At 66.1% G+C, this 55,928-nt stretch carries 52 protein-coding genes; 28 read left to right on the top strand and 24 right to left on the bottom strand.

Annotated features, from left to right (window positions below; genetic code table 11):
- Positions 1 to 361: 361 nt before the first annotated feature.
- From AC1DWU_RS21980 to AC1DWU_RS22000, 5 genes are all read right to left on the bottom strand, one after another.
- A complete protein-coding gene (locus AC1DWU_RS21980) occupies positions 362 to 1,492 on the bottom strand; it encodes a glycoside hydrolase family 172 protein (protein ID WP_477152153.1) in 1,131 nt (376 codons plus the stop codon).
- A gap of 31 nt (positions 1,493 to 1,523) precedes the next feature.
- Complete coding sequence (locus AC1DWU_RS21985; protein WP_477152154.1) at positions 1,524 to 2,363, bottom strand: carbohydrate ABC transporter permease; 840 nt, start codon at positions 2,361 to 2,363, stop codon at positions 1,524 to 1,526.
- Complete coding sequence (locus AC1DWU_RS21990) at positions 2,356 to 3,294, bottom strand: carbohydrate ABC transporter permease (RefSeq protein ID WP_477152155.1); 939 nt, start codon at positions 3,292 to 3,294, stop codon at positions 2,356 to 2,358. The genes AC1DWU_RS21985 and AC1DWU_RS21990 overlap by 8 nt, the downstream gene beginning before the upstream one ends.
- Before the next feature lie 10 nt (positions 3,295 to 3,304).
- Entirely contained in the window at positions 3,305 to 4,645 is a 1,341-nt protein-coding gene (locus AC1DWU_RS21995; protein WP_477152156.1) for an ABC transporter substrate-binding protein, read from the bottom strand.
- An 83-nt stretch (positions 4,646 to 4,728) separates the two neighbouring features.
- Complete coding sequence (locus AC1DWU_RS22000; protein ID WP_477152157.1) at positions 4,729 to 5,736, bottom strand: LacI family DNA-binding transcriptional regulator; 1,008 nt, start codon at positions 5,734 to 5,736, stop codon at positions 4,729 to 4,731.
- Positions 5,737 to 6,024: 288 nt separating this feature from the next.
- Between AC1DWU_RS22000 and AC1DWU_RS22005 the strand changes: the two genes are divergently transcribed.
- The 6 genes from AC1DWU_RS22005 (at position 6,025) to AC1DWU_RS22030 (ending at position 13,867) form a co-directional block, all read left to right on the top strand.
- Complete coding sequence (locus AC1DWU_RS22005) at positions 6,025 to 7,278, top strand: ABC transporter substrate-binding protein (RefSeq protein ID WP_477152158.1); 1,254 nt, start codon at positions 6,025 to 6,027, stop codon at positions 7,276 to 7,278.
- A gap of 75 nt (positions 7,279 to 7,353) precedes the next feature.
- Complete coding sequence (locus AC1DWU_RS22010) at positions 7,354 to 8,250, top strand: carbohydrate ABC transporter permease (protein ID WP_477152159.1); 897 nt, start codon at positions 7,354 to 7,356, stop codon at positions 8,248 to 8,250.
- 6 nt (positions 8,251 to 8,256) lie between these two features.
- A complete protein-coding gene (locus AC1DWU_RS22015; protein ID WP_477152160.1) occupies positions 8,257 to 9,111 on the top strand; it encodes a carbohydrate ABC transporter permease in 855 nt (284 codons plus the stop codon).
- 15 nt (positions 9,112 to 9,126) lie between these two features.
- The gene (locus tag AC1DWU_RS22020; protein WP_477152161.1) at positions 9,127 to 11,682 is read left to right on the top strand and encodes a GH116 family glycosyl-hydrolase; all 2,556 of its coding nucleotides are present in this window, start codon (positions 9,127 to 9,129) and stop codon (positions 11,680 to 11,682) included.
- Positions 11,683 to 11,684: 2 nt separating this feature from the next.
- Positions 11,685 to 12,803: an ABC transporter ATP-binding protein gene (locus AC1DWU_RS22025; RefSeq protein WP_477152162.1), complete on the top strand. Its 1,119-nt coding sequence runs from the start codon at positions 11,685 to 11,687 to the stop codon at positions 12,801 to 12,803.
- Positions 12,803 to 13,867: a DUF4185 domain-containing protein gene (locus tag AC1DWU_RS22030; protein ID WP_477152163.1), complete on the top strand. Its 1,065-nt coding sequence runs from the start codon at positions 12,803 to 12,805 to the stop codon at positions 13,865 to 13,867. The genes AC1DWU_RS22025 and AC1DWU_RS22030 overlap by 1 nt, the downstream gene beginning before the upstream one ends.
- A 3-nt stretch (positions 13,868 to 13,870) precedes the next feature.
- Here AC1DWU_RS22030 and AC1DWU_RS22035 read toward each other — a convergent pair whose 3' ends face one another.
- From AC1DWU_RS22035 to AC1DWU_RS22060, 6 genes are all read right to left on the bottom strand, one after another.
- Positions 13,871 to 15,055: an enolase C-terminal domain-like protein gene (locus AC1DWU_RS22035; RefSeq protein ID WP_477152164.1), complete on the bottom strand. Its 1,185-nt coding sequence runs from the start codon at positions 15,053 to 15,055 to the stop codon at positions 13,871 to 13,873.
- Between the two features lie 52 nt (positions 15,056 to 15,107).
- On the bottom strand, positions 15,108 to 15,989 hold the full coding sequence (locus AC1DWU_RS22040; protein ID WP_477152165.1) for an amidohydrolase family protein: 882 nt from the start codon (positions 15,987 to 15,989) through the stop codon (positions 15,108 to 15,110).
- A 282-nt stretch (positions 15,990 to 16,271) separates the two neighbouring features.
- Complete coding sequence (locus tag AC1DWU_RS22045) at positions 16,272 to 17,564, bottom strand: class II D-tagatose-bisphosphate aldolase non-catalytic subunit (protein ID WP_477152166.1); 1,293 nt, start codon at positions 17,562 to 17,564, stop codon at positions 16,272 to 16,274.
- Positions 17,561 to 19,606 (bottom strand): ROK family protein, encoded by a 2,046-nt coding sequence (locus AC1DWU_RS22050; RefSeq protein WP_477152167.1) that lies wholly within the window; start codon positions 19,604 to 19,606, stop codon positions 17,561 to 17,563. The genes AC1DWU_RS22045 and AC1DWU_RS22050 overlap by 4 nt, the downstream gene beginning before the upstream one ends.
- Entirely contained in the window at positions 19,606 to 20,475 is an 870-nt protein-coding gene (locus AC1DWU_RS22055) for a transcriptional regulator (RefSeq protein ID WP_477152168.1), read from the bottom strand. The genes AC1DWU_RS22050 and AC1DWU_RS22055 overlap by 1 nt, the downstream gene beginning before the upstream one ends.
- Entirely contained in the window at positions 20,476 to 22,497 is a 2,022-nt protein-coding gene (locus AC1DWU_RS22060) for a DUF5107 domain-containing protein (RefSeq protein ID WP_477152169.1), read from the bottom strand.
- A 209-nt stretch (positions 22,498 to 22,706) separates the two neighbouring features.
- Here AC1DWU_RS22060 and AC1DWU_RS22065 point away from each other — a divergent pair, with 209 nt between their 5' ends.
- The 3 genes from AC1DWU_RS22065 to AC1DWU_RS22075 are packed head-to-tail and all read left to right on the top strand — an operon-like array spanning position 22,707 to position 26,319.
- The gene (locus AC1DWU_RS22065; RefSeq protein WP_477152170.1) at positions 22,707 to 23,249 is read left to right on the top strand and encodes a 2Fe-2S iron-sulfur cluster-binding protein; all 543 of its coding nucleotides are present in this window, start codon (positions 22,707 to 22,709) and stop codon (positions 23,247 to 23,249) included.
- A complete protein-coding gene (locus AC1DWU_RS22070) occupies positions 23,246 to 24,199 on the top strand; it encodes an FAD binding domain-containing protein (protein ID WP_477152171.1) in 954 nt (317 codons plus the stop codon). Before AC1DWU_RS22065 ends, AC1DWU_RS22070 begins: the two co-directional genes overlap by 4 nt.
- On the top strand, positions 24,196 to 26,319 hold the full coding sequence (locus AC1DWU_RS22075; protein WP_477152172.1) for a molybdopterin cofactor-binding domain-containing protein: 2,124 nt from the start codon (positions 24,196 to 24,198) through the stop codon (positions 26,317 to 26,319). Before AC1DWU_RS22070 ends, AC1DWU_RS22075 begins: the two co-directional genes overlap by 4 nt.
- A gap of 4 nt (positions 26,320 to 26,323) precedes the next feature.
- On the opposite strand, the gene AC1DWU_RS22080 is transcribed toward AC1DWU_RS22075, so the two are convergent.
- The 3 genes from AC1DWU_RS22080 to AC1DWU_RS22090 are packed head-to-tail and all read right to left on the bottom strand — an operon-like array spanning position 26,324 to position 28,438.
- Positions 26,324 to 26,893, bottom strand: a complete 570-nt coding sequence (locus AC1DWU_RS22080) for a uridine kinase family protein (protein ID WP_477152173.1) — start codon at positions 26,891 to 26,893, stop codon at positions 26,324 to 26,326.
- Positions 26,890 to 27,459 carry a nucleotidyltransferase family protein gene (locus AC1DWU_RS22085; RefSeq protein ID WP_477152174.1) on the bottom strand — a complete coding sequence of 190 codons (570 nt, stop codon included), beginning with the start codon at positions 27,457 to 27,459 and terminating at the stop codon, positions 26,890 to 26,892. Before AC1DWU_RS22085 ends, AC1DWU_RS22080 begins: the two co-directional genes overlap by 4 nt.
- On the bottom strand, positions 27,446 to 28,438 hold the full coding sequence (locus AC1DWU_RS22090; RefSeq protein WP_477152175.1) for an XdhC family protein: 993 nt from the start codon (positions 28,436 to 28,438) through the stop codon (positions 27,446 to 27,448). Before AC1DWU_RS22090 ends, AC1DWU_RS22085 begins: the two co-directional genes overlap by 14 nt.
- A 109-nt stretch (positions 28,439 to 28,547) precedes the next feature.
- Between AC1DWU_RS22090 and AC1DWU_RS22095 the strand changes: the two genes are divergently transcribed.
- Positions 28,548 to 28,853 (top strand): acylphosphatase, encoded by a 306-nt coding sequence (locus AC1DWU_RS22095; RefSeq protein WP_477152176.1) that lies wholly within the window; start codon positions 28,548 to 28,550, stop codon positions 28,851 to 28,853.
- A 3-nt stretch (positions 28,854 to 28,856) separates the two neighbouring features.
- Here AC1DWU_RS22095 and AC1DWU_RS22100 read toward each other — a convergent pair whose 3' ends face one another.
- The 3 genes from AC1DWU_RS22100 to AC1DWU_RS22110 are packed head-to-tail and all read right to left on the bottom strand — an operon-like array spanning position 28,857 to position 30,944.
- Entirely contained in the window at positions 28,857 to 29,480 is a 624-nt protein-coding gene (locus tag AC1DWU_RS22100; protein ID WP_477152177.1) for a glutathione S-transferase family protein, read from the bottom strand.
- On the bottom strand, positions 29,473 to 30,336 hold the full coding sequence (locus AC1DWU_RS22105) for an aromatic ring-hydroxylating dioxygenase subunit alpha (RefSeq protein WP_477152178.1): 864 nt from the start codon (positions 30,334 to 30,336) through the stop codon (positions 29,473 to 29,475). Before AC1DWU_RS22105 ends, AC1DWU_RS22100 begins: the two co-directional genes overlap by 8 nt.
- A complete protein-coding gene (locus AC1DWU_RS22110) occupies positions 30,333 to 30,944 on the bottom strand; it encodes a Rieske 2Fe-2S domain-containing protein (protein ID WP_477152179.1) in 612 nt (203 codons plus the stop codon). The genes AC1DWU_RS22105 and AC1DWU_RS22110 overlap by 4 nt, the downstream gene beginning before the upstream one ends.
- A 287-nt stretch (positions 30,945 to 31,231) precedes the next feature.
- Here AC1DWU_RS22110 and AC1DWU_RS22115 point away from each other — a divergent pair, with 287 nt between their 5' ends.
- The 9 genes from AC1DWU_RS22115 (at position 31,232) to AC1DWU_RS22155 (ending at position 39,839) form a co-directional block, all read left to right on the top strand.
- Positions 31,232 to 32,335: a BMP family ABC transporter substrate-binding protein gene (locus AC1DWU_RS22115; protein WP_477152180.1), complete on the top strand. Its 1,104-nt coding sequence runs from the start codon at positions 31,232 to 31,234 to the stop codon at positions 32,333 to 32,335.
- Positions 32,336 to 32,540: 205 nt separating this feature from the next.
- Entirely contained in the window at positions 32,541 to 33,656 is a 1,116-nt protein-coding gene (locus AC1DWU_RS22120; protein WP_477152181.1) for an ABC transporter permease, read from the top strand.
- On the top strand, positions 33,657 to 34,574 hold the full coding sequence (locus AC1DWU_RS22125; protein WP_477152182.1) for an ABC transporter permease: 918 nt from the start codon (positions 33,657 to 33,659) through the stop codon (positions 34,572 to 34,574).
- Between the two features lie 10 nt (positions 34,575 to 34,584).
- Positions 34,585 to 35,601 carry a formamidase gene (locus AC1DWU_RS22130; RefSeq protein WP_477152183.1) on the top strand — a complete coding sequence of 339 codons (1,017 nt, stop codon included), beginning with the start codon at positions 34,585 to 34,587 and terminating at the stop codon, positions 35,599 to 35,601.
- Positions 35,598 to 36,317, top strand: a complete 720-nt coding sequence (biuH, locus tag AC1DWU_RS22135; protein ID WP_477152184.1) for a biuret amidohydrolase — start codon at positions 35,598 to 35,600, stop codon at positions 36,315 to 36,317. The genes AC1DWU_RS22130 and biuH overlap by 4 nt, the downstream gene beginning before the upstream one ends.
- Entirely contained in the window at positions 36,317 to 37,831 is a 1,515-nt protein-coding gene (locus AC1DWU_RS22140) for an ABC transporter ATP-binding protein (RefSeq protein ID WP_477152185.1), read from the top strand. The genes biuH and AC1DWU_RS22140 overlap by 1 nt, the downstream gene beginning before the upstream one ends.
- A gap of 246 nt (positions 37,832 to 38,077) precedes the next feature.
- Positions 38,078 to 38,743, top strand: coding sequence for a cysteine hydrolase family protein (locus tag AC1DWU_RS22145; RefSeq protein ID WP_477152186.1), 666 nt, complete (start codon positions 38,078 to 38,080; stop codon positions 38,741 to 38,743).
- Entirely contained in the window at positions 38,743 to 39,123 is a 381-nt protein-coding gene (gene hpxZ, locus AC1DWU_RS22150) for an oxalurate catabolism protein HpxZ (RefSeq protein WP_477152203.1), read from the top strand. Before AC1DWU_RS22145 ends, hpxZ begins: the two co-directional genes overlap by 1 nt.
- A 74-nt stretch (positions 39,124 to 39,197) precedes the next feature.
- The gene (locus AC1DWU_RS22155; RefSeq protein ID WP_477152187.1) at positions 39,198 to 39,839 is read left to right on the top strand and encodes a GntR family transcriptional regulator; all 642 of its coding nucleotides are present in this window, start codon (positions 39,198 to 39,200) and stop codon (positions 39,837 to 39,839) included.
- A 200-nt stretch (positions 39,840 to 40,039) separates the two neighbouring features.
- On the opposite strand, the gene atzF is transcribed toward AC1DWU_RS22155, so the two are convergent.
- Positions 40,040 to 41,755, bottom strand: coding sequence for an allophanate hydrolase (atzF, locus tag AC1DWU_RS22160; RefSeq protein WP_477152188.1), 1,716 nt, complete (start codon positions 41,753 to 41,755; stop codon positions 40,040 to 40,042).
- A 305-nt stretch (positions 41,756 to 42,060) separates the two neighbouring features.
- Between atzF and rsgA the strand changes: the two genes are divergently transcribed.
- Positions 42,061 to 43,065 (top strand): ribosome small subunit-dependent GTPase A, encoded by a 1,005-nt coding sequence (gene rsgA, locus AC1DWU_RS22165; RefSeq protein WP_477152189.1) that lies wholly within the window; start codon positions 42,061 to 42,063, stop codon positions 43,063 to 43,065.
- A gap of 33 nt (positions 43,066 to 43,098) precedes the next feature.
- Here rsgA and AC1DWU_RS22170 read toward each other — a convergent pair whose 3' ends face one another.
- Complete coding sequence (locus tag AC1DWU_RS22170) at positions 43,099 to 43,602, bottom strand: winged helix-turn-helix transcriptional regulator (RefSeq protein ID WP_477152190.1); 504 nt, start codon at positions 43,600 to 43,602, stop codon at positions 43,099 to 43,101.
- Between the two features lie 187 nt (positions 43,603 to 43,789).
- On the opposite strand from AC1DWU_RS22170, the gene AC1DWU_RS22175 reads away from it, so the two are divergent.
- A complete protein-coding gene (locus tag AC1DWU_RS22175) occupies positions 43,790 to 45,010 on the top strand; it encodes an MFS transporter (RefSeq protein ID WP_477152191.1) in 1,221 nt (406 codons plus the stop codon).
- A gap of 279 nt (positions 45,011 to 45,289) precedes the next feature.
- Here the strand turns inward: AC1DWU_RS22175 and AC1DWU_RS22180 are convergent, their stop codons facing one another.
- The 4 genes from AC1DWU_RS22180 to lhpI all read right to left on the bottom strand — a co-directional run bounded on the left by AC1DWU_RS22180 (position 45,290) and on the right by lhpI (position 48,367).
- The gene (locus tag AC1DWU_RS22180; protein ID WP_477152192.1) at positions 45,290 to 45,547 is read right to left on the bottom strand and encodes a hypothetical protein; all 258 of its coding nucleotides are present in this window, start codon (positions 45,545 to 45,547) and stop codon (positions 45,290 to 45,292) included.
- Between the two features lie 140 nt (positions 45,548 to 45,687).
- Positions 45,688 to 46,581: a dihydrodipicolinate synthase family protein gene (locus tag AC1DWU_RS22185; protein WP_477152193.1), complete on the bottom strand. Its 894-nt coding sequence runs from the start codon at positions 46,579 to 46,581 to the stop codon at positions 45,688 to 45,690.
- Positions 46,582 to 46,694: 113 nt separating this feature from the next.
- Positions 46,695 to 47,426 carry a GntR family transcriptional regulator gene (locus AC1DWU_RS22190; protein WP_477152194.1) on the bottom strand — a complete coding sequence of 244 codons (732 nt, stop codon included), beginning with the start codon at positions 47,424 to 47,426 and terminating at the stop codon, positions 46,695 to 46,697.
- A gap of 5 nt (positions 47,427 to 47,431) precedes the next feature.
- Complete coding sequence (lhpI, locus tag AC1DWU_RS22195) at positions 47,432 to 48,367, bottom strand: bifunctional Delta(1)-pyrroline-2-carboxylate/Delta(1)-piperideine-2-carboxylate reductase (RefSeq protein ID WP_477152195.1); 936 nt, start codon at positions 48,365 to 48,367, stop codon at positions 47,432 to 47,434.
- 114 nt (positions 48,368 to 48,481) lie between these two features.
- Between lhpI and AC1DWU_RS22200 the strand changes: the two genes are divergently transcribed.
- The 6 genes from AC1DWU_RS22200 to AC1DWU_RS22225 all read left to right on the top strand — a co-directional run bounded on the left by AC1DWU_RS22200 (position 48,482) and on the right by AC1DWU_RS22225 (position 53,590).
- Positions 48,482 to 49,300, top strand: a complete 819-nt coding sequence (locus AC1DWU_RS22200) for a transporter substrate-binding domain-containing protein (protein ID WP_477152196.1) — start codon at positions 48,482 to 48,484, stop codon at positions 49,298 to 49,300.
- An 89-nt stretch (positions 49,301 to 49,389) separates the two neighbouring features.
- On the top strand, positions 49,390 to 50,055 hold the full coding sequence (locus AC1DWU_RS22205; protein ID WP_477152204.1) for an amino acid ABC transporter permease: 666 nt from the start codon (positions 49,390 to 49,392) through the stop codon (positions 50,053 to 50,055).
- 9 nt (positions 50,056 to 50,064) lie between these two features.
- Entirely contained in the window at positions 50,065 to 50,724 is a 660-nt protein-coding gene (locus tag AC1DWU_RS22210; RefSeq protein ID WP_477152197.1) for an amino acid ABC transporter permease, read from the top strand.
- Complete coding sequence (locus tag AC1DWU_RS22215) at positions 50,717 to 51,439, top strand: amino acid ABC transporter ATP-binding protein (protein ID WP_477152198.1); 723 nt, start codon at positions 50,717 to 50,719, stop codon at positions 51,437 to 51,439. The genes AC1DWU_RS22210 and AC1DWU_RS22215 overlap by 8 nt, the downstream gene beginning before the upstream one ends.
- A 7-nt stretch (positions 51,440 to 51,446) precedes the next feature.
- On the top strand, positions 51,447 to 52,487 hold the full coding sequence (locus AC1DWU_RS22220) for a trans-3-hydroxy-L-proline dehydratase (protein ID WP_477152199.1): 1,041 nt from the start codon (positions 51,447 to 51,449) through the stop codon (positions 52,485 to 52,487).
- Positions 52,487 to 53,590, top strand: a complete 1,104-nt coding sequence (locus AC1DWU_RS22225; protein ID WP_477152200.1) for a cis-3-hydroxy-L-proline dehydratase — start codon at positions 52,487 to 52,489, stop codon at positions 53,588 to 53,590. The genes AC1DWU_RS22220 and AC1DWU_RS22225 overlap by 1 nt, the downstream gene beginning before the upstream one ends.
- A 29-nt stretch (positions 53,591 to 53,619) precedes the next feature.
- On the opposite strand, the gene AC1DWU_RS22230 is transcribed toward AC1DWU_RS22225, so the two are convergent.
- Positions 53,620 to 54,666 carry a LacI family DNA-binding transcriptional regulator gene (locus AC1DWU_RS22230; RefSeq protein WP_477152201.1) on the bottom strand — a complete coding sequence of 349 codons (1,047 nt, stop codon included), beginning with the start codon at positions 54,664 to 54,666 and terminating at the stop codon, positions 53,620 to 53,622.
- A gap of 159 nt (positions 54,667 to 54,825) precedes the next feature.
- Between AC1DWU_RS22230 and AC1DWU_RS22235 the strand changes: the two genes are divergently transcribed.
- Positions 54,826 to 55,860, top strand: coding sequence for a Gfo/Idh/MocA family protein (locus tag AC1DWU_RS22235; protein ID WP_477152202.1), 1,035 nt, complete (start codon positions 54,826 to 54,828; stop codon positions 55,858 to 55,860).
- The last annotated feature ends 68 nt before the right edge of the window (positions 55,861 to 55,928 follow it).

Here is a 55,928-nt window from a genome sequence, read left to right on the forward strand (position 1 = left end):
TGCGTGCCAGGCTTCGTCCCTTGGGCCACTCCGCATCGAGCGACCCTCGCGTGATAGCGGCTTGACCGGCGAACCGGTCCTTGCCGTGATGGTTTCCGCCTGAACTGCAGCGACCCGCAGCCCACCCGGTCTCCACCGCACCAACCACTCGTCATGATCTCGCTTCGGTGCAGCGGACCAGCACAGAATCGCATGGGTGAGGAGGTGGGGGACAGATTGGACAAAGATTCTCTTAGTGCATTGAGATCATTGGCATCGTGGCCAAAGTGCCCTGGGTCGAGATCGTGCCCCGCAACGTCCCCCCTCTTGGAATTCTCCCCCGCAAGGGGGGAGATGGGCATCGAGCTTGTGGCCGGATGGCTCAGATCACCTCGAGATAGTCGCGGCCCGGCAGGGCCTCGAACGGGGCGGTGGGGAGGGTCTGGTACCAGAACGCCACCGAGGCGATGTCATCTTGCAGCGGCAGGTAGCGCCGCGAGTTGCGATTTTCGGTGCGCCAGCCGAGCGCCTGGATGGTGACCTTGAGATCGCTCTCGAAGCGGATCGGGTCGCTGAGGTGCCAGCGGTACATGCCGAAGCGGGTCTGGCTGCGATAGGTGCCGTCGGGGCGCAGCACTTGCGGCAGGCCGGAATAGGGAGTCGAGAACTCGCGGTAGCGGCTGTCCATGGTGTCGTCGACCACGCCGCCGTCGAAGTTGTAGGCGCCGCAGAAATAGTCCTCGGTGCCGGTGCCGCAGATGGTGGGGAACTCCTTGTCCCCATCCATGAAGAACTTGATCTCGCCTTCGCCCCACCAACCGGAGTTGTTGACGCCCCAGGCCATGTAGGTGCCGACATAGTGCCCGCGGCCCTTGATGCCATCGAGGATGGTGTAGTCGGTGCCATAGGGCAGGGGGTTGGTGCGGCGGAACTTGGCGTGGAAGTAGGCCGCGTCCTCCGGCACCTCGGTCAGGGCGTAGTTGATCTGGTAGTAGATGATGCCGAAATCGTCGGGGTCGGTGTTCTCGATCTCGATGCGCGCGGCCTTGCGGAACGGCATCTCCCAGTAGCAGTTGAAGGCGCGGCCGGGGTTCACACACACGGCGAGCGAGTTGATCTGCGCGAACTGGCCCCAGCCCATGCAGAAGAAATCGCCGAGCGGCGCTTCGACCGAGGGGTTCTCCTGGTCGTCCCACCACATGCGGATGATGAGGCTGCGCCAGCGCAGGTTCGCGGTGGTCAGCCAGATTTGCTGGATCGCGCCCATGCCCTTGATGTCGGCGAGGACGCGCGTTTCGCGCGGCTCGATGCGGATCGAGGGCGAGACCTTCCAGCCCTGGCCGCTGCCGTTGGGGCCGAGCCCCTTGGCGTGCACGGCGCCGGTGCCTTCGGTGGCCATGCCGCCCTTGCCCTTTTCGCCAGTGAAGTTCTCGGGCGAGACGGAGCGGGTCTTGGCGGGGGACAGCCGGTAGAGGTTAGAGAGGTTGACGCCGAGGCCATTGAAAGAAGTCATGTTGGGATCCGTTGGAACAGAGGGTTTGGTCTCAGCCTTTGAGGCCTGAAGTCTTGATGGAATCCATGATCTGCCGCTGGAAGATCACGAACAGGACGAGCATCGGCACCGCGACGATGGTCGAGGCGGCCATGGTGTAGTTCCAGCTGGCGGCGTACTGGCTCTTGAAGTTGGCGATGGCGACCTGCACCACCCAGAGGTTCTGGTCCGAGGCGACCGTGAGCGGCCAGAGGAAGCTGTTCCAGTTGGCGAGGAAGAACAGGATCGCCAGCGCAGCGATGATCGGCCGACTCAGCGGCAGGATGACGCTGGTATAGATGCGCCAGTAGCCGGCCCCGTCGATCACCGCCGCTTCCTCGAGTTCCTTGGGCAGCGACAGGTAGTATTGCCGCAGCAGGAAAATGCCGAAGGCGTTGAAGATCGCCGGGATGATGAGCCCGGCATAGGAGTTCAGCATGCCCATCGAGCGCACCAGGATGAACAGCGGAACGATGATGACCGGGAGCGACACGAGGAAGGTCGAGAACATGGCGAGGAACACCACTTCGCGCCCCGGGAACTTCAGCCGTGCCAGGGCGTAGCCGGCCATGGTGTGGAAGAACAGCGCCACCACAGTCACCACCGTCGATATGACGAAGGTGTTGAGGAGGTAGCGCCAGAACGGCACCTCGGTCAGCACGTAGATGAAGTTATCGAGCACGGGCTTTGCCGGGATGAGGTTCGACTTGAACACCTCGGTGGGGCCCTTGAAGGCGATCGACAGCATGTAGAGCAGCGGGAAGATCGCCATCAGGGCGAGCACCACCGTCACCAGCATCCAGACTAGCCGGACGACGTTCGCCTGCGAACGGGAAAGGCTTGCGCTACTCATAGTCGAACCGTCCGCCGCGGGTGAGAAGGAAGAAGAACACCGTGACCACCATCAGCAGAACGACCAGCAGCGTTGCCAGCGCCGCGGCATAGCCGAAGGCCGAGTATTGGAAGGCCTGCTGGTAGATGTAGCTGATCAGCAGAGAGGTCGAGTTGGCCGGTCCGCCCTTGGTCATCACGTAGATCAGGTCGAAGGCCTGCGCGCCGGTGATGGCGGCGACCGCCGAGACCAGCAGCACAAAGAAGCTGGTGGGGCGCAGCAAGGGCAGGGTGATGAACCAGAAGCTCTGAGTGGCGCCGGCTCCGTCGATGCGTGCGGCCTCGTAATACTCCTTGGGGATGTCCTGCAGGCCGCCGAGGAAGATCAGCATGTAGAAGCCCATCAGGAACCACACCGCCGCGAGCGTCACCGTGAACAGCGCGAGGTTTGGATCGCCGAGGAACGAGATGCCGCCGAGCCCGATACTCGCGGCGAAACGGGTGAGCACGCCGAGCTTGTCGACCACCATCAGCTGCCAGACCAGCGCCACGACGACGAGGCTGACCATCTGTGGCGCGAAGAACATCGAGCGCATCACGGTGTTGAACTTGCTGGTCCGCTGTACCAGCAGCGCGAGACCGAGCCCGGTGACGTAGAGCAGGGGCACCAGCATGACGGTGAACTGCGCGGTGACGCGCAGCGACGACCAGAACAGGGGATCGATCCACATCTTGGTGTAGTTGGCGAACCCGACGAACTTGAAGCCGCCGAAGCCGTCGACCTCGAACACCGAAATGCCGAGCGCCAGGAGCATCGGCAGGCCGATGAACAGCGCCAGCCCGATGGCATCGGGCGCGACGAACAGCACGCCGGCAATTGCCTCGCGCTGCTTGGTGGTGAGCCGGATGGCAGCGGGCTTTTCGCCCGCCGCCGTGGTTGTAATCTCGGTCACTGGTCTGCCTTCAGAGGATCGGTGCGCCGGTGTAGGACGCGAGGAAGGCATCGAGCTGCTGGCTGGCAGCAGTCGCCGTCGCCTGCGGATCGGCACCGCCGAGCTGGGTCTGCTGGATGGCGTCGGAGATGATCTTGTAGACCTCCGGCGGCACCCGCGGCTCGGCCCGGGTTCCCGGATGGATCTGCGTGCCGAAGATGCCCATGTTGCCCTTGTTGAAGGCATCGCCTCCGGCTGATAGCGCCGAGTTGCGGGGCGGCATGTCGGACTTCGCTACGGTGCACCAATCGACCACGCGCTGCACCGAATCCGGCGCCATCGAGGCCAGCGCCCAGGCGATGAACTTCGCCGCAGCTTCCGGGTTCTTGCCCTTGGAGTTGGCAACGAAGGCCCAGCCGCCGCCGACGGTCACGTACTTGCCGCCGGTCGGGACTGGCAGCTTGAAGATGCCGTAGGGGACGTCGGGGGCGTTGTTGTCCATCGCCGAGATGCCCCAGATGCCGACGTTTTGCATGGCGCAGTAGCCGGAGCCGAGGTTGGCGACGATATCGCCGCCGCCACCGCCGAGCATCTGGCGCGGGGCAGCGCCGGAGTTGACCGCGTCCTGCCAGAGCTTCAACGCCGCGACGGTCGCCGGCGAGTCGAAGGCCGACTTGCCTTCGGCCGACTGGAACTCGCCGCCGCCCTGCCACATGAACGGGTACCAGGTGAAGTTCTGGTAGTAGCCCGGGTTGGTCTCGAACAGCACGCCATAGCGCTCGGCCGTGGTCAGCTTCTTGCCCACTTCGAGCAGCTGGTCCCAGGTCTGGGGCACGTCGTTCTCGTTGAGGCCGGCGTCCTCGAAGGCCTTGATCGAGTAGTAAAAGGCCATCGGCTCGACTTCCATCGGCACGCCGAAGATCTTGCCGTCGACCATGCGGTTGGCGATGACGCTTTCGGGGAAATCGGCGCGGGCCGCTTCATCGATTGCCGGGGTCAGGTCCTGCAGCACGCCGCCGTTGTAGTAGCGCAGGAAATCGCCGGGCGAGATGATGAAGATATCCGGGCCCTGGCCCGAGGCGAACGAGGTCGCGAGCTTGGTGCCGCCGATGTACTCGGAGCCCACCACATACTCGAGGGCGACCTGCTCGGACTGGGTGGCGTTCCAGTCGGCCACCATCTTCACGAACCAGTCGACCTGCGGCTTCACATCGCCGCCGGGAGCATAGAACTGCCAGAAGCTGAGCGTGTTGTCCTGGGCGAACGCCCTGCTGGCGAACGGCAGGGTGAGACCGGCAGCGCCGAGTGCAGCGCCGCCCTTGAGGATGGACCGGCGGGACCATCCCGACGGCATGTTGGACGTATTAGTCATCTCACTCCTCCCTGGAGCTTTCGTGTTGTCGTCCGACACGGCCACCTCCCCCGAAACGGCCGCGTTTGGTTATTTCGGGTCGGCTAAGCCGACTCGAAGATGCGCAGCGCACAGGGGATGACCTCGGTGCGCGGCGGGCCGTCGAACTTTCCGTTGATGCGTTCGAGCAGCATTTCGACGGCGCGCTTGGCCAGCGCGCCCGGGTTCTCGCCGGCCCGGGTGAGGTTGGGCCTCACGTATTCGAGCTGCGGCAGGTCGCCGAAAATGGCGACGGCAATGTCGTCGGGGATGCGGATGCCCCGGTCGTGGAACTCGGCTAGCGCGCCGGTGGCCATCAGGTAGTTGCCGATGAAAACGGCAGTCGGGCGCTGGTCGCCGGTGAGGCTGGCGATCCACTCGACGGCCTCGCGGCCGGAGGGCGGCAGGTAGGTGCCTTCGTGGCGCTGGGTCAGCCGGTCGAAGGCGACGCCGTGGTCGGCCAGCGCCTTCTCGAAGCCGTCGGCTCGCGCCATGGCGCTTTCGAAGTTGTTGGGGCCGGTGATCTGCACCACGCGCTTGTGCCCGCGTTCGGCGAAGTGCTTGCCCACCATGTAGCCGCCGCCGAAATCATCGACCTTGATGCTGTCGACGGCGTGGCTGGCGAGCTGGCCGATGAACACCACCGGGGTGTCGAGCTTCTGCAGCTCCTCGTTGATGCCGTGCAGCGCGAAATCACCGACCAGCAGGCCATCGACGCGCTTCTTGTTGAGCTGGCGCAGGTAGTCGCGGCCATGCGTCTGCCAGTTCCCGCCCGGCACGTCGGTGTTGTAGATCAGCGCGTCGAGCCCGGCTTCCTCGAGCGCCGCCTGCGCCGCCTTCACCATCTCGGTGTAGAACGGGTTGCCGATATCGGGGATCAGCATCGCGATCAGGTTGGTGCGGCCGGTGCGGAGGCTCTTGGCCTGCGGGTTGGGCGAATAGCCGAGCTCGTCGATCGCCGCCTGCACCTTTTCGCGCAGCGGCTTCGACACGCGATTGGCGTGGTTGATGACGTGCGAGACTGTGGTCCGCGAGACGCCTGCCCGTTCGGCAACTTTTGAGATCGTGCTCATGGCGGCAACGGCTAGCACCAAACGAAAGACGCATGCAAATGGATTTGTGAATGCATTTGCAAATCCATTCACAGCTGTTACGTTTGGACTCGCCAGAAGACGGGGATAACCCCGCGACGGGAGAAATATCTGAACAATCACAATGGCTTAATCAGCGCACTTTGAAGTCGAACGCCGGTTTTTGGCGGTTTTCCGGGTGCGGATGGCATTTTCAACATGGGACGCGGCAAAACCCGCGATCCAGCACCGGCGAAGCTTTGTCGAAACGCCGGACAGAGGAGGGACGAGATGAAGAAATTACTGGCGGCTCTGCTGCTCACGGCGGGGCTGGTGTCGCCCGCGCTGGCCCAGTCGGACGAGGCGGGCAAGCTCCGCCTGATGACCTTCGGCGGCGAGGCGCAGCTCAAGTCGACGCAGGACGCGGTCACCCGCTTCAACGCCAAGTACCCCAATGTCGAGGTCGAGATCGGCGTCGATCCGATCAGCGGCGGGTGGGGCGATTTCGTGTCGCGCGTGCTGCAGCAGTACAATGCCGGCGAGCAGTATGACGTCTACCACACGGCGGTCGAGACGCTGCAGAGCTTCGCGGCGCGCGACCTGTTCATCCCGCTCGACGACTACATCGCCACCGGTGACTTCTCGGACTTCGACGCGAAGCTGTTCGACCTGACCAAGTACAAGGGGAAGACCTACTTCATCCCCTCGACCTGGAACAACATCATGACGAACTACAACCGGGCTCTGTTCGCAGAGGCCGGTATCGAAGCGCCCAGCAAGACCTGGACGTGGGACGAGTTCGCCGCGATCGCCGAAAAGCTGACCAAGCGCGACGCCAACGGCAACGTCACCCAGTTCGGCTACGAGGTCCCAGCGTTCTTCTTCGGCCTGATGCCGTGGTTCCTCTCGAACGGCACCTCGCCGGTGACCGAGGACTGGTCGGCTTCCAACATGAAGGACCCCAAGGTCGCCGAGACCCTGCAGTTCCTCTACGACCTGATCCACACCAAGAAGGTCTCGCCGGTGCCGGGACAGGAGGGCGTTGAGAACCAGTTCTTCGCCGGCCAGATCGCCATGATCTCTCGCGGCCACTGGATCGTGCAGAACGCGATTGCGTCGAAGCTCGACATGGATATCGCGGTGCAGCCGGGCAAGGTGAGCAACGACACGGTCATCGGCTTCGGTGCCTATGGCATCTCGTCCAAGGCGCAGAACCCGGAACTGGCCAAGGCGCTGGTCACGGAGCTGTTGTCCTACGAGACGCAGGTTGCCGAGGGTGATCTCGGCGGCGCGGTGCCGGGCCGCAAGTCGGCGGCCGAAACCGAGAATTTCCTGAAGTTCCCGCCGTCGGCGCCGCTCTACTACGAGACGCTGCCGACCACCCATGCGGTGCCGTCGCCGGCCAACTTCCAGGAAGTCGACCAGATCTTCATGCGTTACTTCAACGCCATCATGACCGACGAAATGACCATCCCTGATGCCGTCGCCAAGGCGGACCAGGAACTGACCCGCTCGTTCGAGCGCATCAAGCGCGTCACCCAGTAGTCCTCCCCCGGACTGCCCGCGTCGGACCCTTGGGTTCGGCGCGGGCACTTGATCTCTCTCCGGCCCGAGATGGTTATGGCGAAGCGACGACTATCCGACCTCCGCAAAGCGCAGATGCAGGCAGGCTACATCTTCGTCTTGCCCTCGATCCTGCTTTACGCGGCCTTCGTGCTGGCGCCTGTCGTCATCACCATCATCCTCAGCTTCACCTATTACGACATCAGCTTCGGCGCCGACTGGGTGGGGTTCGAGAACTACGCGCGCTTCCTCACCGAGCCGCGCTCGCTCGAAATCTTCTGGAACACGCTGCGCTTCGCCTTCCTCGCGGTCACCTTCAACGTCGCGGTGGGGCTGATCCTGGCGCTGGCGCTGAACCGGGCGATGCCCAAATTCCTGCTCTACTTCTTCCGCCTCGCCTTCTTCCTGCCGGTGATCATCTCGGCGGCGTTCGTCGCGGTGGTGTGGAGCTATTTCTACAGCTTCGATTTCGGCGTGCTGAACTACTATCTGCAGCAGATCGGCATCCCGGCGGTGCCGTGGGTTTCGTCGTCGAAGGTGGCGATGACCTCGATCGTCATCATGGACGTGTGGAAGAACACCGGCTTCTTCATGATCATCCTGATCGCGGCGCTGCAGGGCGTGCCCAAGCCGATCATGGATGCGGCGTCGATGGACGGCGCGTCACCGTGGCGGCGCTTCAGCCGGATCACGCTGCCCTACATCTCGCCGGTGCTGTTCTTCTGCATCGTGTTCGCCTCGATCGGCGCGCTGCAGGTGTTCGAGTCGATCATGATCCTCACCGGCGGCGGCCCCGGCGACTCCACGCGGTCGCTGTCGATCTACCTCGTCGACGAGGCGTTCGGCAGCTTTGAGCTCGGCTACGCGGCCGCGGTCAGCGTCATCATGATGATCCTCGTCCTCATCATCACCATTATCCAGATCATCGGCTCGCGCCGCTGGGTGCGGGAGTAGCCGCCAATGAGAACCAAGACCATGCAGACGCGCGAAGCCAAGAAGTGGGTCGATCGCGCCATCATCGCGGTGCTGCTGCTGATGGGCATCGCGATGCTGATGCCGTTCTTCTGGCTGTTCTCGATGTCGTTCCGGCCAGCGGCCGAAGCCTACAAGATGCCGCCGAGCTTCTTTCCGCCGAGCTTCGATCTCACCAACTACCAGACGGTGCTCGACTCCTCGGTGCCGTTCCTGAGGATTTACTGGAACAGCCTCTATGTCGCCGTGCTGGTGACCATCGGCCAGCTCATCACCTGCACGCTTGCCGCCTTCGCCTATGCGCGGCTCCGGTTCCCCGGTCGCGACAGCCTGTTCTTCGTCATGCTGATCGGGCTGATGTTCCCGGCGCAGGTGACGATCCTCCCCATCTATCTCGGCTACGCCAAGATTGGGCTGCTCAACAACCCGCTTGGGCTCGTGCTGATGGGGCTCACCTCAAGCTTCGGCGTGTTCATGCTGCGCCAGTTCCTACGCTCGCAACCGAAAGAGCTGGAGGAGGCCGCGCTGATGGATGGCGCCGGCTACTTCAAGATCTTCTGGCGCATCTCGCTGCCGCAATTGATGCCGGCGCTCGGGGCACTCGCCATCATCACCTTCACCGGGGCGTGGAACTCCTACTTCCAGCCGCGCGCACTGATCGAGTCGCAGGCGTCGATGACCCTGCCGATCGCGATGGACCTGCTGCGCGGCTACATGAGCCAGGGGAACCTCTCGGTGGTCATGGCCGCCATGAGCATGGCCATCCTCCCCGTCGTCCTCCTCTTCCTCGTCGCCCAGAGAATGGTGATCGAGGGCGTCACTTTCTCGGGCATCCGGGCCTGACCAATGGATTTTCAGATGACCAAGACCGATCCGCGTTTCATCTACGAAGGCGACCGCACGCGCCACATCGCCTTCCCGCTCGGCGGCATCGGCGCCGGTGGTCTCGCACTTTCCGGCAGCGGCCGGCTGGTCGACTGGTCGATCCGCAACCGCCCGGGGCTGCAGAGCTTCAACGGCTACAGCCACTTCGCCATCAAGGCGGAGGCTGGCGGCGAACTGCTCGATGCCCGCGTGCTCAACGGCCCCTATGAGGGCCTCCCCACCGGCTCGCCGACCACCCGGAAATTCTTCGACGGCTTCGGCTGGGGCGCCAATCGCAACACTCTGGCCGGCGTGCCGCACTTCGAGTCGACCACCTTCACCGGGCAGTTCCCCGTGGCCGAGGTGGCGTTCCACGACGCGACCTTCCCGGGAAAGGTGATGCTCACGGCCTGGAGCCCGTTCATCCCGACCAACGAGCGCGATTCCTCGTTGCCGGCGGCGATGTTCGAGATCGAAGTCACCAACACCGGCGGCGCGCCAGTCGACTACACCATCGGCGGCACGCTGGGGAACCACGGTTGCCAGAACGGCAGGCACAGCTATGCGGAGCAGGGCGGGGTGAAGTCGCTACTGCTCTCCGCCGCCGATGAACTGCCGGATTGGCAGTCGGGCGACGTGTCGATTGCCACCGATGCCGCCGACGTCGACCACATGGACTACCATTTCCGCGGCCAGTGGTTCGATGACCTCAACCTGTTCTGGCGCGAGTTCGCCCGGCCGGGTCGGCTGCCCGAGCGGCACTACGACAAGCCGCGGCTCAACAAGAACATGTTCGACCAGCCCGAGCACGGCACCATCGCCGCGCGCGTCACCGTCGCGCCGGGCGAAAGCAAAACCATCCGCTTCGCCATCAGCTGGCACTTCCCGGTAGGGCAGGTTTATTGGCGGCAGGGCCAGCTGAACGGCGAGACCGGTACCTGGCGCAACTACTACGCCAGCCAGTGGGCCGACAGCCGCGCCGTGCTCGCCGAAGCCTTCGCGCGCTGGGATGAACTCCGCGCCCCGACCTTCGCCTTCCGCGATACGCTGTTCGGCACCTCGCTGCCGGTCGATATCGTCGACGCGGTGCAGGGCACCATGAGCATCCTCCGCACCGCCACGGTGATGCGGCTCGAGAATGGCGAGCTCTGGGCCTGGGAGGGCCAGTTCACCAACGAAGGCAGTTGCGAAGGCAGCTGCACCCACGTCTGGAACTACCAGCAGACGCTGCCCTACCTGTTCCCCGGCCTCGAGCGGACGCTGCGCGAGACCGACTACACCTACAACCAACTGCCCAATGGCGGCCTCACCTTCCGGCAGATCATCCCGCTCGGCTCGGCCTTCTTTCCATTGAACCCCTGCGCCGACGGCCAGTTCGGCTCGATCATCAAAACCTTCCGCGACTGGAAGATTTCCGGCGATACCGAGTGGCTGAAGCGCTATTGGCCGAGGGTAAAGGCGGCGCTGGAGTATGCCTGGTCGGCCGACAACCCGGACCAGTGGGACCCCGAGCGCACCGGGATCCTGTGGGGCCGCCAGCACCATACGCTGGACATGGAGCTGTTCGGGCCGAACTCCTGGCTGTCGACCATGTATGTCGCGGCGCTCAAGGCGGGCGCCGAGATGGGCCGGGCCGCCGGCGATACGGCGTTCGCCGCCGAACTCGACCGCATGGGGCAGGCGGGGGCGGACTACCTCAACCTCGAGTTGTTCAACGGGCAGTACTTCATCCAGAAGACCGACCTCGACGACAAGGCGCTGATCGAGAAGTTCGACAAGGCCTCGGGCAAGGTCGGCGTCATCGCCGACGGCTTCATGGAGACGTACTGGTCCGACGAGTACGCAGAGATAAAGTACCAGTTCAACGATGGCTGTGCGACCGACCAGATCCTCGGCCAGTGGCATGCCGACCTAGCTGGGCTCGGCAGCTTCCTCGACCCGGACAAGGTGAAGACCGCGCTGGCGTCGGCCTATCGCCACAACTACCGCGCCGAGTTGAAGGGCCACTTCAACCCCTGCCGCGTCTATGCCTATGAGGACGAGGGCGGGGTGCTGGTTGCGACGTGGCCGGAGGGCACCACCAAGCCGGCAGTCCCGGCGCCCTATTCGGAGGAAGTGTGGACCGGGCTCGAATACATGCTCGCCTCGCACCTGATCTTCCGCGGCCTCACCGACGAGGGGCTGTCCATCGTCCGCACGGCGCGCGCCCGGCATGACGGTTATCGCCGCAACCCGTGGAACGAGATCGAGTGCGGCAGCTATTACGCGCGCTCGATGTCGAGTTTCGCGCTGGTCAACGCCTGGTCCGGCTTCAGCTACGACCTGACCAAGGGGGCTATCGGCTTCGCGCCGCAGGACAAGGGCGACGGCAGCTGGTTCTGGTCGGTGGGCGAGGGTTGGGGCGTCGTCACCCGCACCGGCGATCGCGTTCGGCTCGAGGTGCGCTACGGCAGCCTCGATCTCACGGACCTCAGCTTCGCCGGCACCACCGCCCGCATCGGCCGCAAGCTCGCGGCCGGCGACACCGCTGACCTGACCCTCGGAGGCTGACCATGGCCGAACTGCAGTTGCGGCAGGTCCGCAAGAGTTTCCAGACCCTCGAGGTCATCCACGGCATCGATTTGACCGTCGACGACGGCAGTTTCACCGTGTTCGTCGGCCCGTCCGGCTGCGGCAAGTCCACGCTGCTGCGGATGATCTCGGGGCTCGAGGAAACCTCGACCGGTGAGATCTGGCTCGATGGCACCCGCTGCGACCACCTGCTGCCGTCGGCGCGCGGCATGGCCATGGTGTTCCAGTCCTACGCGCTCTACCCGCACATGAGCGTCGAGGAGAACCTCCGCTTCGGGCTCGAGAACCAGAAGCTCGCCAAGCCCGAGATCACCAGTCGCGTCGACAAGGCGGCGGACATCCTGCAGATCAAGCATCTGTTGAAGCGCCGGCCCAACCAGCTTTCGGGCGGCCAGAGCCAGCGCGTGGCCATCGGCCGCGCCATCGTCAAGGAACCGAAGGTGTTCCTGTTCGACGAGCCGCTCTCGAACCTCGATGCCGAGCTGCGGGTGAAGATGCGGTCCGAGATCTCGTCGCTGCACCGCCGGCTCGGCACTACCATGATCTACGTCACCCACGACCAGGTCGAAGCCATGACCATGGCGGACCGCATCGTGGTGCTGCGGGAGGGTGTGATCGAGCAAACCGGCGCGCCGGTGGAGCTCTACGCCCGGCCGCGCAACCAGTTCGTCGCGGGCTTCCTCGGGGCGCCGCAGATGAACTTCTTTGCCGCAAAGGTCACCGAGGCGGGTGAACGCCTCACCGTCGCCTTCAACACGGGCGGCCCCACCCTCAGCCTTGCCCGCCGCGAGGGGGCAGTGAAAGCCGGCGATGCCGTGACCATCGGCATTCGCCCCGAGCACCTGGTCCTCACCGCCAACGGATCGCTCGCCGTCGAGGTGGTCTCGACCGAAGTGCTGGGCGCCGAAACGGTGCTCCACGGCAAGACCCCCGGCGGCGAGCCGGTCACCGCCACCATGCGCGGCATCCTCGCGACGCAACGCGGCGACACGCTGCGCTTCGAGATCGCCGACGCCTTCACCCACGTGTTCGACTCCAACGGGCTGACCCTGCAGCCCACCCGCGCCTGGACCGACGACTACATGAAGAAGATCGCCTGATGCGCCTCCTCAGCCTCGCCGTCGCCGCCCTCATTGCCGCCACCCCGGCCCTCGCCACCGACTACAGCGTCACTTCGGAAAAGGTGAAGGCGCTCACCGGGCCCAATGCGCTGGCGCCGATGAAAGGGCCGGACATCTGCGGCACAGACCTCGGCACCATGGCCGAGATCGACGGCAGGATCGTCATGGCCTTTGGCGACACCTTCGGCTGGAACGAGAATGCCTGCATCCGGTTCGGGCCGAACTGGCGCTCCAACGTCCTCGCCTTCACCTCGGACCTCGATGCCTCCGATGGCGTCGTCATCGACGACTGGGTGACCGGCGAGGACGGCAAGGCCGTGGAGATCGCCAGGGGCGCGCACCAGGATGCGTTCAAGGGCGAGCAGACCAAGATCCCGACGGCCATGGTGGCGGTCGGCGACACGCTTTACCTCCACTACATGTCGGTGAACGGCTTCTCCTCGATGGGCGGCGTCTGGCTCTGCAACTGGTCGCGCTTCATCTCGTCCACCGATGGCGGCAAGACCTGGAGCCCCGGTCCCGACGAGTTCGGCAGTTTCAAATCGAGCTTCAACATGCTGGCGCTATCGGCCCAAGCAGGCGCCGGCAACGAGGATGGCAAGTATGTCTACGCCGTCGGGACCCCCTGCGGCCGCTTCTCGGGGGCCCGCGTCGGTCGCGTCGCGGCGGACAAGGTGTTGGAGACCAAGGCCTGGGAGTACTTTGACGGCAGCGGCTGGGTCTCCGACCAGGCGCAGGCGGCGGAAGTCATCAGGCCCGGTGCCGGCGAGGGCTCGCTGGTCTGGAACCCCGGCATCAAGCTCTGGATGTACACGACGCTCAACGAACTCTCCGAAGCGATCGAACTGCGCTTCGCCGAGCGGCCGGAGGGGCCGTGGTCGGCGCCCGAAGTGCTGGCCCGCGGTTCGGACTACGCCCAGGCCTATGGCGCCTACATGACCCCGTCGTGGATTTCCGAGGATGGGCTGAGCTTCTGGTTCGTGATGAGCCAGTTCGGGCCGTACAACACCTACGTGATGAAGGCGACGCTGACGCCGCGCTGAGGCTCAGAGCACCATCTTCTCGATGGCCTCTTTCGACAGGCCGTGGCCGAAGCCGGGCTCGTCGCTGACGACGACAAAGCCATCCTTGGGAACGGCCATGCCGGGGTAGTTGTTGGTCTGCTTCAGCGGAATGCCGGGGGCGCCGCCGACGAAGTACTCGCCCCAGCGCGAGTTGGGCGCCGAGTAGTTGAAGTGCTGGCCGTAGGGCGTGTTCATGCCGGCGTGGCAGATCACTTCGAGGCCCGAGGCATCGGCGATGGCGGTGATCTTCTGCACCGCAGTGAAGCCGCCGACCCAGTTGATGTCGGGCTGGAAGATGTCGACGACACGATCCTTGGCCGCCTCGAAGAAGGTGTAGGGCGTGTACCAGTGCTCGCCGGTGGCCAGCGTCTGCCAGGGCAGGCGTTCGCGCAGCGCCTTGTGCGAGGTGTGATCCTCGGGGATCAGGCAGTCTTCCATCCACTTGAGGTTGAACGGCTTCAGCCGGTGGGCGAGGCGCACCGCGAACTCGACGTCGAAGGCCATCCAGCAGTCGAGCATCAGCTCGACATGCGGGCCGATCAGCTCGCGCGCCTTGCCGACGAAGGTTTCGTTCTTGTCGAGGGCTTCGAGGCCGTCGGCGGTGCCGTAGGGGCAGGCGAGCTTGGTCGCCTTGAAGCCCAGCTCCATGTGCCAGTCGGTGTCGTTGCCGGTGGCGTAGCAGAACTGCTTGTCGCGGGCGGCGCCGCCAGCGAGTTCATATACCGGCAGCTTCAGCACCTTGCCCTTCAAATCCCAGAGCGCGAGGTCGATGCCGCTGATGGCGTAGGAGGCGAGGCCGGACGAGGAGTAGGGCGACGTGATGCGCATCATCATGTCCCAGAGCTTCTCGGTGGCGAGGGCGTTCTCCTCGTGCAGCAGCGGGCCGATATGGTCGTTGATCAGGCTGATGGTCGGCTGGCCGTAGCCGGTGACGCCAAAGCCCCACGAGCCATCATCGGCGGTGACGATCACGCCGACCGCCGGGAAGGCGTTGTTCCAGCTCGAGCGCAGGGCCTTGTAGCGTGGGTAGCGCGACATCGGGTTGGCGACTTCGGCGTCCTTGGTCCAGGGCGGCCGGCGCGCAGTGCTGGTTTCCTTGTCCTTGTCGTAGTTGCCGCCGGCAATCGGGTTGGTGATGGCAAAGGCTTCAATAGTTTTGATTTTCACGAACAATCTCCTGGTCGCCGTATGTCGAGGCGGACAGCTGCGCCGTCAGAAATCAGCTGGGGATGCGGTAGAACTTCCTCGAATTGTCGCGGAACAGCGCAGCCATTTCGGCCTCGGACGCGCCCTCGGTGATCTTGGCGAATGCCTTCCACAGGGTCGGGAAATCGCTGGTCAGCTTGTCGACCGGGAAGTTGGAGGCGAACATCGCCCGCTCGGTGCCGAAGATCTCCAGCGTCTCCAGCACCAGCGGGCGGAAGCTCTCGGTGGTCCACGCCTTGTCGAGCATGCCGAGGCCGCTGATCTTCACCGCGATGTTCGGTCGTGACGCGAGCTCGCGCATCCCGGCCTTCCAGGCTTTCCAGCCGGCGAGGTCGCGGTCGGCCCACATGCCGGCGTGGTTGAGGATGATCTGCGTGTTCGAGGCGTCGGCGGCTAGCTTGGCCGCCTGGGCCATCTGGTGCGGGTAAAGCTGCAGGTCGAACGTGAGGCCGCGGCGGCCCAATTCCTTCAGCCCGCCGACCCAGCCCGGTTCATCCATCAAGTCGCGGGCGATGTAGTTGAGCTTGGGGTCGGCGTGGCGGTTCACTACCTGCCGGATGCCCCGGAAGATCGCGAAAGTCGCGTGGCGGTCGAGCAAGGCCGGGAAGTCCGGCGCCGCAAGGTCGCCGTGCGCCACCAGGACGATCGGCACCGGGCTGCGATCGGCGACGGCCTGCAGCGTCTCCGATTCCTTCACCGGGTCGGTGGGGAAGGCCTCGACGTGCACCGCGCCGGCGATCTCGATCTCGTTGCCGCCTTCTTCGAGGTACTCCTCGAGCAGGTAGCTGCGCGAGATCGCGGCATTGGCTCCGCCTTTGCCGGGCTTTTCGAAATGCGGGTAGATACGGGTCCAGAGGTCCCACAGGTGGATGTGCGGATCGATGACTTTCAGCATTTCGCCCTCAATGCAGCCGACATTTCTTCGACCGGCCAGGATTTCGGCCGGGCGCCGGGATGGGTCTCCATGTGGGGGCTCCATCCAGGTCCGTGGGTGGAATGTGGGCGTTGGAATAATGAACGCCCACACCAGAAGTGAGTCAACGGAGCAGTGGCTACAACTTACGTCTCGATGGGGCTAAATGTTTGTATTTATTGTATTACCTGCGGCCGAACCGGACTGCCATTCGACCATGTGGAACGCTTGCCGGATAAGTGACTTGCCGTCAAAGACGGTTGGTCAGGTTGCGACACCGATACATGCGAAATACGGGACCAGCGCAGTCTGGACCTGGGCGTAGATCAGTGCGCGAGCCCAATCGGGCGACCGAGCTTCGAGGCGCTCGGCACGGGCGATCACCTCGGGCGCGAAGTACTGCTCGAGCAGCGGGGCTGCCGGCTTGGCGGTGGCGAGGCTGGCCAGCAGTTGTTCCACGGCTTCCGCCGCGCGAGGCTGCGCCCAGTAGTAGCGGATGCGGTCGGCGTAGCTGAAGTGGCGCAGGAGCTTCAGGGTCGCGGCGTCGCCGGCGTAGTGCTTGGCCCAGTTCCTGGGATTCTCCAGCATCAGCGCCTCCATCACCGGGGCGATGGGCTTGCGCGGTGCATCGGGTGCGAGCCATGTCGCCACGCTGTCCAGCGCGTAGACCGCCCGGCGATAGGCGAAGGTGAGGGCGGGGCCGACTTTCAGCACGGCGAAGTGGCGCCGGGCGAGGGCCGGGAAGACGTCGGAGTACTGGTAGTCGGTCGAGTGGGCCTCGAAGCTCAGGCCGTCGTGGCCTTCAAGGACCGGGGAGAGCAGGTCGGGGGCGGCGAGGTCGAAGCGGTGGATGTGGTCGGGGGCGAATTCCAGGCCGGGTTGGACAACGAGGCCCACGGCGCGTTGCCAGGCGGTGTGATCGAGGCTTTGGGCGGCGAAGGCATCGTGGTGGGCGGCGATGGTAGCGCGGGCGTTGGCGGGCTCGGTGGGGGCGATGCCGATCGGGCCTTCCTCGGCGCGGGCGCCGCCGGGCGGGGGGACTTCGGTGCCGAACATGTAGCTTAGGGATGACGGATCGGCGGTTGCGGCCTCGCAGACGGCGGCGAGATCGGCGGCGCGGGCGGCACTGATGGTGTCGCCGACGGCTGCGGGCTCGCCGGCGCAACCCTCTGAACAATCGAGGTGAATCTTGGTGAAGCCGGCTTTGACGTAGGCCGCGACGAGGTCGCGGGCGTTGGCCATGGCGATCTCGGCGGGCTGGTCGCGCCAGACTTGTGGGCCGAGGTGATCGCCGCCGAAGAGGACGCGGTTGGGGCTGACGCCGGTCTGGGCGCAGAGGCCGTGGACGAAGGCGATGAAGTCGGGCGGGGTCATGCCGGTGTAGCCGCCGAACTGGTTGACCTGGTTGCTGGTGGCTTCGATCAGCAGGGGGACGTCCCACTCGTCGGCCAGCAAAAGCGAGGCGGCGACGACGTCTGGATGGGCCGAACAGACCGAGGGCAGGGCCTCGCCGGAGCCTTTGCGGTTGCGGGCGATGAGGTCGCGGAGCTGCTTCATTTGGTGCCTCGGGTGACCAGCATGGCGGCGCCGCGGACGCCGCTGGCGTCGCCGAAACGGGCGGTGGCGAAGGCTGGCTGGCGCACACCTTTGAGCATTCGCGGGGTGAAAGTCCGGGAAAGGGTCGGCGCTAGACCATGAATGTTTGACAGTCCACCGCCGATAACCACGCAATCGGCGTCGATGGTGAGCTGGATGGTGTGGATGAGCTCGGCGAGGATGTCGAACCAGATGTCGAGCACCTTGCCCATCGCGACGTCGCCGGCTGCTGCCTGGGCGACGATGGCGGCCGAGTCGACTTCGGCGCCGGTGAGATGTTTGGCGATGCGGGCCATGCCGGGACCCGAGAGCAGGGTCTCGTAGCAGCCAATTCGGCCGCAGCCGCAGGCGAGGATGGGGAGGTTGTGACGGCGGACCAGTTCGGCGGGAAGGCCGAAGTGGCCGACTTCGCCGGGGAGGCCGTTGTGGCCGACCACCAGCTGGCCGTCGATGCATACGCCGCCGCCGACGCCGGTGCCGAGGATCAGGCCGAAGACGGTGCGGTAGCCCTCGCCGGCGCCGCCGTTGGCTTCGGACAGGGCGAAGCACTTGCAGTCGTTCTCGACCGGGATTGAGCGGCCGATGCGGGCCGAGAGGTCGGCGCTGAGGGTGTGGCCGGTGGCGGGGACGTTGGAGGTCATCGAGATGCCGGTGGCAGGGTCGATCAGGCCGGGCAGGCCGACGCCGAGGGCGACCTTCGCGCCGGCGGTCTCGTCGAGCCAGGAGACGGCGCCCTCGATTGCCTGCAGCAGGTCGTCATAGCTGCCCTTGGCGGTGGGGACGCGGCGGCGCTCGAGGACTTCGAGCTTGTTGTTGAACAGGCAGGCTTCGATCTTGGTGCCGCCGACGTCGATGGCGCCGAACACTTGCGGGCCGGTTTCGGGCAGGGGGTAGAGTTTTACGCCGGCGACGACGCGGGTGAGGTTGCCCGAGGCGAAGGGGTTGTCGACGGTCATGCCGAGGCGGTGCGACCAGATGACGGCGAGTAGCTGCGCCACCATGACGTAGAGTACCGAGGACCAGGCGTCGTTGCCGATAGAGGGGATGGCGATGTCGGCGCCGGCGGCCGGGTCGCCGAGCCGCGAGACGATGTCGGCGCCGAACTGCGCCGCGACTTCGGTGACGAGGTCGGTGTCGTAGCGGCGGGTGTGCGGGTCGGAGGAGAGGAGGACGAAGACGCGGGTCTTGCTGTTGGTGATGGCCTTGGGGCCGTGGCGGAAGCCGAGGGTCGAATCCCAGGAGGTGGGGATCTGGCCGGCCGCGAGCTCCAGCACCTTCAGCGCGCTCTCGCGCGACGAGCCGGTGAGGGGGCCGGAGCCGAGGAAGACGGCGCGCTCGGGGATCGGCAGGGCGATGAGCTTGTCTAGCTGGCCAGAGATGAGCTGTTCGGCACCGTCGGCGAGCCGTGCCAGCAGATCAGTCACCGGCGCCGGCGGGGTGGGGTCGAAGCAGGCGAGGGCGGTAAGCAGCATCGTGGTGTAGCTCGACGTCATGGCGAAGCCGCTGTCGTCGGTTTCGGGCGGGAGCACGATGTTGCGCAGCTCGCCGGGGCCGGCGTTGTCGGTGCGGGCGAGGGCGCTGTTGGCGTTGCAGGTGATGTGCAGGCGATCGGCCTCGGGGGCGTGCGCCGCCAGGAGGTCGAGCGTACCGATCGACTCGGAGCTGTTGCCGCTGCGGCCGAACGAGACCACCAGCAGCTTGATGCCCGGGCGGAGGAAGTTGCGGGGTGCGGCGATCAGGTCGGTGGTGGGGATGGCACGGAAGCGGGCGGGGCCCGCGGCCTGGTTCAGGTAGGCGGCCAGCGTTTCGCCGATGAAGGCTGAAGTGCCGGCGCCGGTGAACCAGATCTCGTCGGGACGGCGGGCGGCGACCCAGGCGCGGATCTCGGCGGCGATGCCTTCGAGCCTCGGGCCGAAGCTGCGCCAGATGGCGGGCTGGCGCTTGATCTCGCGGGTGGTGGCCCAGCGGTCGAGGTCGGCGGGATTGAGGTATGCGTCGGTCATCAGTTGTTTCCTTCCGGCTCGACCCGGTGAACGGTGACGCCGCGTTGTTCGAGCATTTCGGCGGTTTCGTCGGGCAGGCCGGTATCCGTAATCACAGCGTGGATGCGATCGGGCTCGCAGATGCGATGCAGGGCCGGAGCGCGGAACTTGGTGGAGTCGGCGAGGACGATCACGCGCTGGCTGACGCCGACCATGGCGGCATTCTGATGGGCTTCCGCCTCGTTGAAGGTGCTGAGGCCGAGCACCGGGTCGATCGAGTCGGCGCCCAAGTAGATGGCGTCGAAGCGCATGCCGCCCAGGGTGCTTTCGACGAGGCGGCCGGAGAGCGAGTTGGACTCGAAGCGCACGGTGCCGCCGGGCAGCATGACGGTATGCTGGGTGGCGCCCCGGAAGGCTTCGACGATGTTGAGGCCGGTGGTCATGATGACGAGGCCTGGGGCAGCGCGGAGATTTTCGGCGAATAGCTGGGTGGTAGAGCCGGAGTCGATGATGATCGAGCGGTCGCTGCCCGCCAGCGACAAGGCGAAGCGTGCGATCGCCCGCTTGGCGCCGAGGTTGACGACTGCCTTGTCGGTCACTGCCGGTTCGACGAACGGGCTCTGGCCGGCATCGCGGGCCAGCGACATGGCCAGGGCGATGCGGAAATCCGGCAGCCCCTTGTATCCGAAGTGGCGGCAGAACCGCAGCACGGTCGGCTCGCTGACGCCGGCGGCGCGGGAGATTTCCTGCAGTGGCTCGCGGATGAAGGCCTCGGGTGAGGCGACGAGGTAGGCGCCGACCAGCTGGAAAGCCTTGTTGAAGCCGGACAGCTCCTGCGAGATGCTCTGCATCAGCGAGGTGGCGGGGCGCGGCGCCGCCGCGTTCGACACTTATCGACCCCCGGCTTCGTCGGCGGCCCGCATGCGGAAATTGAGGTGTGCGGGCACCGGATATTGCTTCAGCCGTTCGGCAAGTTCGGCGGGTGAGGGCGCGCGGCCGAGCGCCTGCTGCAGCCGGCCGCGCTGCAGCGCGACCCAGAGTTCGTCGAGGAGGTTCTCACCCTCGCGCACCGTGGCGAAATGGCGATCGAGCAGCCGTTCGAGGAGGTTTAGGTCGCCTTCGCCGGCCGCGACCATGGCGCGGCCCAGGTGCACCCGTTCGTCGGTCAGGGCCGAGGCCGGCAGGGCGGAGGCGAAGGCACGCAGCCGCTCGAGCCGCCCGTGCTTGACGAGCAGCGTGACTATTTCGGCGGCCAGCGCCGGTGGCGCGTCGCCGCCCGCCCAGGCCGCGAGGTAGTCGCTGTCGGCTGCGTCGGGATCGGTGGTGACGAGAGCTCGCTGGCGCCGGCCGAGCCAGGTCGGCCGCAGGGCGATGGAGCGGTCGAACAGGGTTCGCGCCGTCTCGCGGTCTTCACGGTCGAGCGCGGCGATGCCGAGCAGCAGGGCATGGAGCCAGGTATCGCCGGACTTGTCGCGGCTTGCTTCAAGCGCCTCGACCCAGGCGGGCGAGACCGCGACGTCGGCGGGTACGCGCTTGAGGCTTGCCTCGGAGAAGCGTCCGGTAGTGACCAGTTCGTCCCAGCAATCGGTTGGATGCTGCACGGCAAAATCGAGGCCCGGGGCCAGCGGCGTGGCGGTCAGCTTCTCCTGCCGGCCGCCCCAGGGCGAGCCGCCGGCGAGGCGCTGCGTCACCGGACGGCGCGACACTTCGGTGAGGAATGCGTCGACGCTCGCGAGTTCGGCGGCGGGGAAGCGCGCATCGACGGCCCTGGCCGCGGCGCCGACTGCCTGCTGGTAATCGGTGGCATGCGCTTGAGCGGGATCGACGCTCAGCGCGCCGTAGACCTCGGTCCAGTGCACTTCGCTGTTGGGTGCGAGTTCGAAGCGCTGGTTCTGCGTGGGGGCGATGCCGCTCTGGATCTCGATGTAGTCGCCTTCGCCGGGGCGGGCGAGGTAATCCATCCATTGCTGGCCGCCGGCGCCGGTGCCGAAATAGAAGAACTTGCGGCCTTTGAGGGTCGCGGTTGCGGTCTGCGCCAGGCCGACGCCGTCGATGTCGAGGGCGGCGATGAACAGCCGGTCGGCTTCGGGCTTCCGGAAGAACACGGAGGTCGAGTCGCGCCAGCGGTCTGGGTAGGAGCCGTCGAACCGGGTCGGATCGGGGAACTCGAAGCGGGCCAGCTCATTGCCGGGCAGCACATGCTCGATCGAATAGTCGGCGGGGCTCAGCACGCGCATGCCCTTCGACATCGGCGCCGCGACGTTGGTCCACCAGTAGGCGAGCTTGGTCGCCTCGGTGCTGTTGACGATGCGGCCGTGGACGAACAGGCGATCGTCGTCGTTGGGCAGGAACAGGTCGATCTGCCAGGTCGCCTCGACGATGCGGTCGAACTCGTAGAGCCGCAATACGGGACCGCGCTCGGTTTCGACGATGCCGGCGAAGACCGGGGCGGAGGTGAACGGCGTGTGCCCGGGAATGAGCCCGTTCCACTCGATGCCGCCGGAGAACCAGGCGTTCAGCGCCGCTAGATTGGCCGGCTGGAACACCGGATTGCGGAAGACCAGGTCGCGGCCGAGCTTCAGGTCGCGCATTTCCATGAGCCGGCCGCCGAACTGCGGGGCGACGGAGACGCGCAGCCGGCCGTTCTCGATGGTCACCAGTTGCATCTCGCCGGGCGCCTGGGAGCGGTCGTAGTCGTCGTAAACCTGGTAGGGGAGGATCGAATCCTTGCCCCACTGGAAGCCGTGCGAGCTTTCCTCGGGGCTCAGGTCGCGGTTGGGTGGGGTGTTCTTGTCGAGCGTCGGCTGTTGCCAGCGGAAGCGAGGCAGGGTGCTGGGGCCGCCGAGCCGGGACATCGGCATCTGGCGGGACGTGGTGGCGATCCGTGTCGCTCCCGTGTTGATCTTGTTCATTTTCCCCTCCCTTGGCCGCAGCGGCGGGGCGAAAGTACACGGCTGGTGTAGTTTTGCAACATGGATGTTTGTGAAACTACATTGGACGCTCGGCGATCGTCCCCCGCAACGCGGGGAGGATCACGGAAGGGCCGGTGCATCCCTCCACGGGACTGGCTTTTTCTTGAAAGCGCTCTAGGCTCGACCGTGCATTTCTTGAGGGGGAAATAATGTCTGCAGCGCGTGACGGGACCGCGACGTCCCGGCTGCCGGTGACGCTGAGCGTCAATGGCGAGATCAGGACGCTTGCGCTCGATCCGCGGGTGACGCTGCTCGACGCGCTGCGCGAGCACATGCTGCTGACGGGGACCAAGAAGGGCTGCGACCAGGGGCAGTGCGGGGTGTGCACGGTGCTGGTGAACGGGCGCCGGATCAACAGTTGCCTGACGCTGGCGGTGATGCACGAGGGCGACGAGATCTCGACCATCGAGGGGCTGGGGACGCCGGAGGCGCTGCATCCGATGCAAGCGGCATTCGTGAAGCACGACGGGTTCCAGTGCGGCTATTGCACGCCGGGACAGATCCTCTCCTCGTTGGCGGTGCTCGAGGAAATCCGGGCGGGGGTGCCGAGCCATGTGACCGGTGATCTCGAGGCGGCGATACCGCTGAGCGACGAGGAGATTCGCGAGCGGATGAGCGGGAACCTCTGCCGCTGCGCCGCCTACCCCAACATCATTGCGGCGATCCGCGATGTGGCGGGGGACGACGCATGAGGCCGTTCAGCTATGAGCGCGTGACGACAGCTGCGGAGGCGGTGGAGGTGGCCGCTGCGACACCGAATGCACGGTTCATCGCCGGTGGCACGAACCTGCTCGACCTGATGAAACTGGGGATCGAGGCGCCGGCGCACCTGATCGACATCAACCGGCTGGGGCTGGACCGGATCGAGCCGACGGCCGAGGGCGGGTTGCGGATCGGGGCACTGGTGCGCAATGCCGACCTTGCCGCGGACATGCGGGTGCGGCGGGACTATGCGGTGCTGGCGCGGGCACTGCTCGCCGGGGCTTCGGGGCAGCTGCGCAACAAGGCGACGACGGCGGGCAACCTGATGCAGCGGACGCGTTGCCCGTATTTTTACAACACCAACATGCCCTGCAATAAGCGAAGGCCCGGCTCGGGGTGCGCGGCGATCGGTGGGTTGAGCCACAACCTGGCGGTGCTCGGCGCGAGTGACGCATGCATCGCCACGAACCCGTCGGACATGTGCGTGGCACTGCGGGCGCTTGATGCGACGGTGGAGACGGTTGGCGCGGGTGGGCGGGTGCGGTCGATCCCGATCGCGGAGTTTCATCGGTTGCCAGGCGATACGCCGGATATCGAGACGGCGCTGGAGGCGGGTGAGCTGATTACGGCGGTGACGTTGCCGCGGCCGATCGGCGGGGTACAGCTTTACCGCAAGGTGCGGGAGCGGGCGTCGTATGCGTTCGCCAATGTGACGGTGGCGTTAGTGGCGCGGCTGGATGGGGCGATCGACAGGCTGGCGTTCGGCGGGCTGGCGCATAGGCCGTGGCGGGTGGAGGCGGCGGAGGGTGGCCTCGATGTCGATGCCGCCGCCGATGTGGCGCTGGCTGGTGCGAGGCCGACCGCCGACAATGCATACAAGCTGCCGCTGGCACGGCGGACGCTGGCGGCGACGCTGGCGCAGGCGGGAGTGGCGCGATGATCGGCGAGGGGATCAGCCGCACCGATGGGCCGGTGAAGGTTACCGGACGGGCCGCCTATTCGTACGAGCGGCAGGACGCAGGGCCGGCGCTCTACGGTTACATCGTTGGGGCGGGCATTGCGAAGGGCCGGGTTGCCCGGATCGAGACGACGGCGGCGGAAGCGGCGCCGGGGGTGCGGCTGGTGTGGACGCACAAGAACGCGCCGGACCAGGGGCCGGCCGAGGGCATCGACGGCGACATGATGGACCGGGCCCGGCCGGAGCTGGCGAGCGATCGTGTCGGCTACTATGGCGCGCCGGTGGCGTTCGTGGTGGCCGAGAGTTTTGAGGAAGCGCGGGCCGCTGCGGGGTTGATCGAGGTCGAGTATGAGGCGGAGCCGGGTGAGTATGACCTGGGCGATTTCGGGCCGGGTACGCGGTGGCGGCGGCCGTCACAGGCGGGCGATGTCGATGCGGCGATGCGCGAGGGGCCGGTGACGGTCGATGAGACCTACACCACGCCCTACCATTTCTCGCAGCCGATGGAGCTGCATGCCTGCCTCGCCGACTGGAAGGACGGGCACCTCAACCTGTACCTCACGGCGCAGATGCTGAACCAGCTGATCGTCGGGCTGGCGGCGACGCTGAAGCTGGAGGTGAAGGACATCACGATCGACAGCGCCTTCGTCGGCGGCGGGTTCGGCTCGAAGATCGTGCTGCATGCCGAGGCGGTGCTGGCATCGCTGGCGACGATGGCGCTGGGGCAACCGGTCAAGGTGATGATGACGCGGCGGCAGGTGTTTACGCTGGTGGGGCATCGGCCGGCATCGATCAGCCGGGTGCGCCTGGCGGCGAGGCCGGATGGCCGGCTGACTGCGCTGGGGCATGAGGCGCTCATCCAGGTGACGGCGGACGAGGCGTGGGACGAGGGGGTTTCATCGGTGGGCAAGGCGCTCTACGCGGCGCCGAACCGGTTGACGCGGCAGGCGCACAAGGCGCTCGATTTGCGGGCGGGCGAGCCGGTGCGCGGGCCGGGCGAGTTGCCGGGGCTGATGGTGCTCGAGTCGGCGATGGACGAGCTGGCTGAGAAGCTGGACATCGATCCGGTGGAGCTGCGGCTGAGGAACGACACGGACATGGATCCGGACAAGCGGCTGCCGCTGAGCGGCAGGCGGTTGGCGGACTGCCTGCGCGAGGGGGCGGAGCGGTTCGGCTGGCGGGATCGGCCGACGCGACCGGCGAGCAGGCGGGATGGGCGATGGTTGATCGGCTATGGCGTCGCGTCGTCGATGCGGGGGCATTTCCAGACATCGGCCGAGGTGCTGGTGCGGATCGACCCGGATGGCTGGGTGATCGTGCGCTCCGACATGACCGATATCGGCACCGGCACCTACACCATCGTGGCGCAGGTGGCGGCGGAGGCGCTGGGCGTGCCGATGAGCCAGGTGCGGGTGGAGCTGGCGCGGACCGACCACCCCAAGGGCAATGGGGCGGGTGGATCGTGGGGTGCGGCCAACACCACGGTGGCCACGGACCGGGCGTGCAAGGCTTTGCGCGAGCGGATCGGCGCGGTGGCGGGGACGAGCTACAACGATCTGTTCGCCGAGGTGAGGCGGCACTTTCCGGATGGCCTCGAGGAGACGGGGAAGACGCTCGATAACAAGCACGACCCGAACTACCAGAACTTCGCGCAGTACACTTATGGCGCGTCGTTCGCCGAAGTCGGCGTGGATATGGACACCGGCGAGGTGCGGTTGCGGCGGATGCTCGGGGTGTTCGCGGCCGGGCGAATACTCAACGCCAAGACGGCGCGCTCGCAGCTGATCGGTGGGATGATCTGGGGTGTCAGCGCAGCGCTGCACGAGGCAGGCCTGGTGGATCCGCGGCATGGCAGCTGGGTGAACGGCGATTTCGCCGAGTACCTGATCCCGACGCATGCCGATATCCCCGATATCGACGCCATCATGCTCGAGGATTTCGACGAGCGGGCGAACCATCTGGGGGTGAAGGGGATCGGCGAGCTGGGAGCCGGTGGGACCGGCGGCTCGGTGGCGAATGCGGTCTACAATGCGACTGGGGTGCGGATCCGCGATTTCCCGATCACGCTGGCGAAGCTGCTCCCGGGGTTGCCGACGCGCTGAATGGCTATTGGCCGGCGCCGCGCCCGACTACGAGGTGGTCGGCGCGCCGCTTGGGCTCGGTCTGCATGTAGAGTTCGACGCTGGGCAGGAACAGGTCGCGCCATTCGCGCTCCCAGTCGCCGACGCCGCGGGCGAGGGAGGAGGAGAGGGTGGTGGTGGCATCGCTCTCGACCCAGAGACGCAGGTTGTAGAGTGGCGCCAGCTCGGGGTGGAGGGACGATACGCCCTCGACGATCACCGGGCCATCCGGGCGGATCTCGCGGTGGTCGTCGCCGATCCGGGCGGTGCTCCAGTCGTAGAGTGGGATGCGGATCGTCTCGCCGCGGGCAAGGGTTCGCACGGCGTCGAGGAATTCGTCGTAGCGGATGTAGCTGAACGGGAAGGCGGGAACGCTCCGACCGCGCCATTCCGCTTCCGGTCTCACGAAATCATCGAGGTAGAGGCATTGCGCGCCGAGCGCGGTCTCGAAGCGGTCGGCGAGGGTCGACTTGCCGGAGACCGGCAGGCCATCGATGGCAATGAGGCGCGTATCGGGGCGGCTGGCGATCGCCACGGCTTGGTCGAAGTCGATCATGTCCGGGTGAAATCCTCCGGGGTGTCGAAGTCCTGGGCCAGTTCGGGCGGCGCCTCGATCAGGGTGGCTTGCGCGAGGAGGTGGCGGGCGCCGTGGTCGCCGGAGAGCGCTGCCAGTTCGGCGAACAGCCGGCGGGTGAACATCGCGGGTGGGCTGCGGGTGCCGGCGAAGACCGTTGCGGCAGTGTCGCTGGTTGCCGCTGCTGCGATCAGGCGCAGCAGGTGGTCGCCGGTGACGTTGGGCATGTCGGCGAGGCAGACGAGGAGGGCGTCGGCCCCGAGGTCGAGGGCGCGCTGGGCGCCGAGCGCCAGGGACGAGGCCATGCCGCGCTGCGGCTCGGGGTTGAGGATGAGCTCGAAGCCGCGGGCGCGGAACAGGTCGGCGCGCGCCGATGGTTCGGGCGGGCAGACGGCGAGGCGATACGCTAGGGGCATCGCAGCGAGGGTGTCGGCGATGTGTGCTGCAAGCGGCTTGCCGGCGAGCGGATGCAGCAGCTTGTCGCTGCCGAAGCGGCTCGAGAGGCCGGCGGCAAGGACGACCGCGGCGATGGTGCTATCGCCGGTCAAGCTGGGCGCGGATGGCTGAGATTTCGGAGAGCACCGAGAGGGCCAGCATGCCCGGATCGCGGGCGCGATCGATGAGCCCGATCGGGCCGCGGATGCGGTCGATCGCCGGCGGTGGCACACCCATTGCGGCCAGCCGCTCGCGGCGCATCTGGTGGGTGCGCACGCTGCCAAGGGCGCCCAGGTAGAACCCGCCGGCAGTGGCAGAGCGCGCCAGGATGGTGTTTTCCCATTCGTGCTCGTGGAACAGCAGCACTGTTGCCGTCCATGGATCGATCGGCAATTCCATTGGTTGGCTCGGGGTCTTGAGCAGATCGACAGGCACATCGAGGCCGGCGAGTGCCAGTGCAGAGCTCTCGTCGGGGGTGACGAGATGGAGGTCGAACTCCGCGGCCGTGCTGACGCGGGCCATGACCTCGAACTCGGGGCCGCGGCCGACCAGCAGGAGACGAGTGCGGGGCTGGTAGCGGCGGATGAAAAGGCCGTCGTGCCAGCCGGTGGGCGCGGCGCTTTCGACGATCGCAGCGCTGGATCGGGGCGGGTCGAACGCGATGGAGAAGGCCTCGCGGCGTTCGAAGCGCTGCTGTGCAGCGGCCAGCAGCTCATCGGACGGGGAGGCGTGCAGCAGCAGGTCGACGCCGCCGCCGCACGGGAAGCGGATATCGATGAAGCGGGAGCCCTTGCCGAAGCGGAATACCTGGTCCTTGCCGGCCGCAACCAGCGGGGCGAATTCGGCGGCGATGGCCGGCTCGACGCAACCGCCCGAGACATGGCCGAGATGCCGGCCATCGGCCAGCACTGCCATGTTGGTGCCGATCGCCTTGGGCGCGCCGCCGTCAATGGCGGATATGCTGACCAGGGCGCCGGGAATGCCCAGCGCGCGGGCGCGGGCCAGAAAGACGAACGGCGCCATCTCGCGGTTCATCCCCGCGAAGGCAGCGGGCGCGAGAGTCGTTTCGGCAGAGACCTCCTCGGCCAGCATTCGCTCCTCCAAGCGTCAAGGCGCGCAGTCTAGGCTGAGATGGGCTCGCGGGCCAGACGCTGGTGGAGCGCGGTTCGACGGCGCGGGTGAAAGTCGATAACATCTGAGCATGCGTAACGAGTACTCCACCGATGTCGAAGGCGGCGCCCCCGTGAGCCGGCGCTATGCGATCAGCGGCCGGATGGAGGTTGCGGCCTATCTCGAGTTCGTGGCGGAGCGGGCGCGCTGGCTCGATATCCGGGGCTGGGTGAGCGCCGATGGTTCGGATGTGACGCTGGTGGCGGCGGGGCCGGAAGCCCTGGTCGGTGCGCTGGAGATGGCGTGTACGCTCGGGCCGCTCGATGCGTTGGTCGAGACGATCGATGCAGTGGACGAGGCAGGGCCGGTGGGGAACGGGTTTCAGGTTCGGCGTTAGCGCTCAGAAGTAGTCCGGAATGCCGGGCATGCCGACGAAGCCGGGGAGTTTCCTGACCTGGCGCTGCCAGAGGTTGATCGCCGGGTAGTCCTCGTGGCCGATGCCGGCGTCGTGGCTCAGCGCGACATAGGGGAACATGGCGATATCGGCGATGGTCGGGTGGTCGCCGACGATCCACAGCTTGCCGGCCTGGGCGCGATCGGCGAGGTGATCGTCGAGGAGGCGGAGGGCGGCGCGGCCTTTGGCCTGCAAGGTGGCGAGGTCGCCGGGATAGTTCAGCATGCCGATCGTGCGAGCGGCGGAGACGGCCATCAGCTCGCCGCCGGCGAAGCTCATCCACATCATTATTGGGCCGAAGCGGTCGTCACGCGGCAGCCACTGGCCTGAGGTGTCGTGCTTGTTGGCGAGGTGGGCGAGGATGGCCTGGGCGTCGCGGAGGACTAGGCCATCGTCCTCGAACACCGGGAGTTGGCCGAGCGGGTTCAGGGCAAGGAATTGGGGGCGCTTGTGCTGGAGGCCGGGGAAGAAGTCGACGGCTTCGACCTCGTGGGCGACGCCGAGCATGCTGAGCAACAGGCGCACCTTGTAGCAGCTGCCCGAGAGCACGTAGTCGTAGAGCTTAGGCATGCGCGATATCTGTCCGGGGTTCGGTGCCGAAGCGGAGCTGCTTCTCCTTGAGCCAGCGGCGATAGAGCACCGAACTGAGGTCGGCGCGGGTCGGGGTTTCGCGGCCTGGCTGCAGCGGCAGCAGCGACGGGCGCTGGTTTTCGAGCACGATCTTGTCCTGCACGAAGATCATCTGCTGGAAGGCGCTGAGCTCGGCATCGGTGCTGGTCTCGTCGATCACAAGCATAAAGGCGTGCGCCACCGACACCGCCTCATCCACCGGCTGGACGAACAGGGCGATGACGTCCCAGCGGTTGGGCGCGGTGGGCGGGGTCTTGTAGAGCATGACGTTGAACGGGCTGACCACGCGGTACATGTACTTGCTGATCTGGCCCTCGTCGGAGGCGGCCGCGGCCTTGGGCTGGTAGAACTCGCATTTGGTGGCCCACAGCTCGTCGACGTCGCGGCGCTGCTCGACATCGTACTTGGCGACTTCCGGGTGCTCTTCGGAGCCGAGGATGTCGGTATGGACATAGGGAAAGTGGGCGAGATCGAGGAAGTTCTCGACCAGCCGCAGGCCGGAGGCGCGGACCCGGACCGGGCCGCAATAGATGCGGCGGCGGTCGGGTTCGAGGCTTTCGGGCAGTTCGAACAGGCCGCGTTCGGGGGTGCCGAAGCTGGTCCACAGGTGGTCGTAGTCGGCGCGGACCGGCAGGGTGCGGCCGGCAGCGCGGACTTCGACGCCATCGGCGAGGCGGCGGACAGTGAGGTCTTCACCGAGTAGGCGCGAGGGGACTTCGGCGCCCATTGGGAAATCCTGCAGCGCGCCGAGCGTGTACCACTGGTCGAGCGCGGCCTGATCGTCGGTGAGGCTCATGCGGCGGCTCCCTGTTCGACACTGTTGCGGAGGGCGCGGAGGTGCGCCGTAGCGGCGGCGATGTCGGCGGCGCTGGTGATGGCGGCATGGAGCATGGTCTTGTTGGCGTGCACCCGGTGCCAGCCTATGTGCAGGGTTTCGCCTGCGAGCGGGATGGTGACCACTGGGGCTGCGTCGGTGCCGGCGAGGGCTCCGAGGACGGCTGCCGGGGCGGCTTCGACGGCGAGGCTGACCACGGGAGCCAGCTCGGGCAGGGCGGGGGGCACATCGGCGGTGTCCGCGCTCATCCAGATCATGCCACCGGTTTCGGCTGCGGCGTAGGCGTTGGCGCGGATGGTGGGCGGTACCGTCAGGTCGGGGTGGGCGGGGATGCGGAGGCATTGCGAGCCAGAGCCGTATTGCCAGCCGTGGTAGAGGCAGTTCAGCGCGTTGTCGCGCACGAAGCCGAGGCTCAGGCGCATCCCGCGGTGCGGGCAGCGATCCTCCCAGACATGGGCTACGCCATCGGCGCCGCGCCAGATGACGACCTCTCGGTCGTCCACGATGACGGCGCGGGTGACGCCGATCGGCACGTCGCGACCCAGGGCAATCGGTATCCAGGCGGCCATGGTTCGAAACGAGCCTCGTTAGCAGTTATCAACGCATTGTATGCAACACGCCGGTGCATGCCTAAATCGTAGGCAACTGCGAACGCGATGCGAAGTCATTAAGCATTCATCCCTGCCGCCGGGCAAGCCGAATATTGGGCCGGTTCTGCCCAACCAGCTGAAATTGCTGGCTGAAAATCTTCGGCGCGCGGCGATCTCGCCTTGGCACATGGTTTGCATTGACTCCCTCGGATACCGGCGCTGGGCCGCGAGGCGGCGCCCAAAGGTGCAATCCAGGGGAAGACGTCATGACATTCAACGCTATCTCTCGCCGCACACTGCTCAAAGCCGGCGCAGCCGGTTTTGCCGCGTCGGCGCTGCCGTTCGGGATCGCCAAAGCACAGACCAGTGTCGTGCTCGGCATCGTCTATGTCGGGCCGAAGGACGATTTCGGCTGGAACCAGGCGCACGCCGTTTCGGTGGAGTCGCTGAAGGCACTGCCGGGCATCACGGTGGTGGAAGAAGAGAACGTGCCCGAAACCGACGCCGTGGCCAAGTCCATGGAGTCGATGATCAACCTCGATGGCGCCAACCTGATCCTCGCCACCTCGTTCGGCTATTACAACCCGTTCGTCGTCGACATGGCGAAGAAGTATCCGGATGTGACCTTCCGGCATGCGGCGCCGCTGTGGAACAAGGACGCCGACCCGAAGAACGCCGGCTCGTATTTCCCGTACCTCAACCAAGCGCACTATGTGAACGGCGTCGCTGCCGGCTTGTCGTCGGGCGGGAAGATCGGGTTTGTGGCGGCGAAGCCCATTCCGTCGGTGCTGTCCAACATCAACTCGGTGCTGCTCGGCGCGCGGTCGGTGAACCCGAACGCTACGGTGCAGGTGATCTTCACCGGCGAGTGGAGCCTGCCAGTGCGCGAGGCGGAAGCCACTAACGCGCTGGTCGATGCCGGCTGCGAAGTCATCACCTGCCACGTGGATAGCCCCAAGGTGGTGATCGAGACCGCCGAGGGCCGCGGCGTGAAGACCGCCGGCCACAACGCCTCGCAGGCTCCGCTGGCGCCCAAGGGCTTCATCACCGGCGCCGAGTACAAGTGGGAGACGATCTACAAATCCTACGCCGACGACATCGCGGCCGGCAAAACCCCGCCGAACTTCCTCGTCGGTGGCTACAACAACGACATGTTGCGCAACACACCCTATGGCGCAGGCGCGACGCCCGAGGCCATCGCGGCGGCCGATGCGGCGATCGCGGCGCTGGTCGCGGGTGCGCCGATCTACAAGGGCACGCTCAAGGACAATGCCGGCAACGTCGTGGTCGACAAGGACTACGACAATTACGACCCGTATCTCGACGGCATGAACTGGCTGCTCGAGGGCGTGCAGGGTTCGATCACCTGAGGCTCCAGATCGGAGCGTGTGGCTTACCCCCCACCCTAGCTCCGCTGGGCCGCGTTGCGGCTAGCTGCGCTACCCTCCCCACAAGGGGGAGGGAGGCGCAAGAGCCGGGAGATAAGGCACTCCGAAGCAGCAGTCGTCTCCCTCCCCCTTGTGGGGAGGGATCAAGGGTGGGGGTGGCCCCACCCTCCGGCCAACGGAGCAGTGCATGACCGTTCAGACCGCCGACACCACAGCCATCCCGGCCAAGACCGGATCGAACATGCAGTTGCTCCGCTTCGCGGAGTCCCTCGCCATTCCGGTTGGTGCGGTGATCGTCTCCGGGCTGATCTTCGCGGTGTTCCTGCTGATCATCGGCAAGGATCCGCTGACGCTGTACGGGCTGATCTGGACCGGTGGGTTCGGTTCCTCGTTTTCCATCCAGAATTCGCTGCAGCGCGCTGCGCCGCTGATCCTGACGGGGCTCGCGTTCGCCATTCCGGCGCGGATCGGGCTGACCATGATCGGTGGCGAGGGCGCGCTGGTGCTGGGCGGGTTCACGGCGGCGGCGATTGCCATTCCGCTGGTTGCGAACGCCGTGCCGGTGCCGGTGACGCTGCTGATCATGGCGGCGACCGGCATGCTGACTGGCGGGCTGTGGGTCGGGTTCACCGGCTGGCTCAAGTATGCGCGCGGGGTCAACGAGACCATCGCCTCGCTGCTGATGAGCTACATCGCCATCGCCATCATGAATTTCTTCGTCGAGGGGGCGCTGCGCGATCCCGCCTCGGCCAACAAGCCCTCGACCATGCCGATCGGCGACGCCTACCGCGTCGGCTCGATCCCCGGCACCGACGTGCACTGGGGCTTTGCCGCAGGTGTCGTGCTCGCCATCGTGCTCTGGGTGCTGATGAGCCGCACGACGTTTGGTTTTGCCGCCCGGATGACCGGCGGGAACCTCAGGGCAGCACGGGCGCAGGGCCTACCGGTTGGCTGGCTGATGGTGGTCTGCTGCGCTATTGCGGGCGCCTGCGCGGGGCTGGCGGGCTTCTTCGAAGTGGCGGCGATCCATGGGCAGGCCAATGCTTCGCTGGTTGCCGGCTACGGCTTCACCGGCATTCTCGTCGCCTTCCTTGCACGGCAGAACCCGCTGGCGGTCATTCCGGTCGCGATCCTGTTCGGTGCTCTGGCCGCGGCGGGCGGGGTGATCCAGCGGCGGATGGGGATGCCCGATGCGACCATCCTGGTGCTGCAGGGCATCATGTTCGTGGTGCTGCTGGTGTCCGAGACGTTCTACGGCCGCTTCAAGATTTTCCAGCCCAAGGCCACGGGGGACCGCACCTAAATGGACAACGCGCTCGTCACCGTCCTCATCGCCATGCTCGGCGGCGCCATCCGGGTCTCAACGCCCTTCATGTTCGTGGCGCTGGGCGAGACGCTCACCGAGAAATCCGGCCGTATCAACCTGGGGCTCGAGGGTAACCTCGTGCTCGGCGCGATGGTCGCCTATGCGGTGTCCTATCTTACCGGCAATGCCTGGCTGGGCGTGCTCGCGGCGGGTGGCTCCGGCCTCTTCCTCGGGGCGCTGCATGGCTATATCTGCAAACTGCCCAAGGTGAACGACATCGCCGTCGGCATCGCCATGATGAGCTTCGGTACCGGTATCGCCTTCTTCTTCGGCAAGCCCTTCATCCAGCCTACCGCGCCGCGGCTCGACGCCATTCCGCTCGGCGATTGGACCGGCAATCCCGCTCTGGCGCAGGCGCTGCAGGTCAACCCGCTGTTCTTCGTCGGCATCGCGCTGGCGGTGTTCATGTTCTGGGCCTTCAAGAACACCAAGTGGGGCCTGATCGTGCGGATGACCGGCGACAGCGCCGCGTCGGCCAAGGCGATGGGTGTGTCGGTCGACCTGGTGCGGTTTCTCGCGACGGCGGCGGGCGGGTTCCTCGCCGGCATCGGTGGCGCGTTCCTGTCGCTCTACTATCCGGGCAGCTGGAACCAGGGGCTCAGTTCCGGGCAGGGGCTGATGGCTGTGGCGCTGGTGATCTTTGCGCGCTGGGACCCGATCAAGTGCATCTTCGCGGCGCTGCTGTTCGGCGCGGCCGGCGCCATCGGCCCGTCGCTGCAATCGATCGGCATCTCGCAGGGCTACTACTTCTTCAACGCCGCCCCCTACATCCTGACGCTGACCATCATGATCATTTCTGCCGGCTCCAAGGCCTCGGCGAGGGATGTGCCGGGCGAACTGTCGATCACCAAATAGGAGCGTCACGATGAGCGGCCTGGGCGGTCTCAACAAATCCGACAATGGCGTGGTGATCGGGCTGGTGCAGCTGCAACTGCCGGTGGTGGTGACGCCGGCGGATCTCGCGGCGCAGACGCAGCGTATCGTCGACATGGTCGGCAAGGCGCGGCGCAATCTGGGCACCACGGACCTCGTGGTGTTCCCCGAATACGCGCTGCACGGGCTGTCGATGGACACCAACCCGGCGATCATGTGCACGCTGGATGGGCCGGAAGTCGCTGCGTTCAAGGCGGCGTGCAAGGCCAACGCCATCTGGGGGTGCTTCTCCATCATGGAGCTGAACCCGGGCGGCAACCCCTACAATTCCGGGCTGATCATCGACGATCAGGGCGAGCTGAAGCTCTACTACCGCAAGCTCCATCCGTGGGTGCCAGTCGAGCCATGGGAGCCGGGTGATCTCGGCATCCCCGTCATCGACGGGCCGAAGGGTTCGAAGCTCTCGCTCATCATCTGCCATGATGGGATGTTCCCCGAGATGGCGCGCGAGGCGGCATACAAGGGGGCCGAGGTCATGCTCCGCACCGCGGGCTACACCGCGCCGATCCGGCAGGCCTGGCGCTTCACCAACCAGGCCAATTCGTTCCACAACCTGATGGTGACGGCGAACGTCTGCATGTGCGGGTCGGACGGCACGTTCGACTCGATGGGCGAGGCGATGATCGTCGATTTCGACGGCACAATCATCGCCGAGGGCGTGACGGGCCGGGCTGACGAGATCATCACCGCCGAGGTGCGGCCCGACCTGGTGCGCGAGGCGCGCGCCAACTGGGGCGTCGAGAACAACATCTACCAGCTCGGCCACCGCGGCTTCACCGCCGTCGAAGGCGGCGCGCAGGACTGCCCGTACACCTTCATGCACGATCTCGTTGCCGGGCAGTACCGGCTGCCGTGGGAAGCGAGCGTCAAGGTCACGGACGGGACGCCCTCCGGCTTTGCCAAGCCCACACGCCGCTACGGCGAGAAATTCCAGGAGGCCGCAGAATGAGCCTTGCCGACGAACGGATCGACGCTGCCTTCCTGCCCGGTGGCAAGACCATCGCCTCGACGCCCTATCCGTGGCCCTATGACGGGGATCTGAGGCCCGACAACACGGTGCTTGTTGTCATCGACATGCAGACCGACTTCTGCGGACCCGGTGGCTATGTCGACTCCATGGGCTACGACATCTCGCTGACCCGTGCGCCGATCGAACCGCTGAAGCGGCTGTTCGAGGCCTTTCGGGCCAAGGGTTACCCGATCATCCACACCCGCGAGGGACATAAGCCCGACCTTTCGGACCTGCCCGCCAACAAGCGCTGGCGCTCGCAGCGGATCGGGGCTGGCATCGGCGATCAGGGGCCGCAGGGGCGCATCCTGGTGCGTGGCGAGCCGGGCTGGGAGATCATCCCCGAGCTCGCGCCGCTGCCGGGCGAGGCGATCATCGACAAGCCGGGGAAGGGCTCGTTTGCCTCCACCGATCTCGAGCTGATCCTGAGGCTCAAGGGTATTCGCAACATCGTGCTCACGGGGATCACTACCGATGTGTGCGTCCACACCACGATGCGCGAAGCGAACGATCGTGGCTTCGAGTGTGTGCTGCTCGAGGATTGTTGTGCCGCGACCAAGTACGACAACCACCTCGCCGCCATCGACATGATCAAGATGCAGGGCGGGGTGTTCGGCGCTGTTTCGACCTCTACCGCGCTGATGGAGGTGCTGTGATGGAAGGTCGCGCTCCGTCGCTCGAAGCTATCGGGATGACCAAGATCTTCGGGCCGCTGGTGGCGCTCGACGATGTGTCGATCAAGGTCGAGGCGGGGTCGTTCCATGCGCTGCTCGGCGAGAATGGTGCCGGCAAGTCGACCTTGGTGAAGTGCATCATGGGCTTCTACAGCGCCGACAAGGGGCAGGTGACGCTCGACGGCAGGGAGGTCTCGATCAAGTCGCCGCGTGACGCGCGAGCCAATGGGATCGGCATGGTCTACCAGCAGTTCACGCTGGTGCCGTGCCTGACGGGGGCGGAGAACCTCGTCATCTCGCGCGCCGATGCGCCTGCGATCATCGACTGGGCGAAGGAGAGAAGGCACCTCGACGCCTTCATGGAGCAGATGCCGTTTCGGGTGCCGATGAACACCCAGACCAGCCAGTTGTCGGCCGGCGAGAAGCAGAAGCTCGAGATCCTGAAGCTGCTCTACCTCGACCAGCGCTTCATGATCCTCGACGAGCCGACCTCGGTGCTGACGCCGGGCGAGGCGGACGAGATGCTGGGGCTGCTCGGCGGTATGGCGGACCGCAAGGAGATCACCGTGCTGATGATCTCGCACAAGTTCCGCGAGGTGAAGGCGTTCTGTGACCACTTCACCGTGCTGCGGCGGGGTCGCTTCACCGGGGCGGGTGACGCCAAGGCGGTGAGCGTTCCCGACATGAGCAACATGATGATCGGCGACACTAAGATCCTCGAGCGCGCGTCGCGGAAGAAGCACAATGAGGGGGCCGACCGGCTGGAGCTGGCCGGACTGTTCGCCGAGGACAATGACGGGTTGCCGGCGATCAAGGCGGTGAACCTCAAGGTGAAATCGGGCGAGATCGTCGGTATCGCGGGGGTCTCGGGCAACGGGCAATCGGCGCTGGTCGAGGCGCTCTCGGGGCAGCGGCCGCTGTCGGATGGCGCGATCTTCATCAACGGCGAGCAGTTCCAGCCGAAGCGCGGTGCGTTCGATCGCTACAAGGTGTTCGGGTTGCCCGAGGAGCCGCTGAAGAACGCCACGGTGCCGCGGATGAGCGTGGCCGAGAACCTGGCGTTCCGTTCGTTCGACAAGCCGCCGGTGGCCAAGCTCGGCTGGTGGATGTCGCCGGGGCCGATGCGTGAGAAGGCGAAAGAGCTGATCGCCAAGTACCGGGTGAAAACGCAGGGGCCGGATGCACCGATCGAGACGCTGTCGGGCGGCAACGTGCAGCGCGCGGTGCTGGCGCGGGAGCTCAGCGGCGATGTCGATGTGCTGATCGTCGCCAACCCCTGCTTCGGGCTGGATTTCGCTTCGGTGGCGGACATCCGCAGCCAGATCATGGAGCAACGCAACCGCGGCGCGGCGGTGCTGCTGGTGAGCGAGGACCTCGACGAGATTCTCGAACTCGCCGACCGGGTGGCGGTGATGAGTGGCGGCACGATCAACTACGTGTCGCGCATCGAGGACACCGACCGGAATACCATCGGTCAACACATGGCGGGACACTGAGATGGACGCTGTAGCCGCGACAGGGCAGACGAAACCTCGGGTTTGGGGCGGAAGCTGGCGGCGTGCAGCGCCGGGTGAGGGGGCCTTCAATTGGGTCCGTGGCAGGGTGCGAGGCCCCCTCACCATACTGTTTGGCGGGATGGAGCGCACCAGCCTCTCACCGCACCGCCAGTGGCACGTCGGCCCCCCCGACTACCTCGCCATCCACATCCCCTGCCGCGGCTCCTTCATCGTCAGCGTCCGCCAATGATCTCTGTTCCATCGCGGCCCTATCCCTACGAGCTCGACCCGGCGCACACCGCGCTGGTGGTGATCGATATGCAGCGCGATTTCATCGAGCGGGGTGGGTTCGGGGACTCGCTGGGCAACGACGTGGCGCGGCTCGAGGCGATCATCCCGACGACGGCGGCGCTGATCGGGCTGTTCCGCCAGCAGGGCTGGTTGGTTATCCACACACGCGAGGCGCACAAGCCGGATCTCAGCGACTGCCCGCCCTCGAAGATCCGGCGCGGCAACCCGCGCCTTCATATCGGGGAGACCGGGGCCATGGGGCGGCTGCTGGTGGCGGGGGAGCCGGGGAACCAGATCGTCGAGGCGCTGGCGCCGGTGGATGGGGAGATCGTTATCGACAAGCCGGGAAAGGGGATGTTCTGGGCTACCGGCATCCACGAGCGCCTGCAGGCACTGGGAGTTACGCACCTGGTGTTTGCCGGGGTGACGACGGAGGTCTGCGTGCAGACCTCGATGCGCGAGGCCAACGATCGCGGCTACGAGTGCCTGCTGATCGAGGATGCGACGGAGAGCTATTTCTCCGAGTTCAAGGCGGCGACGCTGGCGATGATTGCGGCGCAGGGCGGCATTGTCGGCTGGGTGACGTCGCTGGCGGCGTTGCGGGATGCGGTCTCGGCGTGATGATCATCAACGATCCGGCTGTCGTTGCCGAGGTGGAGGCGGTGTTCGCGCGCTATGAGGCGGCGCTGGTGAGCAATGACGTGGCGGTGCTCGACGAACTGTTCCTCGATAGCCCGGTGACCATCCGCTACGGCATCGGCGAGAACCTTTATGGCATCGAGGCGATCCGGGAGTTCCGGCTGTCGCGGCCATCGGCGGGGCTGTCGCGGCGGCTCGAGGAGACGGTCATCACCACCTATGGCCGGGACGTCGCTACGGCCTCGACGTTGTTTTACCGCGACGATGCGCCTGGCAGGGTTGGACGGCAGATGCAGACGTGGATACGGATGCCGGATGGCTGGCGTGTCGCCGCGGCGCATGTCAGCGTCATCGACGACTAGAGCGCTTTCAGGAAGAGTTGCAGACTTTTCCGGTTCGGAAGCGCGCCAAGAAGCGACTGAGACTAGAGGGGACTATGCTGAAACGCACCTCCGGCGAGGAAATTCGCCGCGTGCTGGCGAGCCGCATCATTGCCGGCGAGCTGGAGCCGGGCACACCACTGGACGAGACGCTGCTGGCCGGTGAGTTCGCGGTGTCGCGCACGCCGGTGCGCGACGCGTTGCGGCTGCTGGCGGCGAGCGGGCTGGTGGACCAGAAGCCGCATGCGCGGGCGCTGGTGGCGAAGCCGGCGCCGGCGGAACTGGCCGGGATGTTCGAGGTGATGGGGTATCTCGAGGCGCTGTGCGCCGGGCTCTGCGCCGTGATGATGACGGCTGCGGAACGGGACGCGCTCGATGCACAGCACAGCGCGATGGCCGGTATCGTCCGGGCCGGCGACGCGACGGGCTATGCCGAGGCGAACGACGCGTTCCACACGGCGATCTATGACGGAGCGCACAATGGCTACCTGCGCGAGATCACCGTTTCGACGCGGCAGCGGTTGCAGCCGTTCCGGCGGGCGCAGTTCGGCGCGCGTGGGCGGCTGGCGCAGTCGCATACCGAGCACGGGCTGATCGTCGAGGCGATCTTGCGCGGGGATCGGGGTGAGGCCGAGGCGGCGATGCGGCAGCATATTGCGATCGTCGGCGATGCTTATGAGCGGTTGAGCCGGGGATAGTGCAGAACAGCCACAGCGGTGTGGGAGCGCCTTCTCCCCTTGTGGGAGAAGATGCCCGAAGGGCGGATGAGGGGGTGTCTCCGCGCACACCGTCGTTCGTCGCTACGCTCCGATCGCCCAACCTCAGGTTGCGGACCCCTCATCCGGCGCTGCGCGCCACCTTCTCCCACAAGGGGAGAAGGTAGACCGGTGGGTCACCGCTAGACTGAGGCCTTGGCCAGGAACTTCCGCCAGCCGCCGAATTCCGAGATATCGCGTGCACCGTTGACCGCCTCGGCTTCGACGAGGAAGCCTTTGGCGGTGGTGCCGTCGGCGAAGCGCAGGGTGCCGATGCCGAGGGGGGCGGGGATTTTGGCGACGAAGGCGCCGAAACAGGCGGGGTCGAGCGACCAGACTTCGGTGGCGATGGCAGTGCCGGTACCGGCGGCGACGCGGAGGAGGCCGGGTTTTGGCGGGGTGGTGCCGGGAAGGGCGAACAGGCGGTAGTCGGGTGCGGTGTCGGCGGTGCGGATGAAGCCGCCGCCCAGCGCGGTCAGTTCGCCGTTGAGGGGTAGGCCGGAGAGATGGGCGCCGACCACCGCGATTTCGATGCGGCCGGGGTTGGCGCGGGCGGGAGCGGCGACGGCTTCGCCGATCAGCGCAGCGCCGAGACCGGCGAGGTGGCCGTCGCTGTTGGCGCGGCCGATCAGCGTGATGCTGCCGCGCAGGCCGTCACTGCGGGTGCCGGTCGGCACGGCGATGGCGGCCATGTCGAGCAGGTTCACGAAATTGGTGTAGCTGCCGAGATTGGAGTTGAGGGTGATGGGGTCGGCGTTGAGCTCGGCGACGGTATAGGCGCGTGGCACGGTGGGCACGGCGAGGCAATCGAGGTTGGCGAGGAGCGGCGCCACGGCGCGCTTCAGGTCCATCAGCTTGTAGGTGGCCTCGAAGGCGGAGACCGCGGTGAGGCCGCGCGCGCCTTCGATGATCGTTCGCGTCACCGGGTGGAAGGAGACGGGGCTGGTTTCGAGCAGGCGCTTGGTGGCGGCGTAGCGCTCGGCCACCCACGGGCCTTCGTAGAGCAGGCGGGCGACGGCGTGCAGCGGCTCGAAATCGAGCTCGACGATTTCGGCGCCGAGGCCGGCGAGGCGCTGCAGGTCTTCGGCATAGGAGGCCTCGGCGGCGGAATCGCCAAAGAACTTGCGCTGGGCCGGGATCGGCACGCCGATGCGCGGGTGGGGCGACGGCGCCGACAGCGTGGGGGCCGGCAGCTGCCGCGAGTAGGCGTCGGCGGCGTCGTAGCCGGCCGCGACTTCGGCAACGCGCATGGCCATGGCGATGTCGCGGGCGAAGATCGAGATGGTGTCGAGGGTACGGCAGGCGGGGACCATGCCGGTCGCGGACAACAGGCCGAGGGTCGGTTTCAGCCCGACGATGCCGTTCATGCCGGCGGGGATGCGGCCGGAGCCCGCGGTGTCGGTGCCGAGGGAGAAATCGACGATGCCAGCGGCGACGGCGACGGCTGAGCCGGAGCTCGAGCCGCCGGGGATGAGATCGGGGCGCTGCACGTTGCGCGGCACGCCGTAGGGCGAGCGCACGCCGACGAGGCCGGTGGCGAACTGATCGAGATTGGTCTTGCCGAGGACGATGGCGCCGGCTGCCTCGAGCCGGGCGACGACGAAGGCGGAGCGCTCGGGCGAGTAGGTGAAATCGGGGCAGGCGGCGGTGGTCGGGAGGCCGGCGGCGTCGATGTTGTCCTTGACGGCGAAGACCAGGCCGAACAGCTGCTTGCCGGCAGGGCCGGCGGCTTCGAGTGCCTGGGCTTCGGCGAGAGCGCTGGCCTCGGATTTGAGGCCGATGAACAGCGCGCTGTCATCGTATTCACGCAGTGCCGCAAAGGCACGCTGCACTGCTGCGACGGGAGAGATCTGCTGCAAGGGGTGGTCCTCGATGCTCGTCCAAACATCATGCACAGATTTGGAGCGTCGCCCACCCAGATGTGTGCATTGATGTCGGCGTAGCGACATTTATGCGCAGGATTGGCGCGTGGGCACAGAATGCCCTCGATATGAGCACAGTCGAGCGATTGACGAAGCGGCGGGCACTCGCGAGCCGGCTGGCGAGATCTGACCGGCGAAACTGCAGGATCCGGGTGGGACTGGGTTGGCGGGCGTGGTAGCTTCGCACCCGCCCCATCTGGCGGCGGGATCGGGCGCCGCTGGGCGCAATCAAAGGGACACGGATGCGGGATAGCGAGGCCAGCCGGTTGTTGCAGAGTCTGGGCTGGTCGGAGTTCTTTGACGAGCAGATCGAGGCTGACGAAACCGCGCTGATGCCGCGGCGCATCGCGTCGGTGCATCGTACCGAACTCGAGGTGATGCTGGAGGGTGGGTCGGGCGCGCTGGGACTGCCGCCGCGCACCAATACCGGGGATTTCGCGGTCGGGGACTGGGTGCTGGTTGACCCGCTGAGCGGGTTGCTGACGCGTCGGCTCGAGCGCAGGACATTGCTGCAGCGGACCGGTCAGGGGCGGAGGGTGCCACAGCTGGCGGCTGCCAATGTCGACAGCTTGTTCATCGTGACCTCATGCAATGCCGATTTCAACGTTGCGCGGCTCGAGCGCTACCTTGCGTTCGCCAACGAGGCCGGGACGGCGCCGGTGATCGTGCTGACAAAAGCCGACGTCGCGGACGATCCGGCCGAGTATCAGCGGCAGGCGGCCGAGTTGCAGCGCGACCTGCCGGTGGTGACGCTGAACCCGCGGCTTGCCGGTGCAGCGAGCATCCTGTCGGAATGGTGCGGGCCGGGGCAGACCGTGGCGGTGGTCGGCTCGTCCGGCGTGGGCAAGTCGACGCTGGTGAACTCGCTGGTCGGACGAGGTGCGGTGCAGGAGACCGGCGCGGTTCGCGAGCATGACGCCAAGGGGCGACACACCACCACGTCGCGCTCGATGCATCCGATTGCGGGTGGGGGCTGGGTGATTGACACGCCCGGCATACGCTCGCTGCAACTGAGCGACGTGGCCGGCGGCATCGGGACGCTGTTCGCCGAGATCACCGAGCTGGCGCCGCTGTGCAAGTTCCGCAACTGCACGCACAGCCATGAACCGGGCTGCGCGGTACAGGCGGCGATCGCGGCGGGAACGCTGGACGCCGATCGGCTGGCGCGCTGGCGGAAGCTGCAGACTGAAAACAGCGGCAACTCAGGGCCGCAGGCGGGATCGGTGTCGGGACGCGGCAGGCGTTGAGGGCGGCCGTGGCGGTGTTCCAGCCGGCACGGGTCAGGGGCTCGTCTCGCCCTCGGCGAGCGCGGCCTCGGCGGTGCGAAAGGCCTGCTGCAGTTCTGCATGCACGGAGCGGGTGGTGGCGGGGGCGCCGAGGTGGAGGTGGCGCAGCTCGGCCATGAAGTCGGCCCACATCGGCGGTCCGCCCTGTTCGAGGGCGATCGAGCGGGCCGCGAACAGCGGTGATGCGGGCAGGAACTGCGTGCCCCAGGTGCCGAGCGCCGCCATTACCGGCACCAGCGCGATCGATTTCTCGGTGAGGCTGTAGATGGTGCGCTGCTTGTGGCCCGGATCGGCCGCGGCGGTGATCATGCCCTCCTCAGTCAGGCGCTTCAGGCGATCGGCGAGGATGTTGGTGGCGATACCCTCGAGGGAGTTGCCGTGCAGCTCACCATAGGTGCGCAGGTTGCCGAACATCATGTCGCGCAGCACTACGAGGCTCCAGCGGTCGCCGAGCACCTCGACGGATAGGTTGATGGGGCATCCCGATCGCAAATCCACAGCTGCTCTGCTCCGACTTATCCACTTGCAGTTTACAAGCAGTTTTGACCTGGGTATACCACTTGCATAATACAAGTAGTTGTGAAGCCGACCGCCTGCGGTGGTGTCGATACGAAATTGTCAGCCGTATGTCGAAACGCTCGCCTGCCATTCGTCTAGATGGCAGAGTCGTCCGGAGGAACCGAGAATGAACAGTCGTTATGGTTGGGTCATCGTCGCTGCGGGAGCGGTGATCACCTGTGTGGCGATGGGCGCGATGTTCGCGCTGCCCGTCTATCTGCAACCCATTGCAGAAGAGACCGGCTGGAGCCGTGCCGGTATTTCCGGCGCGATGACCATCGGCTTTATCGTGATGGGCGTGGCGGGGTTTGGCTGGGGGACGCTCAGCGATCGCATCGGCGCGCGGCCGGTGGTGCTGATGGCCGCGGCGCTGCTTGGGCTGGGCCTCGTCATCGCCAGCAACGCCAGGGAGTTGTGGGTGTTCCAGTTCGCCTATGGTGGGTTGGTCGGCGCTTCGGGTGGGGCGTTCTTTGCGCCGATCATTTCGACCACGCTGGGCTGGTTCGACAAGAACCGCAGCCTTGCGGTGTCGCTGGTTTCGGTGGGCGGCGGCGTAGCGCCGATGGTGATCACCCCGTTCGCGGGCTTCCTCACCGAGGGCTATGGCTGGCGCAGCGCCATGCTGTGGATCGCGATGGGCGCGCTGATCGTGATGATTCCGGCGACGTTGCTGATCCGCCGGCCGCCAGCGGTTGTCGATGCTCCGGTTCCCACCGCTGGTGGGGCAGCGCCGCGCAAGCAGTCGGCGGCCTGGTCGGCGCTCAAGACGCCGCAGTTCATCGTTCTCGCCGGGACCTTCTTTCTCTGCTGCGCTGCCCATTCGGGGCCGATCTTCCACACTGTCAGCTATGCGATGATCTGTGGCGCGTCGCTGGGCGCGGCGACGCTCATCTACTCGGTCGAGGGGATCGCCGGGCTGTTCGGGCGGCTGTTGTTCGGCACGCTGGCGGACCGGATCGGGGTGCGCAAGGTGATCGTGGGCGGCCTTGCGCTGCAGGCGGCCGGCATTTTCGCGTACATCTATCTCAGGGAAGTGTCGCAGTTCTACATGCTGGCATCGGTACTGGGTCTCGCCTATGGCGGCGTGATGCCGCTCTACTCGGTGCTGGCGCGCGAATATTTCAGCCCGCGCGTCATGGGCACGGTGCTGGGCGCCGCGACCATGACTTCGAGCATCGGCATGGCCTTCGGCCCGGTGGGCGGCGGCTGGCTCTACGACACGTTCGGCACTTACCAGTGGCTCTACATCGCCTCGGCCGCCGTCGGCCTCGCCGCCGCCGGTATGGCGCTGGCCTTCCCGCCGGCCAAGAAGGCCGACGACCAGCAGGGCGATCTGCAGCCAGCCTGACCCTCAGGGCACGAACGGGCCCTCGTTCCCCCGTTCGTGCAACCCCCTACGTAGTTAACGAGGGGATAACGGCGGTTCCGACAGGGTAGCTGGGCAGCAGGACGGGGGCTCGGCAGCATGCAAGGATTGCGGTTCGTTATTTCTCCAGGTCGAGACACCTGGACGCTCAGCGTCGGGCGGACGGTGCTCGGCTATCACCGCAGTTCGGAGAAAGCGCTGCGGGCCGCGGTCGACATGGCCAAGCGCACGCGCGGCGAGAATTTCGTGATGCTAGAAACCCTAGACGGCAACCTGGAGCAGTGCTGGCCGGCGTGACACGCGCCGCCGGGACTGTCCGGTGAGGGCACGAATCTGCCAGCCGGGGAACAGGATCGCGAGCTTCATGGCGGTGGCAATCGAGGTTCGGATGATCCGCACTTCATGGCGAGGCGAGAGGCTGACGATCCGCAGCGCGGGCTGCGTGGTCAGGGCGTTGGCACTGAACATGGTCAGGCGCCAGGCGTCGCCCTTGGGCATGTGAATGATGTAGTCGCGCATCGCCGTCCTCCATACGACAACGGCGAGGGTAACCTGTCGCGCCTGAATGGCCGCTGACAGCGCAGCAAACGCGAGCACACCGACGACGAGACGGTGCTCATCGTCGGACGGCAGGGCCGCTACCGCGGTGGCCTGACGGCTCAGTAGGCGGGCAGTTCCGGGCGGGTGGCGAGGGCGGTGTTGACGATGCCCTCGATGCGGGTGCGGTCGGCGCCGGAGATGGGCTTGCGGGGCAGGCGGACGCGCTCGTTGGAGCCGATCACCAGGGCCTCGACCAGCTTGATGTTCTGCACCAGGTAGGTCGACACATCGAGGTCGAGCAGCGGGCGGAACCAGCGATAGATCGCCAGCGCCTCGGCCTGGCGGCCCTGCTGCATCAGCTTGTAGATGGCCACGGTTTCCTTGGGGAAAGCCACGACGAGGCCGGCGATCCAGCCGACTGCGCCGACGGCCAGGGCCTCGAAGGCGTAGTTATCGACGCCGGTGAACACCGCCATCTTGCCCTGCAGCTTCACCACCGCGTCGGTGGTGCGGCGCAGGTCGTCGGAGCTCTCCTTGACGGCGACGAAGCGGCGGTCTTCGGCCAGCTCGAGCAGCATGTCGTTGGTGACGTCGACGCGGTAGGCCAGCCGGTTCGAGTAGACCATGATCGGCAGGTCGGAGGCCTCGGCCACGGCACGGAGCGAGGCGAGGGTCTCGTCGCGGTTGGTGTGGTAGACGGTCGAGGGCACCACCATAAGGCCGGACGCGCCGGCCTTGGCGCCGCGCTCGGCGAGGATGCAGGCTTCACGGGTGCCGGCCTCGGCGATGGTGAGCAGGGCGGGGCGACCGGCGGCGGCTTGCTGCACGGCGCGGAAGACGTCGAGCCGCTCGTCGTGGCTCAGCATCGGGCCTTCGCCGAGCGAACCGCAGGCGATCAGCCCGTCAACGCCGGCATCGATCTGCAGCTTGAAGCAGCGCTCCATCTCCTTGAAGTCGAGCGCGCCCGATTCGGTGAATTTGGTGGTGACTGCCGGGAGTATGCCTTGCCACATGATCGCTGGGTTCCGTTGGGACTGGCGAGGGTGTTAGCAAAGATTATGCAGTTTGTCGACAATCACTGTACAACGCAAACTGCGACGTCTGCGCGCGGCAGATTGGCTTGGGATCAGGGCTCGTAGGTGACGTTCAGATCGGCGGAGTTGCGCTCGCTCATGTAGCGCAGGAAGCGCTGGTGCACTTCCTCGGCGTGCTCGTGCGCCAGCCGCTCAGCCAGCGCCTCGTCGCGCGCAGCGATGGCGGCGATCTGCTCGTCGTGGGCGTCACGCAGGCTCTCGGGCAGGCTGTCGCCGTAGGAGCGGAAGTAGAGCCGCAGGGTGCGGCGGCCCTCATCGAGAATGCGGCGGTAGGTGTCGGTGAGGATGCGATTGCGGCCGGCCGCGGCCATGGCGAGGTGCAGCTTGGCGTTCTGGGTGATCATGCCGAGTGCGTCGTTGGCGATGACGCGGCGGCGGAACTCCTCGTTGGCGGCGCGGATGGTGACGAGGTCTTCCTCGGTGCGGAAGCGGGCGGCGAGGCGGAACACGGCACGCTGGATCAGGTCGAGCGCGTCGACATAGTTGGGGAACTCGTCGAGGTTCAGCGGCGTCACCACGGTGCCCTTGTTGGGGACGGTCTGCACGAGGCCATCGGCCGCGAGCCGCACCAGCGCTTCGCGCACCGGCGATCGGGAGACGTTGAAGCGCTCGGCGAGGTTGGCTTCGTCGATCAGCTGGCCGGGGCGCAGCTCCAGGGACAGGATCTCGTCGCGCAGGCGCTCGAACACTAGGATGGCGCCGAAGCCGTGCGCCGGTTCGCCGGGGGTAGGGGCCTTGATCCTCTTGGTCCGCTTGGTGGCCATTGCACTCAGTCCTTGTCTCCGGCCGCCGCGACGAGGCGCGCCGCAGCCAAATCCTCTATCGCTGCACCCACCGATTTGAACAGGGTGATTTCATCTGCCCGGGTGCGACCGAGGTGGGCGCCGGTCACCAGTGCCGCGAGGTCGGCGGCGACGTCGGTCCAGGCGAAGCGGGCTTCGGTTATGGCGTGGAGCAGGTCGCCTGCCTCGGCCTGCGCGCCGCCCAGCGTATCGATGAAGACCGTCGAGCGGGCGACCGCCACCGAATCGGTTTCGCGCATCTGCGGAGTGAAGGCGCCGACGAGGTCCAGATGGGTGCCCGGGCGCAGCCTCGCGCCGCGGATCAGTGGTTCACGCGAGAGAGTGGCCGCGGAGACGATGTCGGCCACGCCGAGCGCCTCGTCGAGATCGTCGACCACCTGCGCGCCGGTTTCGGCGGCGAGGGCGCTGGCCTGTTCCGGCCGGCGGGCCCAGATCAGCACGCGCTCGATCGGGCGCACCGTGCGGTGTGCCTCGATCAGCAATCGCGCGAGGCGGCCGGCGCCGACCATCAGCAGGGTCGCGCTATCGGGGCGCGACAATTTCGCCGACGCCAGCGCCGAGGTGGCGGCTGTGCGGCGGGCGGTGAGCGTGCCGCCGTCGATGAGCGCCAGCATCTGCCCGGTGCGGCCATCGAACAGGACGTAGGCGGCACTGACGGCGGGCAATCCGAGCGTGCCGTTGGAGGGGAAGATGTTGGCGAGTTTCACCCCGTAATGCTCGCCTTCGATCCATGCCGGCATGATCAGCCCAGTGCCATCCATGGCGCCCGGAACGGCGATCGTGTGGATGTGGCGGTCGGGCGCGACATGCGGCGAAGTGAAGGCTTTTTCCAATGCTTCCAGCAGCTTGGCCCAGGGGGTTGCTGCCGTAACTGCCGCTGCGTCGAAGCTGCGAAACGTCATGAAATCCCGCCTGTCGAGGGTAGCTTGCCACATTGCATACAGTTTGCCTACTATGTCGCATGGATGCCGGCAATCCTGCCGACCCTCATCCTAGAGGAACTGGGGAGTTAACGAATGAAGTGGACACCGCTGGTTGCGACAGCAGCCTTCCTGACCATGCTCACGGTACCGCCGGCCTTTGCCGACAAGCTCGACGACATCATCGCTTCGGGCGTGCTGCGCTGCGCCATCGTGCTGGATTTCCCGCCGATGGGATCGCGCGATGCGAGCAACAACCCGATCGGCTTCGACGTCGACACCTGCAACGATCTGGCCAAGGCGCTCGGGGTCACGGCCGAATATGTCGAGACACCGTTCCCGGACCGTATCCCGGCGCTGGTTTCCGGTCGCGCCGACGTCGGCGTCGCCTCGACCTCCGATACGCTCGAGCGTGGCAAGACCATCGGCTTCTCGATTCCGTACTTCGCCTTCACCTTCAACGTGGTGACGCGCAAGGATGCCGGGATCGACTCCTATGACAGCCTCAAGGGCCACAAGGTCGGCTCGACTTCGGGCACCTACGAGGCGATCCGCCTCGAGGACGACGTGAAGAACTGGGCCGATCCGGCGGGCACCTTCCAGGCCTTCCAGTCGCAGGCCGACGTGTTCCTGGCGCTGTCGCAGGGCGCGATCGACGGTACCGCGGTGACCTCGACGGTTGCCTATGCCACTGCCAACGACCCGAACTTCTCCAACCTGATGGTCGGCGGCGCGGCTCCCTATGCGATCGACTACGTGTCGCTGATCTCGCTGCGCGAAGAGTATGGGCTGATCAACTACCTCAACCTGTTCGTGAACCAGCAGATCCGCACCGGCCGCTACAAGGAGCTCTACAACAAGTGGATCGGGCCGGGCGAGCCGCCGAACCTGTTGATCCCGGGCGTCTACTACTAAGCGCGCGATCGTGACCAGGGGGGCGCCCGAGGCGCTCCCCTTTTGGTCGCGAGAGTGATTTGATCAGCACGAACTCGGGGTTGGGAGCGATGTTCAAGTACACCTTCCATTGGCGACCGGCGTTCCAGGCGTTGCCGCAGTTGCTCGAGGGAGCGCTCGTCACGCTGCAACTGGCTGTGCTCTCGATGCTGATCGGCGTGGCGCTCGGGGTGGCGCTGGCGTTGATGCGCAACTCGAAGAGCAGGGTGCTCAATTTCGTCGGCGCTGCCTGGGTGGAGATCGCCCGCAATACGCCGGCGCTGTTCCAGATCTACATGGCGTATTTCGGCCTCGGCCAGCTCGGCATCCATGTCTCCAGTTTCGCGGCGCTGCTCGCCGGCATCACTTTCAACAATGCCGGGTACCTCGCCGAGACGTTCCGCGGCGGCTTGCGCGCTGTGCCGCAGACGCAGGAGCGCGCCGCCCGTTCGCTGGGCTTTTCGGCGCCCGCTGCGTTCCGGCTGATCGTTTTGCCGCAGATGTTCCGCGTGGTGTTCTATCCGATGACCAACCAGGCGGTATGGGCAATCCTGATGACCTCGCTGGGCGTCGTCGTCGGGCTCAACAGCGACCTCACGGGGGTGACGCAGGAACTCAATGTCCGTACCTTCCGGACCTTCGAGTATTTCGCCATCGCGGCGATGCTCTACTACCTGATCGCCAAGATCGTGACCCTCGGTGCCCGCCTGATCGGCTGGCGGCTGTTCCGGTACTAGGAGGGCGCGATGGGCTTCAAGACGGCAATCACGCTCCCCGATCTCCTGTTCCTCGCGCAAGGCGCGGGCTGGACGCTGCTGATCACGCTGATCGCGGTGGGTGCCGGCTCGATCCTCGGCGTCATCTTCGGGGTGTTTCGCGCCAGCGTGCCCTGGTGGGCGAGCGTTTGGCTGGGGTTCCTGCTCGATATCTTCCGCTCGGTGCCGCTGCTGATCCAGCTGGTGCTGGTCAACTCGTTCGTGCCGATGTTCGGGCTGAAGTTCACGCCGTTCACGGTGAGCTGCCTGGTGCTGGCGATCTACACCTCGGCCTACTGCTCCGAGATTGCCCGGGCCGGGGTGCTGGCGGTGCCGATCACCACGCGCCGCGCGGCCCGTTCGCTGGGGATGACCTGGTGGCAGGACATGACGCAGATCGTCTACCCGATCGGGCTCAGGATCATGCTGCCGAGCTGGATCGGGCTGGCGCTGGGCGTGATGAAGGACACGGCACTGGTGGGCTGGATCGGGGTGATCGAGCTGCTGAAGAGCTCGCAGATCCTCATCACCCGGATGCAGAACGAGCCGCTGTTCATCCTCTTCATCGCCGGGCTGATCTACTTCCTCATCAGCTTCCCGATATCGCGCTGGGGCGCCAGGCTCGAGCAGAGGTTCCGTGAAAATGATTGAGATCGAAAACGTCACCAAGACCTTTGGCAGCCTGACGGTGCTCGACGGCGTCAGCCTCACCGTCAACAAGGGCGAGGTGGTGTCGATCATCGGCGGCTCGGGTTCGGGCAAATCGACGCTGCTGATGTGCATCAACGGGCTGGAGCCGATCCAGGGTGGGCGCATCGTCGTCGATGGGACGGAAGTTCATGCGCGCGGCACCGACCTCAACAAGCTCAGGCAGAAGATCGGCATCGTCTTCCAGCAGTGGAACGCCTTCCCGCATCTGACGGTGCTGGAGAACGTCACGCTGGCGCTGCGCAAGGTGCTCGGCAAATCGCGCGACGAGGCCGATGGGATCGCCAAGAAGCAGCTCGAGCACGTGGGGCTCGGCGAGAAGTTCAACGTCTATCCGAGCAAGCTGTCGGGCGGCCAGCAGCAGCGCATGGCGATCGCCCGGGCGCTGGCAATGGAGCCGCAATACATGCTGTTCGACGAGGTGACCTCGGCCCTCGATCCGCAGCTGGTGGGTGAGGTGCTCGACACGATGCGACTGCTCGCGCGGGAGGGGATGACGATGATCCTCGTCACGCACGAGATGAATTTCGCCCGTGAAGTGTCCGATCGCGTGGCGTTCTTCAAGTCGGGCAAGATCCATGAGATCGGCAGTCCGCAGCAGATCTTCGATGCGCCGCAGACGCCCGAGACCAAGGCGTTCCTCAACTCCGTCCTCTAGGCTTTCCATGCGTTCCAGCAAGCTCGTGCATATCGTTTCCGCCCATGCCGAGGGCGAGGTCGGCGACGTCATCGTCGGCGGCGTGGCGCCCCCGCCTGGCGATACGGTGTGGGAGCAGCGCAACTTCATCGCCAGCGACGAAACGCTGCGCAACTTCGTGCTGAACGAGCCGCGGGGCGGAGTGTTTCGCCACGTGAGCCTGCTGGTGCCGCCGAAGAACCCGGCGGCGCAGATGGGCTGGATCGTGATGGAGCCGCAGGATACGCCGCCGATGTCGGGGTCGAACTCGATGTGCGTTTCGACCGTGCTGCTCGATACCGGCATCCTGCCGATGACGGAGCCGGTCACCAAGCTGGTGCTGGAAGCGCCGGGCGGGCTGATCGAGGTCATGGCGGAGTGCCGCGATGGCAAGGCCGAGCGCATCCACGTCACCAACCACCCGTCCTTTGTCGACAAGCTCGATGCGATGATCGAGGTGGAGGGGATAGGCTCGCTGCGCGTCGACACCGCCTATGGCGGCGACAGCTTCGTGTTCGTATCGGCGGCGCGGCTCGGCTTCTCGCTGACCCCGGACGAGGCGCGCGATCTTGCCACCACCGGGATGAAGATCACCAGGGCGGCCAATGAGCAGCTGGGGTTTGTTCATCCCGAGAATGCGGGCTGGGACCATATCTCGTTCTGCCAGATCACCGCGCCGGTGGAGCGTGGCCCCAATGGGATATTGAGCGGCAAGAATGCGGTGGCCATCCGGCCGGGCAAGATCGATCGCTCGCCCTGCGGCACCGGTTGCTCGGCCCGCATGGCGGTGCTGCATGCGCGCGGCGAGATGCAGGTCGGCGAGCGCTTCATCGGGCGCTCGATTATCGATTCCGAGTTCCATTGCCGGATCGAGCGGGAGGTCCAGGTCGGGGGCAGGCCCGGCATCGTTCCGGTGATTTCCGGCCGGGCCTGGATCACCGGGACGCGGCAGGAAATGCTCGATCCCGCGGATCCCTGGCCGGCGGGCTATCGCCTCTCCGACACCTGGCCGCTCGAAGGACGCTTCTGATGAAGATCACCGCGATCAACTACTGGCAGGTCGACCTGCCGCTGCGCGAGGGCCGCTACAAGTGGAGCGGCGGCAACTTCATCGACGTGTTCGACTCGACAGTGGTGGCGGTGGAAACCGATGTGGGGATCACCGGCTATGCCGAATGCTGCCCGCTCGGCTCGGCGTACCTGCCGGCTTATGCCAAAGGGGTGCGGGCCGGGCTCGAGGAGATCGGGCCCAAGGTGATCGGCATGGACCCCACTGCGCTCGGGCCGCTCAACCGGCACATGGACGCGGTTCTGCGCGGGCATCCTTATGTGAAGGCGCCGATAGACATTGCCTGCTGGGACATTCTGGGCAAGGTCGCCGGACTGCCGGTGAAGACGCTGCTGGGCGGGGCGGAGCAGGAGAGCATCAAGCTCTACCGTGCCATCAGCCAGGAAGATGCTGGTGTCATGGCCGAGAAGATCGCGGGCTACCGGGCCGAGGGCTATACGAAGTTTCAGCTGAAGGTCGGGGGTGACGCCAATGACGACATCGCGCGGATCAAGGCCTGCCGTGCTATCCTGAAGCCGACCGATGTCCTCGTCTGCGATGCCAATACCGGCTGGACCATGGCCGATGCGGCGCGCGTGGTGAACGCGGTGCGTGATCTCGATGTCTATATCGAGCAACCCTGCATGAGCTACGACGAGAGTGTTTCGATCCGCCGCCGCACGGCGCTGCCGTTCGTTCTCGACGAGAATATCGACGGGGTGGGGATGCTGCAGAAGGGCCTCGCCGAGGACGCTTTCGATGTCATCAACCTCAAGATCTCCAAGGTCGGTGGGCTGACCAAGGCCAGGCAGATGCGCGACCTCTGCGTTGCCAACCGCATCCCGATGACCATCGAGGACACCTGGGGCGGCGACATCGTCACCGCAACCATCGCGCACCTGGCGCAATCGACGCCGGAAAGCCTCTGCTTCTCCGCCACCGATTTCAATTCGTACGGCACGGTGGACATCGCGGATGGCGCGCCCAAGCGCGTCGACGGCACGATGAAAGCCTCGGACGCGCCGGGGCTGGGCGTGACGCCGAAGTTCGAGGTGCTGGGCGCTGCGACCTCGATCGGCGGCTAGTTGCGGGGTCGGTTCTCCGGCCGGGCGTCTCAGGTCACTGCGGCGCCTTTGATGCCATACGCATCGCTTTCGCCCGGCACGAGCTCCATGGGCCAGAGGCGCTGGACCAACCCCTGGGGGTAGATTTCCTCGTATGCAGGCATCGAGGCGAGCAGGGATTCTCCCAGGGCCACACCGAGGTCGCGCAGCGACAGGCGGAAGCTGGTGAGCGTCGGCGAAAGAAAGCGCGATAGCGGCGACTCGCGGAAACCGATCACGGCGATGTCTCGGCCCGGACGCAGACCCGCCTCGTTCAGGCGTCGATAGAGACCGATGGCCATCTGCTCGTAGATGAGCACGACGGCCGTCGGCCGGTCCGGCATGGCCAGCAGTTCGTGCGCGATCTGGTAGCCGCCCTGCTCGGACGACGCTGCCCTGATGACGATGCCGGGTTCGAAGTCTATGCCGTGGCGGGCGAGGGCGGCCTTGTAGCCGTCGAGGTAAACGAAGCCTAGATTGATGTCGTTGCTGGGCACGCCCACGGCTATGCGGCGATGGCCTGCTGCCACCAACCGATCCACGGCCCGGTTGACCACGTCCTCGAAATCCAGGTCGAGCCAGGGATAGTCGCCGTTGGTGCCGGAGCGGCCAAGTGCAACAAAGGGTATGCGGGCCTTGTTGAGAAACTCGATGCGCGCGTCCCTGCGGTGCGTCGCGGAAATGATCAGTGCGTCGACCAGGCGCCGGGCCACGATACGCTGCACATACTGCGCTGGATCCTCCTCGGTCGGGCAGGGGAGCACGACGAGATCGAGGTGGTGGCGGCTCAACACGCTTTGTACGCCGTCGACCACGCCGAGAAAGAAATTGTCGCCGTTATCGCCGGCGTTTCCGGATTCGATCATGAAGCCGATGGCGTTCGTCGTGCCTTGGCGAAGGCTGCGGCCGGACTGGTTGGGGACATAGCCGAACTCGGCGGCAGCCTCGAGCACGCGCTTGCGTGTCTCCTCATTGACATCCGGCCGACCGTTCAGGGCGCGCGAGACAGTGCCGATGGAGATGTCTAGCCGCTCGGCTAGCTGCCTGATCCCCTTCATGTTTCCCCCATTTTTCCCCAGCCGAGACGGCGACTGGAAACGTTTACGAAAATCTATTGACACGGAAGTGATGCCGAATATAGCGTCGTAAACGTTTACGGAACACCGTTGGCGAGAACGCGACAACGCGCCGCCGACATCCCGTTGGGAGGAATCAACTTGTCATTTCGTGCCGTTTTGGCCGGGTGCGGAGCTATGTCCAGGGGTTGGCTCAAGGCGATTGCCGAGACGCCGGCCCTCAAGGACCGCATCACCATCGTCGGGCTCAATGACCTCAACACCGACGCGGCCGCCAGGCTAGCGACGGAGTTCGGGCTCAACCGCGCGGCGATCGAGAGCGATCTCGAGGCGCTGCTCAACGGCACCAAGCCCGACCTGATCTTCGATGTGGTCATTCCCGGAGCGCGACACGACGTGGTCGCTACCGGTCTGCGCCACGGCTGCCACGTGCTTTCCGAAAAGCCCATGGCGACCTCGATGGCCGAGGCACGCGAGCTGGTGGCGCTCGCCGCCGAGGCGAAACGGGTTCACGCCGTGGTGCAGAACCGGCGCTTCAACGAAGGCGTGCGCCGTATCCGCGCCACCATTGAAAGCGGGGCACTCGGCACGCTCAACGCCATCCATTGCGATTTCTTCGTCGGGGCGCATTTCGGTGGCTTCCGCGAAGAGATGGAGCATGTGCTGCTGGTCGACATGGCGATCCATACGCTGGATGCCGCCCGCTACATTTCCGGCAAGCAGCCGCTCGCCGTTTATTGCCACGAGGCCAACCCGAAAAGCTCGTGGTACGCGCATGGCTCGGTGGCCAACGCCATCTTTGAGTTCTCCGACGACGTGCTCTTCACCTATCGCGGCTCGTGGAGCGCCGAGGGCGCCAATACCAGCTGGGACTCGTCGTGGCGGATCGTCGGCTCGAAGGGCACGCTGCTGTGGGACGGCGTGGACAGATTCGAGGCCAACATCGTTGCCGGCAGCGAGGGCTTCTTCCGCCCGCTCGAGACGCTGCAGGTCGCGGCGCCTGCCGACCCCGACGAGACGCGCGGCCACGCGAGCGTCCTGCTCGATTTCATCGACGCCATCGAAGCGGGCAGGGCGCCCGAGACGGTGAGCTCGGACAACATCAACAGCCTCGCCATGGTGTTCGGAGCGATTGAGAGCGCCAAGACGCGCCAGCGCGTCGCCATTGCAGCCTGAGGATACTGAATTGACCGACCCCGCAAAGGCCATCCGCATCGGCACCATGATCTCCGCTTCGGCGGGCC

This window comes from Devosia sp. P2_G7, assembly GCF_056403495.1.

Bases quoted from the DNA above. Each gene is read 5' to 3' on its own strand.
- AC1DWU_RS22155 (WP_477152187.1), top strand. From the start codon at position 39,198: ATGCTGAAACGCACCTCCGGCGAGGAAATTCGCCGCGTGCTGGCGAGC.
- AC1DWU_RS22020 (WP_477152161.1), top strand. From the start codon at position 9,127: ATGACCAAGACCGATCCGCGTTTCATCTACGAAGGCGACCGCACGCGC.
- AC1DWU_RS22105 (WP_477152178.1), bottom strand. From the start codon at position 30,336: ATGAGCCTCACCGACGATCAGGCCGCGCTCGACCAGTGGTACACGCTC.
- AC1DWU_RS22040 (WP_477152165.1), bottom strand. From the start codon at position 15,989: ATGCTGAAAGTCATCGATCCGCACATCCACCTGTGGGACCTCTGGACC.
- hpxZ (WP_477152203.1), top strand. From the start codon at position 38,743: ATGATCATCAACGATCCGGCTGTCGTTGCCGAGGTGGAGGCGGTGTTC.
- AC1DWU_RS22230 (WP_477152201.1), bottom strand. From the start codon at position 54,666: ATGAAGGGGATCAGGCAGCTAGCCGAGCGGCTAGACATCTCCATCGGC.
- AC1DWU_RS22185 (WP_477152193.1), bottom strand. From the start codon at position 46,581: ATGTGGCAAGGCATACTCCCGGCAGTCACCACCAAATTCACCGAATCG.
- AC1DWU_RS22010 (WP_477152159.1), top strand. From the start codon at position 7,354: ATGGCGAAGCGACGACTATCCGACCTCCGCAAAGCGCAGATGCAGGCA.
- AC1DWU_RS22215 (WP_477152198.1), top strand. From the start codon at position 50,717: ATGATTGAGATCGAAAACGTCACCAAGACCTTTGGCAGCCTGACGGTG.
- AC1DWU_RS22045 (WP_477152166.1), bottom strand. From the start codon at position 17,564: ATGAAGCAGCTCCGCGACCTCATCGCCCGCAACCGCAAAGGCTCCGGC.
- AC1DWU_RS22080 (WP_477152173.1), bottom strand. From the start codon at position 26,893: ATGATCGACTTCGACCAAGCCGTGGCGATCGCCAGCCGCCCCGATACG.
- AC1DWU_RS22125 (WP_477152182.1), top strand. From the start codon at position 33,657: ATGGACAACGCGCTCGTCACCGTCCTCATCGCCATGCTCGGCGGCGCC.
- AC1DWU_RS22205 (WP_477152204.1), top strand. From the start codon at position 49,390: ATGTTCAAGTACACCTTCCATTGGCGACCGGCGTTCCAGGCGTTGCCG.
- AC1DWU_RS22015 (WP_477152160.1), top strand. From the start codon at position 8,257: ATGAGAACCAAGACCATGCAGACGCGCGAAGCCAAGAAGTGGGTCGAT.
- AC1DWU_RS22140 (WP_477152185.1), top strand. From the start codon at position 36,317: ATGGAAGGTCGCGCTCCGTCGCTCGAAGCTATCGGGATGACCAAGATC.
- AC1DWU_RS22130 (WP_477152183.1), top strand. From the start codon at position 34,585: ATGAGCGGCCTGGGCGGTCTCAACAAATCCGACAATGGCGTGGTGATC.
- AC1DWU_RS22090 (WP_477152175.1), bottom strand. From the start codon at position 28,438: ATGCTGGCCGAGGAGGTCTCTGCCGAAACGACTCTCGCGCCCGCTGCC.
- AC1DWU_RS22145 (WP_477152186.1), top strand. From the start codon at position 38,078: ATGATCTCTGTTCCATCGCGGCCCTATCCCTACGAGCTCGACCCGGCG.
- AC1DWU_RS21985 (WP_477152154.1), bottom strand. From the start codon at position 2,363: ATGAGTAGCGCAAGCCTTTCCCGTTCGCAGGCGAACGTCGTCCGGCTA.
- lhpI (WP_477152195.1), bottom strand. From the start codon at position 48,367: ATGACGTTTCGCAGCTTCGACGCAGCGGCAGTTACGGCAGCAACCCCC.
- AC1DWU_RS22110 (WP_477152179.1), bottom strand. From the start codon at position 30,944: ATGGCCGCCTGGATACCGATTGCCCTGGGTCGCGACGTGCCGATCGGC.
- AC1DWU_RS22075 (WP_477152172.1), top strand. From the start codon at position 24,196: ATGATCGGCGAGGGGATCAGCCGCACCGATGGGCCGGTGAAGGTTACC.
- AC1DWU_RS22050 (WP_477152167.1), bottom strand. From the start codon at position 19,606: ATGACCGACGCATACCTCAATCCCGCCGACCTCGACCGCTGGGCCACC.
- AC1DWU_RS22060 (WP_477152169.1), bottom strand. From the start codon at position 22,497: ATGAACAAGATCAACACGGGAGCGACACGGATCGCCACCACGTCCCGC.
- AC1DWU_RS22115 (WP_477152180.1), top strand. From the start codon at position 31,232: ATGACATTCAACGCTATCTCTCGCCGCACACTGCTCAAAGCCGGCGCA.
- biuH (WP_477152184.1), top strand. From the start codon at position 35,598: ATGAGCCTTGCCGACGAACGGATCGACGCTGCCTTCCTGCCCGGTGGC.
- AC1DWU_RS22225 (WP_477152200.1), top strand. From the start codon at position 52,487: ATGAAGATCACCGCGATCAACTACTGGCAGGTCGACCTGCCGCTGCGC.
- AC1DWU_RS21995 (WP_477152156.1), bottom strand. From the start codon at position 4,645: ATGACTAATACGTCCAACATGCCGTCGGGATGGTCCCGCCGGTCCATC.
- AC1DWU_RS22220 (WP_477152199.1), top strand. From the start codon at position 51,447: ATGCGTTCCAGCAAGCTCGTGCATATCGTTTCCGCCCATGCCGAGGGC.
- AC1DWU_RS22200 (WP_477152196.1), top strand. From the start codon at position 48,482: ATGAAGTGGACACCGCTGGTTGCGACAGCAGCCTTCCTGACCATGCTC.
- AC1DWU_RS22175 (WP_477152191.1), top strand. From the start codon at position 43,790: ATGAACAGTCGTTATGGTTGGGTCATCGTCGCTGCGGGAGCGGTGATC.
- AC1DWU_RS22000 (WP_477152157.1), bottom strand. From the start codon at position 5,736: ATGAGCACGATCTCAAAAGTTGCCGAACGGGCAGGCGTCTCGCGGACC.
- AC1DWU_RS22095 (WP_477152176.1), top strand. From the start codon at position 28,548: ATGCGTAACGAGTACTCCACCGATGTCGAAGGCGGCGCCCCCGTGAGC.
- AC1DWU_RS21980 (WP_477152153.1), bottom strand. From the start codon at position 1,492: ATGACTTCTTTCAATGGCCTCGGCGTCAACCTCTCTAACCTCTACCGG.
- AC1DWU_RS22120 (WP_477152181.1), top strand. From the start codon at position 32,541: ATGACCGTTCAGACCGCCGACACCACAGCCATCCCGGCCAAGACCGGA.
- AC1DWU_RS22030 (WP_477152163.1), top strand. From the start codon at position 12,803: ATGCGCCTCCTCAGCCTCGCCGTCGCCGCCCTCATTGCCGCCACCCCG.
- AC1DWU_RS22005 (WP_477152158.1), top strand. From the start codon at position 6,025: ATGAAGAAATTACTGGCGGCTCTGCTGCTCACGGCGGGGCTGGTGTCG.
- AC1DWU_RS22025 (WP_477152162.1), top strand. From the start codon at position 11,685: ATGGCCGAACTGCAGTTGCGGCAGGTCCGCAAGAGTTTCCAGACCCTC.
- AC1DWU_RS22070 (WP_477152171.1), top strand. From the start codon at position 23,246: ATGAGGCCGTTCAGCTATGAGCGCGTGACGACAGCTGCGGAGGCGGTG.
- AC1DWU_RS22065 (WP_477152170.1), top strand. From the start codon at position 22,707: ATGTCTGCAGCGCGTGACGGGACCGCGACGTCCCGGCTGCCGGTGACG.
- AC1DWU_RS22210 (WP_477152197.1), top strand. From the start codon at position 50,065: ATGGGCTTCAAGACGGCAATCACGCTCCCCGATCTCCTGTTCCTCGCG.
- AC1DWU_RS22190 (WP_477152194.1), bottom strand. From the start codon at position 47,426: ATGGCCACCAAGCGGACCAAGAGGATCAAGGCCCCTACCCCCGGCGAA.
- rsgA (WP_477152189.1), top strand. From the start codon at position 42,061: ATGCGGGATAGCGAGGCCAGCCGGTTGTTGCAGAGTCTGGGCTGGTCG.
- AC1DWU_RS22100 (WP_477152177.1), bottom strand. From the start codon at position 29,480: ATGCCTAAGCTCTACGACTACGTGCTCTCGGGCAGCTGCTACAAGGTG.
- AC1DWU_RS22180 (WP_477152192.1), bottom strand. From the start codon at position 45,547: ATGCGCGACTACATCATTCACATGCCCAAGGGCGACGCCTGGCGCCTG.